This window comes from Microbulbifer sp. YPW1, assembly GCF_013367775.1.
Classification (GTDB): Bacteria; Pseudomonadota; Gammaproteobacteria; order Pseudomonadales; family Cellvibrionaceae; genus Microbulbifer.
Genome location: NZ_CP055157.1, coordinates 1405001 through 1462671 on the forward strand (window position 1 = coordinate 1405001; position 57671 = coordinate 1462671).

The 57671-nt window shown below is 52.8% G+C and carries 43 protein-coding genes (2 of these 43 running past the window's edge); 21 read left to right on the forward strand and 22 right to left on the reverse strand.

Going from position 1 to position 57671, the window contains the following annotated elements:
• From HUW35_RS05940 to HUW35_RS05975, 8 genes are all read right to left on the reverse strand, one after another.
• Nucleotides 1-824: the 5' portion of a fumarylacetoacetate hydrolase family protein gene (locus HUW35_RS05940; protein ID WP_181254691.1), read on the reverse strand. 184 nt of this gene lie to the left of the window's left edge; 824 of the gene's 1008 nt are visible here — the first part of the coding sequence; the start codon lies at nucleotides 822-824; its stop codon lies beyond the left edge, outside the window.
• A gap of 44 nt (nucleotides 825-868) precedes the next feature.
• The gene (locus HUW35_RS05945) at nucleotides 869-1417 is read right to left on the reverse strand and encodes a VOC family protein (protein WP_181254692.1); all 549 of its coding nucleotides are present in this window, start codon (nucleotides 1415-1417) and stop codon (nucleotides 869-871) included.
• 28 nt (nucleotides 1418-1445) lie between these two features.
• Nucleotides 1446-2555: a 4-hydroxyphenylpyruvate dioxygenase gene (gene hppD / locus HUW35_RS05950; RefSeq protein ID WP_181254693.1), complete on the reverse strand. Its 1110-nt coding sequence runs from the start codon at nucleotides 2553-2555 to the stop codon at nucleotides 1446-1448.
• Between the two features lie 269 nt (nucleotides 2556-2824).
• Nucleotides 2825-4519 (reverse strand): flotillin family protein, encoded by a 1695-nt coding sequence (locus HUW35_RS05955; protein ID WP_219932659.1) that lies wholly within the window; start codon nucleotides 4517-4519, stop codon nucleotides 2825-2827.
• A gap of 15 nt (nucleotides 4520-4534) precedes the next feature.
• Entirely contained in the window at nucleotides 4535-5194 is a 660-nt protein-coding gene (locus HUW35_RS05960; RefSeq protein ID WP_181254694.1) for a YqiJ family protein, read from the reverse strand.
• The gene (locus HUW35_RS05965) at nucleotides 5194-5862 is read right to left on the reverse strand and encodes a PspA/IM30 family protein (RefSeq protein ID WP_181254695.1); all 669 of its coding nucleotides are present in this window, start codon (nucleotides 5860-5862) and stop codon (nucleotides 5194-5196) included. Before HUW35_RS05965 ends, HUW35_RS05960 begins: the two co-directional genes overlap by 1 nt.
• 52 nt (nucleotides 5863-5914) lie before the next feature.
• Nucleotides 5915-6370 (reverse strand): hypothetical protein, encoded by a 456-nt coding sequence (locus HUW35_RS05970; RefSeq protein WP_181254696.1) that lies wholly within the window; start codon nucleotides 6368-6370, stop codon nucleotides 5915-5917.
• A gap of 352 nt (nucleotides 6371-6722) precedes the next feature.
• Nucleotides 6723-9584 carry an Ig-like domain-containing protein gene (locus HUW35_RS05975; RefSeq protein WP_181254697.1) on the reverse strand — a complete coding sequence of 954 codons (2862 nt, stop codon included), beginning with the start codon at nucleotides 9582-9584 and terminating at the stop codon, nucleotides 6723-6725.
• A gap of 384 nt (nucleotides 9585-9968) precedes the next feature.
• Between HUW35_RS05975 and HUW35_RS05980 the strand changes: the two genes are divergently transcribed.
• The 10 genes from HUW35_RS05980 (at nucleotide 9969) to HUW35_RS06025 (ending at nucleotide 25186) form a co-directional block, all read left to right on the forward strand.
• Entirely contained in the window at nucleotides 9969-10637 is a 669-nt protein-coding gene (locus HUW35_RS05980; protein ID WP_181254698.1) for a hypothetical protein, read from the forward strand.
• An 81-nt stretch (nucleotides 10638-10718) separates the two neighbouring features.
• A complete protein-coding gene (locus HUW35_RS05985) occupies nucleotides 10719-14054 on the forward strand; it encodes an AMP-binding protein (RefSeq protein ID WP_181254699.1) in 3336 nt (1111 codons plus the stop codon).
• Nucleotides 14055-14083: 29 nt separating this feature from the next.
• Nucleotides 14084-14602, forward strand: a complete 519-nt coding sequence (locus HUW35_RS05990; protein WP_181254700.1) for a serine O-acetyltransferase — start codon at nucleotides 14084-14086, stop codon at nucleotides 14600-14602.
• A gap of 9 nt (nucleotides 14603-14611) precedes the next feature.
• Nucleotides 14612-15787: an acyltransferase gene (locus HUW35_RS05995; RefSeq protein ID WP_181254701.1), complete on the forward strand. Its 1176-nt coding sequence runs from the start codon at nucleotides 14612-14614 to the stop codon at nucleotides 15785-15787.
• A 316-nt stretch (nucleotides 15788-16103) separates the two neighbouring features.
• Complete coding sequence (locus HUW35_RS06000; protein ID WP_181254702.1) at nucleotides 16104-17516, forward strand: undecaprenyl-phosphate glucose phosphotransferase; 1413 nt, start codon at nucleotides 16104-16106, stop codon at nucleotides 17514-17516.
• A 39-nt stretch (nucleotides 17517-17555) separates the two neighbouring features.
• Nucleotides 17556-18755: an outer membrane beta-barrel protein gene (locus HUW35_RS06005; protein ID WP_181254703.1), complete on the forward strand. Its 1200-nt coding sequence runs from the start codon at nucleotides 17556-17558 to the stop codon at nucleotides 18753-18755.
• A 44-nt stretch (nucleotides 18756-18799) separates the two neighbouring features.
• Nucleotides 18800-19345, forward strand: coding sequence for a polysaccharide biosynthesis/export family protein (locus HUW35_RS06010; RefSeq protein WP_181254704.1), 546 nt, complete (start codon nucleotides 18800-18802; stop codon nucleotides 19343-19345).
• The gene (locus tag HUW35_RS06015) at nucleotides 19345-21693 is read left to right on the forward strand and encodes a polysaccharide biosynthesis tyrosine autokinase (RefSeq protein WP_181254705.1); all 2349 of its coding nucleotides are present in this window, start codon (nucleotides 19345-19347) and stop codon (nucleotides 21691-21693) included. Before HUW35_RS06010 ends, HUW35_RS06015 begins: the two co-directional genes overlap by 1 nt.
• Entirely contained in the window at nucleotides 21690-22436 is a 747-nt protein-coding gene (locus tag HUW35_RS06020) for a tyrosine-protein phosphatase (RefSeq protein ID WP_181254706.1), read from the forward strand. The genes HUW35_RS06015 and HUW35_RS06020 overlap by 4 nt, the downstream gene beginning before the upstream one ends.
• Nucleotides 22437-22456: 20 nt before the next feature.
• Entirely contained in the window at nucleotides 22457-25186 is a 2730-nt protein-coding gene (locus HUW35_RS06025) for a G8 domain-containing protein (protein WP_181254707.1), read from the forward strand.
• A 42-nt stretch (nucleotides 25187-25228) separates the two neighbouring features.
• Here the strand turns inward: HUW35_RS06025 and HUW35_RS06030 are convergent, their stop codons facing one another.
• The 10 genes from HUW35_RS06030 to HUW35_RS06075 form a co-directional block, all read right to left on the reverse strand.
• A complete protein-coding gene (locus HUW35_RS06030; protein ID WP_255463601.1) occupies nucleotides 25229-26542 on the reverse strand; it encodes an oligosaccharide flippase family protein in 1314 nt (437 codons plus the stop codon).
• 119 nt (nucleotides 26543-26661) lie between these two features.
• On the reverse strand, nucleotides 26662-28686 hold the full coding sequence (locus tag HUW35_RS06035; RefSeq protein WP_181254709.1) for a hypothetical protein: 2025 nt from the start codon (nucleotides 28684-28686) through the stop codon (nucleotides 26662-26664).
• Nucleotides 28674-30170 carry a hypothetical protein gene (locus HUW35_RS06040; protein ID WP_181254710.1) on the reverse strand — a complete coding sequence of 499 codons (1497 nt, stop codon included), beginning with the start codon at nucleotides 30168-30170 and terminating at the stop codon, nucleotides 28674-28676. The genes HUW35_RS06035 and HUW35_RS06040 overlap by 13 nt, the downstream gene beginning before the upstream one ends.
• Before the next feature lie 21 nt (nucleotides 30171-30191).
• Nucleotides 30192-30971, reverse strand: a complete 780-nt coding sequence (locus HUW35_RS06045) for a WecB/TagA/CpsF family glycosyltransferase (RefSeq protein ID WP_181254711.1) — start codon at nucleotides 30969-30971, stop codon at nucleotides 30192-30194.
• Between the two features lie 28 nt (nucleotides 30972-30999).
• Nucleotides 31000-32181 (reverse strand): glycosyltransferase family 2 protein, encoded by a 1182-nt coding sequence (locus tag HUW35_RS06050; protein WP_181254712.1) that lies wholly within the window; start codon nucleotides 32179-32181, stop codon nucleotides 31000-31002.
• A gap of 3 nt (nucleotides 32182-32184) precedes the next feature.
• Complete coding sequence (locus HUW35_RS06055; RefSeq protein ID WP_181254713.1) at nucleotides 32185-33396, reverse strand: glycosyltransferase family 4 protein; 1212 nt, start codon at nucleotides 33394-33396, stop codon at nucleotides 32185-32187.
• Between the two features lie 12 nt (nucleotides 33397-33408).
• A complete protein-coding gene (locus HUW35_RS06060; RefSeq protein WP_181254714.1) occupies nucleotides 33409-34413 on the reverse strand; it encodes a glycosyltransferase family 2 protein in 1005 nt (334 codons plus the stop codon).
• Nucleotides 34410-35324: a sulfotransferase gene (locus tag HUW35_RS06065; RefSeq protein ID WP_181254715.1), complete on the reverse strand. Its 915-nt coding sequence runs from the start codon at nucleotides 35322-35324 to the stop codon at nucleotides 34410-34412. Before HUW35_RS06065 ends, HUW35_RS06060 begins: the two co-directional genes overlap by 4 nt.
• Before the next feature lie 21 nt (nucleotides 35325-35345).
• The gene (locus HUW35_RS06070) at nucleotides 35346-36356 is read right to left on the reverse strand and encodes a glycosyltransferase family 2 protein (protein WP_181254716.1); all 1011 of its coding nucleotides are present in this window, start codon (nucleotides 36354-36356) and stop codon (nucleotides 35346-35348) included.
• 31 nt (nucleotides 36357-36387) lie between these two features.
• Nucleotides 36388-37389: a sulfotransferase gene (locus tag HUW35_RS06075; protein WP_181254717.1), complete on the reverse strand. Its 1002-nt coding sequence runs from the start codon at nucleotides 37387-37389 to the stop codon at nucleotides 36388-36390.
• 792 nt (nucleotides 37390-38181) lie between these two features.
• Between HUW35_RS06075 and HUW35_RS06080 the strand changes: the two genes are divergently transcribed.
• The 9 genes from HUW35_RS06080 (at nucleotide 38182) to HUW35_RS06120 (ending at nucleotide 50896) form a co-directional block, all read left to right on the forward strand.
• Entirely contained in the window at nucleotides 38182-39813 is a 1632-nt protein-coding gene (locus tag HUW35_RS06080; RefSeq protein WP_181254718.1) for a TldD/PmbA family protein, read from the forward strand.
• A 177-nt stretch (nucleotides 39814-39990) separates the two neighbouring features.
• Nucleotides 39991-41322 (forward strand): TldD/PmbA family protein, encoded by a 1332-nt coding sequence (locus tag HUW35_RS06085; protein WP_181254719.1) that lies wholly within the window; start codon nucleotides 39991-39993, stop codon nucleotides 41320-41322.
• 27 nt (nucleotides 41323-41349) lie between these two features.
• Nucleotides 41350-42981 carry a TldD/PmbA family protein gene (locus tag HUW35_RS06090; RefSeq protein ID WP_181254720.1) on the forward strand — a complete coding sequence of 544 codons (1632 nt, stop codon included), beginning with the start codon at nucleotides 41350-41352 and terminating at the stop codon, nucleotides 42979-42981.
• Nucleotides 42982-43116: 135 nt separating this feature from the next.
• On the forward strand, nucleotides 43117-43830 hold the full coding sequence (locus HUW35_RS06095) for a DUF4159 domain-containing protein (RefSeq protein ID WP_181254721.1): 714 nt from the start codon (nucleotides 43117-43119) through the stop codon (nucleotides 43828-43830).
• A 6-nt stretch (nucleotides 43831-43836) separates the two neighbouring features.
• On the forward strand, nucleotides 43837-44847 hold the full coding sequence (locus HUW35_RS06100; protein WP_255463512.1) for a MoxR family ATPase: 1011 nt from the start codon (nucleotides 43837-43839) through the stop codon (nucleotides 44845-44847).
• Between the two features lie 18 nt (nucleotides 44848-44865).
• Nucleotides 44866-45762: a DUF58 domain-containing protein gene (locus HUW35_RS06105; RefSeq protein WP_181254722.1), complete on the forward strand. Its 897-nt coding sequence runs from the start codon at nucleotides 44866-44868 to the stop codon at nucleotides 45760-45762.
• Nucleotide 45763: 1 nt separating this feature from the next.
• On the forward strand, nucleotides 45764-46978 hold the full coding sequence (locus HUW35_RS06110) for a BatA domain-containing protein (RefSeq protein ID WP_181254723.1): 1215 nt from the start codon (nucleotides 45764-45766) through the stop codon (nucleotides 46976-46978).
• Nucleotides 46971-49178: a hypothetical protein gene (locus HUW35_RS06115; RefSeq protein ID WP_181254724.1), complete on the forward strand. Its 2208-nt coding sequence runs from the start codon at nucleotides 46971-46973 to the stop codon at nucleotides 49176-49178. Before HUW35_RS06110 ends, HUW35_RS06115 begins: the two co-directional genes overlap by 8 nt.
• Entirely contained in the window at nucleotides 49178-50896 is a 1719-nt protein-coding gene (locus HUW35_RS06120; protein ID WP_181254725.1) for a hypothetical protein, read from the forward strand. The genes HUW35_RS06115 and HUW35_RS06120 overlap by 1 nt, the downstream gene beginning before the upstream one ends.
• Before the next feature lie 266 nt (nucleotides 50897-51162).
• Here the strand turns inward: HUW35_RS06120 and HUW35_RS06125 are convergent, their stop codons facing one another.
• Nucleotides 51163-51939, reverse strand: a complete 777-nt coding sequence (locus tag HUW35_RS06125; protein ID WP_181254726.1) for a ferredoxin--NADP reductase — start codon at nucleotides 51937-51939, stop codon at nucleotides 51163-51165.
• 136 nt (nucleotides 51940-52075) lie between these two features.
• Between HUW35_RS06125 and HUW35_RS06130 the strand changes: the two genes are divergently transcribed.
• Nucleotides 52076-52957 (forward strand): LysR family transcriptional regulator, encoded by an 882-nt coding sequence (locus tag HUW35_RS06130; RefSeq protein WP_181254727.1) that lies wholly within the window; start codon nucleotides 52076-52078, stop codon nucleotides 52955-52957.
• Between the two features lie 48 nt (nucleotides 52958-53005).
• On the opposite strand, the gene HUW35_RS06135 is transcribed toward HUW35_RS06130, so the two are convergent.
• Nucleotides 53006-54472 carry a RimK family protein gene (locus HUW35_RS06135; RefSeq protein WP_181254728.1) on the reverse strand — a complete coding sequence of 489 codons (1467 nt, stop codon included), beginning with the start codon at nucleotides 54470-54472 and terminating at the stop codon, nucleotides 53006-53008.
• Between the two features lie 199 nt (nucleotides 54473-54671).
• On the opposite strand from HUW35_RS06135, the gene HUW35_RS06140 reads away from it, so the two are divergent.
• Nucleotides 54672-55802, forward strand: a complete 1131-nt coding sequence (locus tag HUW35_RS06140) for a GNAT family N-acetyltransferase/peptidase C39 family protein (RefSeq protein WP_181254729.1) — start codon at nucleotides 54672-54674, stop codon at nucleotides 55800-55802.
• Between the two features lie 5 nt (nucleotides 55803-55807).
• On the opposite strand, the gene HUW35_RS06145 is transcribed toward HUW35_RS06140, so the two are convergent.
• Complete coding sequence (locus HUW35_RS06145; RefSeq protein WP_255463513.1) at nucleotides 55808-57502, reverse strand: M28 family metallopeptidase; 1695 nt, start codon at nucleotides 57500-57502, stop codon at nucleotides 55808-55810.
• A gap of 74 nt (nucleotides 57503-57576) precedes the next feature.
• On the reverse strand, nucleotides 57577-57671 hold the 3' end of the coding sequence (locus HUW35_RS06150) for a hypothetical protein (protein ID WP_181254730.1). The gene runs 652 nt beyond the window's last position; 95 of the gene's 747 nt are visible here — the last part of the coding sequence; the start codon falls outside the window, past its right edge — the gene reads right to left on this strand; the stop codon is at nucleotides 57577-57579.

Genomic DNA, 57671 nt, shown 5'->3' on the forward strand with positions numbered 1-57671 from the left:
TTGCCCGGTCCACCATCAAGTTTGTTGGATACGGTACCGGAACCGATGATGGTGCCCGCGCCCAGGGGGCGGGTCTTGGCGGCGTGGGCAATCAGCTGACCAAAGTGGAAGGTCATATCGATGCCGGCATTCGGTTCGCCAAACTTGTCGCCGTTCAGTTCTGAAATCAGCGGCAGGTGCAGTTTGCCCTCCTTCCAGTTATCGCCCAGCTGCGCCGGTGTGACGCATACCGGGGAGAATGCACTGGAAGGCTTGGACTGGTAGAAACCAAAGCCCTTGCCCAGTTCGTTGGGGATCAAGCCGCGCAGGGATACGTCATTAACCAGCATCACCAGCTTGATGTGCTTCAGAGCCTGCTCCGGGGAAACCCCCATGGGCACGTCGTCGGTGATGACCGCGATTTCCGCCTCGAAATCGATACCGAAGCCTTCGCTCTGGGGCATTTTTATCGGCTCACGCGGCGCCAGGAAAGTGTCGGAGCCGCCCTGATACATCAGCGGGTCGGTCCAGAAGCTCTCCGGCATCTCGGCATTACGGGCCTTGCGCACGAGCTCCACATGGTTCACATAGGCGCTGCCATCGGCCCAGTGGTAGGCGCGGGGTAGCGGGGAGTGACACTGAGCCTGGTCGAAAGGCTCGCCTGCGATCTCGCCGCTGTTCAGTTTCGCCTGGAGTTCTATCAGCTGGGCAGATTTCTTGTCCCAGTTATCCAGGGCGCTCTGCAGGGTACGCGCAATATTGGCTGCTGACTCCATACGGGTCAGGTCATCACTGACCACTACGAGCTTGCCGTCGCGTCCACTTTTCAAGGTGGCTAACTTCACTGTGCCTTCCTCTTGATTGAATCGTTGGTTTTGGTTGTGTGGTGTTAAGGGTCCAGTGCCTTGAACTCTTCCTCACCGTGCATCCACGCCGCGTGGCGCGGTGCTTTCTTGGTGCGGGACCACTCTTCCAGCATATCTTCGGCGACACGCTTGAGCTCTTTATGCATACCGGGCTTGGCGGTATTGGCTGCGAGCTCGATGCGGTGGCCATTGGGATCGAAGAAATAGATGGATTTGAAGATGGTGTGATCGGTGGGCCCGAGCACATCGATACCCGCATCTTCGAGCTTCTGCTTCATTTCCAGCAGCTCGTCCATGCTCTCCACTTCCAGGGCGATGTGCTGCACCCACAGCGGGGTGTTTTCATCGCGCCCCATGTCCGGGGAGTTGGGCAGCTCGAAGAAAGCGAGCACGTTGCCCTGCCCCGCATCCATAAAGATATGCATGTAGGGATCCGGTGCCCCCGTAGAGGGCACCTTGTCTTCGGCAATCGCGAGCTGGAAGTCCATGCCCAGGAGATCGCGGTAGAACTCCACGGTCTCCTTGGCATCGCGGCAGCGGTAGGCCACGTGGTGGATACGTTGTATAGCCATGGTTGGCCTCCGGTTTACAGTAGATCGATCAGGCTGCGTCTTCTTTACCCTGATCCCCGCCTGCTTTTCCGCCGATTACACCGCGCTTCAGCTGGTCGCGCTCGATGGATTCGAACAGTGCCTTGAAGTTGCCTTCACCAAAGCCTTCGTCTTCCTTGCGCTGGATAAACTCGAAGAATACCGGGCCGAGCATGTTGGCAGAGAAGATCTGCAGCAGCAGGCGCGGCTGGCCGCCTTCGGTGGTGCCGTCCAGCAGCAGACCGCGCTTTTTCAGCTCTTCGGTAGGTTCACCGTGGCCGGGCAGGCGCTCTTCCAGCATTTCGTAATAAGTTTCCGGGGGCGGGGTCATGAATTCCATGCCCTGCTTTTTCAGTCGATCCCAGCAGGCCACCAGATCGTCACAGGCAAAGGCGATGTGCTGGATGCCTTCGCCGTTGTACTTCATCAGGAATTCTTCGATCTGGCCGCCGCCACCGGCTGCTTCTTCGTTCAGCGGGATACGGATCTTGCCATCCGGCGCGGTCATCGCCTTGGACAGCAGGCCGGTGTACTCGCCCTTGATGTCGAAGTAGCGGATCTCGCGGAAGTTAAACAGGTCTTCGTAGTACTTGGCCCAGTAGTCCATGCGACCGCGGTACACGTTGTGGGTCAGGTGGTCCAGGGTGTGGAAGCCACAGCCTTCCGGATGCTTGTCAACGCCTTCCAGCCAGTGGAAATCGATATCGTAGATGGACTCGCCTTCTTTATAACGGTCGATCAGGTACAGAGTGGCACCGCCGATACCCTTGATCGCCGGCAGGCGCAGTTCCATAGGGCCGGTTTCCACTTCTACCGGCTGGGCGCCTTTCTTGAGCGCTTCGTTGTAAGCGAAGGTCGCGTCTTTTACGCGGAACGCCAGGCCACAGGCGGATGGGCCGTGCTCGCGCGCATAGTAGTCCGCGTGGCTGCCCGGCTCGTAGTTGGTGATGAAGTTGATGTCACCCTGACGCCACAGTTCAACGTCTTTGGTGCGGTGGCGGGCGACTTTGGTGAAGCCCATGGCCTCGAAAACAGTCTCCAGAATGCCCTTCTCCGGCGCGGTGAATTCCACGAATTCGAAGCCGTCCAGGCCCATGGGGTTCTCAAACAAATCGGCCATGTGATCCTCCTTATACGGGATTTTTATGGTGGCCAGGGATGCCGCTTGTGGCGGCAAAGGCCTACTTGGTTTCAGGTGCAACGAATTTAGTTACGCGTGTAACCAATGTCAAGCACCGGACTCAGACGGTTTGAAACGGCCCTAAAGTAATAGGCCCAAAAATAGGAAATAACCGGTAAAGAGATGACCAGCGAGAGGAAATGGGTGCTAGAAAAGCATAGAAAGGGATAACTCCCGACCGCATTGCGCGGCCAGGAGTCCAGTTACAGTCAGGCTTCGGTTTCGACCACTTTGGAGAGGTCGCCAACACCGGCTTCCTTCAACAGGGAATCGACCAGCGGCGCCATAGCGCGGTGCTTCAGCGCGCTACCCACCAGGGCCTCGGGCAGGCTCTGGCTACCGGATTCGCCATCGCTGTCGACGATACCGCCGTTGGTACGACCGCCAACGCCGTTCAGGCCTTCCACAGAGATGATCTTCATACCTTCAATCTTCTCCAGCGGACGTACGCTCTCGCGCACGATGCCCGGCAGGTGCTCGTGCAGGCTCAGCACTCGCTTGAGGGCGATCTGCGCGTCGCTGAGGCTGTTCATGGCCTCGTTCATCAGCCGCTGACCTTCCGCATCAACCGCATATTTCTCGCGATCGGCCTCGACCTTGATGCGTACGGCTTCGGCTTCTGCAGCCGCCTGCAGGCGGAGCGCTTCGGCCTTGTCTTCCGCTGCGGCCTTTTCCGCTTCCGCGGCAACCTTGATAGAGGTGGCCTGGCGCTCGGCCTCCTTCTGCGCCTCGATGATCTCGATACGCTTGTCACGCTCGGCTGCTTCCACGTCTTTCGCAGTCTGTACCTGCTCTTCCGCTTTCACTGCCTCCGCGCGTGCCACGTTAGCCTGCTGGTCCGCAAGGGACTGCTCCTTGGATTTTTCCGCAACGGCGATGGCGCGCTCCTGCTCGGCAATTTCCAGGGATTTCTGCTTGGAAATACGCTGTTCGTCGAGCACGCGCTCGCGTTCAATTTCCTGCTCCTGCAGGCGTTTTTCCTTTTCAATTTCCAGCAGACGTGTGGCCTGCTCGGCAGCAATACGGGACTGGTCGATTTCGCGCTCGGCTTCGATTTCCGCCTGGCGGGCGGCGCGCTCCTGAGCCGCGGTTTCCTTGGCCATATCCGCTTTCTGCGCCGCTTCACGGTTTTCCAGCTCGCGCTGCTGCTCCAGATAGGCGTAGCGTTTTTCCTTTTCGATCTCCAGGCGCTGGCGCTCCGCTTCCAGGTTCTTGGTTTCAATCTGAACCCGGGTCTCCTGTTCGACGTCGTTCACTTCCTTGCGGCGTGCCTCGATGGAGCGGGTCATGCTCGCAAGACCTTCCGCATCGAATACGTTGTCCTGGTTGAAGAATTCCTTGTGGGTCTGGTCGAGACCTGTCAGGGAAACGGATTCCAGCTCCAGGCCGTTTTTCAGCAGGTCTTCAGATACCACCTGCTGCACCTTCTGCACAAACTGGCTGCGCTGCTCATGCAGTTCCGCCATTTCCATTTCCGCTGCCACCGAGCGCAGGGCGTCGACAAACTTACCCTCGATCATTTCCTTGAGGGCTTCCGGATCCAGGGTGCGCACACCCAGGGTCTGTGCCGCATTGGCAATGGCATCGGTGTCCGGCTTGACCCGCAGGTAGAACTCCGCGAGCACGTCGACACGCATACGATCCTTGGTGATCAACGCCTGGTGCTCCTTGCGGGAAACCGCAAGGCGCAGGGTATTCATGTTTACCGGAATGATTTCGTGCAGCACCGGCAATACCAGTGCGCCGCCATTCATGATCACCTTCTGCCCACCCATACCGGTGCGGACAAAAGAACGCTCCTTGGAAGCGCGTGTATAGAGTCGCGCGAAGATAGTGCCGATGACGATCAGGCCGATCAGTACGGCACCTGCCATGATCCCTATGTTGGAAAGATTCTGAATCACTACGTTTTCTCCAATTTAATTGTTTTCAGTCAGGTGCTTGTTGGTGGGCTTGATGACGCGAAAATTGGCTCCGCGCTCCTCCACCAGCAATACCTGCTGTCCCTGTGTAAAGGTTTCCCCATCATCCGGCTCCACCATCACGTAGTGGGTGGTACCAAATTCGTCCTTGAGCCGGGCTTCTGCCGGTGATCCAACGACGGCCTCGCCGATCGTGATCACCGCGACCCGGCCGATAAATGAAGTGCGTCCGACCGCCTCCGTCTCGTCGCCGACCGCAAACCTGCGCAGCAGGTTGCCCACAAAGCGGACCTGCGGCAGGGCCAGAAACAGCACCGGGATGGCGAGCAGCCAGCCGGGCAACAAAATGCCGAGCAGGGATTCGGAGAACATCTGAATCAGCAGGCCACTGACGCCGAAGCTGACCAGGAAGGCGACCAGCAAAATGAGTGCGGGCACCTCGCCAAAACGCAGCCAGCCCAGCAGCTTGGTGAGTACGCCACCGGCCTCGGTATCGGGGGCGTCGAGATCGATGTCCATATCTGGCAGCAGGTTATCCAGCAGATCCGAGATACCGACACCGATCAGCATCATCACCCCTTCGAGTACGGCAATCATCAGCATCAGTACCAGCGCACCGGTAAATAGCTGATTGCCGTCTTGCAGAAAGAAAGCCATCAAGCCTCCGTCTGGGATTTGATTTTGGCCAAGCGTTCCTTGATCCGGTTGCCCCGCGCCAGTTCTTCCAGTTCGGCGAGTTTGCTGACGTCGGCGCTGGATTCTGAGGCCGGCACGCCCGCCTGTTCCAGAATGCGATTGAACGCGCCGGAGGCCTGATCCACCTTGTCGGCGGTCGCGCGGCTGTTGCCTTGCTGCTCGCCCGCGGGGCCATTGCTGACATGTTCACTGGCCTTGATGAATTCCCGCAGCTGCTCGCGCATCTCGCGCTTCTTGCCCTGCAGGGCGCCGATATAGGAATTCAGTTCGGTAATTTCCTGGTCGGTTTCCGCGATGGCTTTTTCCAGTACCGGAATCTGCGCTTCGATATCCATCTGCTTGGCGATGGCGGCCTCGGCGAGATCGTCGCGGCCTTCCTGCACGGCAACTTCGATCTGTGCGCTCAGTGTGCCGTGACGGCTGTTCTCATCGTTGAGGGTTTTGCTGCTCAGGTATTTGGCCGCTTCCGCCTTGCCGAGCTGATCGCGCACGTCGGCAATCGCATCGTCAATTTCACGGATGGCCTGCTCCATGACCAGCTGTGGAGTAGCGTTTTCTACGGAATCCACCACCGCATTGGCGGAAGCGGAGATGATGCGGGAGATACGTTTTATCAATCCTTCTTTCATTGTTTTTCCTTCCTCTTGTCGATCTGTTTGGGTAAGCCGGCAACGCTGGGAATCAGCGCTGCAAAAGATCCTTGAGTCGCTGCTGTAGTGTCTGCGCCGCCCCCGGGTCGATCAGCCGGGGATCTTTCTGCACAGCAACCAGCAGGATTTTTTCCAGGAAAGTCTCGATGGCCGGCAGGGCTTTCTGTTCCAGCGCCGGTGCCAGTGGCTCCTCGTCGGCACAGGCCTGAATCGCGGCGGCGCCTTCGACCACCATTTCCAGCAAGGCCTCCACCAGCAGGCTGCGCTGGTTTTCATCCACATATCGGGCCTTGGTCGGCAGCATGGTTTCGGCAGACGCGAGATAGGCGCGGGCAAAACTTTCGACACCCACGGATTCGCGGGCCATGGCGATCAGCTCGCGCACTTTCTCGCTCTGGGTGACAGCGCCATTGCGGTCAATGGACATCAGGTAGGTGTAGTCCTCTGACGAAAGGCGCGCCGAGATGGATTGGGTTTTGTTGAGCATGGCATTCCCTGACTTGCGATGTATACAAAAGTACACACGCTTTGTCGCGCGGTCAATTACACACACTTACACGGACGGGTTCCGTCGGACTTTCCTCCAGAAATGCACTAAAAAGTCAGGAATGGCACAAACGTGAAATCCGAGGCGGAGGAGATGATAGGAAAAATTGAGCACCAAATGGTTATTCAATTCGGTGCTCGTCTAAGTTGAAATTGTTTTATGGCCAAACGTTCATTGAGAAACGCAACATTAGCATCGTTCGGGGTCTAATAGACTGAATTTACGGTAGTCAACATCCGATCTGGGTTAATATTTTAGTCTCATAGATTTTACCATCTGGAGCCATCCAACATCAGGAACCAACACGCACCGAAACTATGCCTTTGCTGTAGTTACCTTGACCATCAGTTGCCCAGTAGTGAAACTCATCACTACCCTGAAACTCAATGGACGGTCGGTACGTTAAAGTACCATCAGCATTCAAATACACTTGCCCGTTACGAGGCTGAAGGATACCGTCCACTGTTAGTTTTTCTCCTTCCGGGTCACGGTCATTAGCCAGCACATCAATCTGCAATTCGACCCCAGGAAGCGTTGCCACCGCGTCATTTTCGACCATAGGCGATTGGCTCTGAAGATTGATTCTGCCACTAAAAATTGCTTTCCCCCAGCTAGAGTCGGGATTTCGAATCGCGTCCATCAGCTCGGAGCCAAGAAGCGTTTTAAAACCATATTTATGCACTTCGCCACTGGCTCGATCACTAAAATATTGCTCCACAATCGCATAATAATTGCCATTATCACTCTGGAAATAGCCATCCTGCTCAAGAATCGCAATCATGTCATAGAAAGGAACACCCATTTCATCTACGCCACCAGGAAGTGGGTTGATGCCGATACTATCGGTCTTGCGCCCGCTGTACTGAATACCAGATCCCGCAGTCGTTGAAGAACTCAGATAACGAAAAGGTTCACTGTCGTCCAGTTGAATGGAGAATCGATCAGGTTGTAGTTGCTCGGAGTCAATAATCAGGTCAACGGTGGAATCATATTCGTCGATGGGGGATTCCACGCCGGAAAATTCACCATCGATTACCACGAACTGATCAAAACCGCTGGGTTCCGCGTCGGTATGCACTTTTCCGAGGACGATCCCCTTGGGGAAATTTTGTATCATCGCGTTATTTACCACCATATCGGATGTATTGTTGCCAAATTCAATCCCGTATAGTGGAGCACGATAAGGCTCTGGCGTGTTGCCAACCAAGTCGAAGTCCCGCACCAGGTAATGCGCCGTATATTCGATAGCAGCTCCCGCCCGCACCTCCCAGGCCGTGAAGTTTTTGAGAGTAGTAAACACGTCGTGCTGCTGTTTGGTATTGGCTTTCAGAATAAAGAGACCAACCGTACACGCGAACGCCTCATTTCCGTCAAACGCCAGGATAGGAACATCGTCCGCCGTGGCGGCTTTCCCAAGTCCCAAGGCTTCAGGTAAGGTAAATAGCTCGGGAGAAAAATCCAGCATCCCGGTACCGCGGTGAAAATATACAAACCCGTGATTCACACTTGCTGCAATGTTGTCAATACTGTGAACCATTCTGCCCTGAAACCAAAATCCATCACCGGTCCGACCTATATCGAAGCTCGATACATCGTTACCATTTTTCGGGTTGAAGGCCTTATTGCCTTCTGCACGGATGGCCAAGTTGTTCCGCCACTCTCCGGTTTCGTTACCTGTTTCTGCAACAAATCCCGCACCAAATGTATCGAAACTAATATTCCCCACTAACTGTGCATGACTATCGTGATGAACATAGCCCCAGCCAGGAGATCCATATACCACGTTACCCACTGCAACCGCAGGACTGCGCTGATTATCAGTACCCGCGCGATGAAAATGAAAACTGTAACGGCCACGAATATTACTCGTAGGAAGAACGGTTTCGATATTCTGAATATCAAAACTTTCCACCGATTTGTCTGTACGGCCAAGATCCGTAAATGCTGCATACCTCACGTCGACGTGGGGATTGTGCATAAACATGACATGTCCACGCTGGTGCGCCGGAAGATCGGATCCTCCCTCGCTACTGATCTGAATATTTCGTGTCATGTTGGCAACGCTAATTTTTAAATCAGATCGCGGTGAAAAATGATCAAACACAAGAGGCTTGTCTAAAGTTACCTGGTTACCTGAAATCCGCGTGATCGTGCGCACCTCATCTTGTGTGCCGTAATAACGGGTATCACGGATATCATTGTCCCACTTCCATCCGGAGAATCGACTTCCACTGATAATCAGGGTATCACCGGTCCGCCAGTTATCAGGGATCTCTGCCAGTAAAATAAGATCATCTCCCTGGCGTGGGTCGCTGGCAACTTTCAGATGGGTTGTCTTCTTCATTCCGTGGATCGTTGTTTTTCCATGACTGATAATTCCACGACTTAACAGCATCGGATCCCAATCAACATCAATATTACCGCCAGCACCAATAACTAACTCACTTTTAATTTCACTGTCCACCGGGCGATCGGCCCGGCCTATTTCGAGGGTTCCCCGCCCGTCGACATAGAGCGTATCGAAAACGAGTTTGGTATTCACGTCTACGGCAAACTGTAAAGTTCCATCGATACGAATGGTGTTCAGGTGGGCATTCTCATACCCCGTATAATTGACATGAATGCCTTCACCGATAACAACTCGCGCCCCATCACCAGGGATGGACTTGTTGTGCCACACATCGGGGTTACACCAGTCGCCATCTGCGACAGCAGCATGAGTCGCATCTGCGTAGGAGACCAATGCCAGCGCGGCCATGTGCTCCTTCATTATTAAACCAGCATGTGAGGGCATCGCCCCTCGCTCGAATTCCGGCAGCACATAATCGGTATCCGGGTCTGCACTTTCACCCGCAGGCAAGCAAGTAGCCTGTTCCGCCGGCGTATCTGGGTCTGGGTCTGGGTCTGGCTCTGGCTCTGGATCTGGGTCTGGCTCTGGCTCTGGCTCTGGCTCTGGCTCTGGCTCTGGCTCTGATGGAACTTCATCAGCAGGATTATCACCCGGATCTTTTTTCGGCTTTTTGCCATTATTTGGCTTTTCAGCGGGAGGCGTATTCTGCTCAGGTTCGCCGGCCTTATTGTCCGGCTCCTGCGTACAACCTCCGGCGAACAATGACATTAAGGTTATGGTTATTACAAACGCTTTACACCACATGGCACATCCTACCTCTCTACCTCGTTACCTCATTTCATCTCCGTCTTTAAGCACTAACCACTTAGCTTCAACCACAACATCAAGTGACCACAATAAGCAAAGCAGCAAATTTAAAATCCACACAAATCGCAGGTACAGAAAACCGCCGGACGCAAAAATAGGAGACCAGCATCACAGTAGCGACGCTTAAGCGTGGCGGTTGCCACAATTGTGTGCAGAGAAAAAGGGGGCTGTTCGAACTTGGTGCGAGCCTACAATTCATACATTTGCAAGCCTGAAAAGAATAACTATGCGCCAATCATGATAAGTACGTCACCTTTTCGTTGACTGATTTGCCAATGCCATGGTACCAATTGCGCAAAATCGACAAGCAGGTGACAAGGAATGTCAAAAATTAACCGCGTTGATCATATTACCTATGCCGTAGCGGAAGGGATGATCGAAAAATGGGGCTGGTATCACATTGAAGTGGAAGGCGGAAAACTGACCAAGCGTATCGACGATGTACGCCCTGATGACCCCCATAGCAGTATGAAGCTTTGGTGTATCGATTTTATCAACTTCGGGATTGTGCTGGTCGAGGGCATCGACCGGAGCAAAGTCAGCCAGGTATCTGCTTTCGCCAATCGACACGGCGATCACAGCGTACAGCATATTGCTTTTGATACTCCCTGCCTCGAAGAATTTGTTGGTCATGCCATGTCACTGGGTACAAATTTGCGTGGTAGCCAGCTCATAAACGATGACGGCTTCGGTAGACTCAAGCAGCTATTCGGTAAAGGATATGCAAAACAAGATCCTGCCGAAATGTCTTTCCCGGAATATATCGAACGCCCAAGGGGCGGCTCTGAAGGGAAGGAAGTGAATACGGACGTCCCGCAAAATACCGGAAAGAATTTTTATCAGCGTATTGAAGACGCCCGAATAAACAATGACACCTCTACTTTGACAGACTTTTCGATGATGCCGGCAGGCTGGCGTCCGTCAACCGTAAAACCTGAGAGTCGAACCACAACGTCATCTACTTCCGAGGCTGAAGCCGAACTCTTTTGAGATTATTTTTAAACCAGAATTTTTCGCCCTAACTACTATAGGGAAAAATTGGCTGTTGCAGGAAGCAACTAGGAAACGAGCATGGACGCTTCGTTGGCGCACAAGCCAGACCCGGTTACCGCTGTCAAAACGAATCACGGGATTCCACCTTTTCTCGTAATTGAAAACGCAATAGTTGATTCTGCTGCACAGCAGAATGAAAATTGCGCAAGAAAAATCATAGACGAGGACGCTGAAAGCACAGCTCTATGGTTAGCAGGGGAATCAAATACGATAGAAACCGACACGGTCACCCTTCTAGCGCTATATCTTCTTGGTTTGTATCGAGTTACGCAAACCGAGAGTTTCGCCATACCGCTATACGTCTTAAATAATAATAATCGGCATACGGTCAAGACGCTTTGCTTTTTTGCAGGCGAAACTTTGCCACAAATTCGCGAACGCGTCCGCCAACGTCTAGAAGTCCCCGGAACACCTATATCGGCCTATTCAGAAGGCGACAACCCGCTACCAAACTCCAGCTGCGCAGCTGCGCTACTTCCAGAAGGTCACGCAACGAAATTCCCGCAGGATCTGCTTCCGCCGTACGGAACGAATCTTTGTCAGACGATTTTGACTGTGGTAAACGCAACCGGCGGCGAGCCTTCTTATACATGGTTGACGCGAAAAACTGGCCAAAACGACAAACAAAATCCGTCACTAAAAACGTTCTTCGAGCGCTTGATCGATGTTCATTTACGGATCCCCGGCATAGACTTACACGGCGTCGACCTGTTATCGAAAGAAGAAATTCTGCAACAGCAAGGGTTTTCTTCCGACATCATCGAAGCCGTATCGCACACCCCGGTTTACCGGCAGGTAGAGCGTTTTGCTGAAAACACGCCTGACGCTAACGCAGTTAGTGTATCGGGCCGGTCACTGACGTATCGTCAGCTGAACAGTCTATCAAACCTGATTGCCCGTGAGATGGCCGTCAAAGGCGTTACTCATGGCAATTACGTGGGTGTTCTCATTCAACCATCGCCGTTTATCTTTGCCAGCATTCTGGCGATCCATAAGCTGGGGGCAATATACGTCCCGCTGGATGCGTCATTTCCGGAATCGCGGCTAAAGAAAATCATAGAGACCGCACCGCCAACTCTTATATTGTATGACGCATCTGGTGAGAAAATGATAGCCCGGTTGGGCGTACCCGCTTTCAACCCTGCGCACCATATAAGTAATAAAGATCTCGCGGACAACATACCGAACCCATCGCACGACGTTTCCATCGGATCGGCGTCACATGTATTTTTTACTTCTGGAACTACCGGAAACCCGAAAGGGATACTTGCAACGCACAAAAACTTCTCCCATAGCCTGTACGCCGGCGTGCGCCGATACGGCTTTACCAGTGCAGATCGGTTCATTGCTGTCGCGCGATGCACATTCAGCATATCCATGTTCGAATACTTTACAGCGCTTACGCTTGGCGCAAGCGTGGAACTGATAGCTCCTGACACCATTTCAGATAAAACACAGTTTATAGCGCGATTGCGAACGGCCTCTGTTGTACATATGGTGCCCAGTCTTTTGCGGCAGATTTTGGATTATCAAGCTCCAGCGGGAACCGAAATTACGCTACCGAGCATTCGATATCTACTGACGGGCGGCGATATGGTTCCCGCTGAGACCCTGGAAAAATCACGCTCGATATTCACGCAGGCCCGCATTTTCGTTAATTACGGATCAAGCGAAATCAGCTGCATGGGCTGTACCTATGAAATTGACCGTGGTCAGGCGAAAATTCGCACGAAGATCGGCAGGCCTCACCCGAACATGAAAGTACTTATCCTTGATAAGAACAAAAACAAACTTCCACTGGGTTCCTGCGGTGAGTTGCATTTTTCCGGTGATGGTATCGTTCCTGGTTATATTAACAAAGGCGATCTTAACCGACGAAAATTCATCGACATCGATGGCGAACGTTTTTTTGCGATCGGAGACATAGGGCGATTTGACCACCAAGGAAATATTGAACTTCTTGGTCGTGAAGACTTCCAGCTACAGATAAACGGTATCCGTATCGAACCACCTGAAATTGAATATCGTCTGAAGCAACTGCCATCTATACGTGACTGTGTGGTAGTTGGCCGATCTATAAGTAAAAGCAAGAATAACTCGCTCATCGCATATATCGTGGAAGGTGAAGCACTGCCGACACCAAATGAATTAACGGATCATCTCCGCAGCCACTTACCCGAATACATGTGCCCATCAGCATATATTGCGCTGACGGAATTACCGACAAATCACAACGGAAAAATAGACAGGGCACAACTCCCTGAGCCGACCGCGCAAAATATATTGTCGGTGGAGTCTACAACCGGGAAGCGCACAAAACTTGAAGAAGAATTAATTGAAATTTGGGAGCGGACTTTCGACCTCAATGGATTGCACCAGGACCACGATTTCTTCGAAATCGGAGGCACCTCACTTGATGCAATCAGCATGCTAACGACAGTCCATGATACGTATGGAAGAAAGATATCCTTACCGCACTTCCTTTCCAACCGGACCGTAAAGAAGCTGGCACGAGCACTTTCAATAAACGATGATTCTCTTGAAAATGAACATGTTACGGTGTTAAAGGATGGGGACGCAGATCTTCCACCTTTATTCTGCTTGAACGGATCTATCCAGTATCGAGAGCTGGCGTCGACCATCGACATACCGAACCAAGTCGTTTCTGTCACGCTTCCGGAAGAGGAAGAGATTATTAGTGATGGCTCGATGACAGGTGCATTTTCAGAAATTTCAGACTTTCAACGGATTACGCAAAAATATCTGGATGCCATTCTGCGCTATCAGTCTGAGGGGCCCTACCTTTTGACGGGCGCCTCATTTGGCGGCCTTATTGCATTTGAAGTTGCCCGAGATCTCTTAAGGTCCGGGAAAAAAGTAGATCTTGTCGGACTGTACGATACCTGGGTGCCAGGATACAGAGAAAAAGCCAAACCGGTTAGCCGAGTACTGATCGGGCTTAAGAAGATTCATGAGTCCGGACTATCGCAACTTCGCTCGTATGGCCTCCGCGTGATCAAACGGTTAAGCGGCCGTCAGAAAGTTACTCATGGTCCCGAGAATACCGATATACGCGACGTGCTGCGTAGCACTGCGCTCGCCAAATTTAAGCTACGCCCCCAGAATCAAAGCGTTTTGCTGTTCAATGCGATCGATCGACCGCGTTATTACGGTGAGCGCAACGAGGAACATCTCGGCTGGAAGCGCTACGCATCTAGCGTAGAAGTTTGCAAGGTCCATGGCGATCATATTGGCATTCTCAAATATCCGCACGTGCTTTGCATCGCTGAGAAACTTGAAGAACGAATTTCAGCACTGGCCGATTGCGACGGTGCAAGTAGAGCTATGCATTAGTGCATGGGGCTATATTTGGAGTATTAACGTTGAAAGACCATAAAAATATAGACTGGCAAACCCCGGACTGGAGCAGGGAAAAACCACGCCGTTTCTGGGATCCGAGCAGGAAATTGCTTGGAGCCATTCGCGATTTCCAAAAAATTCAGCACAAGAGTGATCCAATCACCTACTTAAGGAAAAAGTATTGCAAGTTGCGGCACCGTATTTGGACCATCGTAACGGGCGCCGAGATTGATCTCCATTGCCGTATAGGGGGCGGGCTGCTTATCCCACACCCGAATGGTGTGGTAATACACCCCGACGCGATCATCGGCGCGAACTGCCTTATATTTCAGCAAGTAACGCTCGCCGGAATCGTCGAATTGGACTACCACGTAGATATCGGTGCCGGGGCAAAATTACTCGGCCCGTTAAAGGTCGGTCACAGCGCAAGGATCGGTGCCAATGCGGTGGTTACACATAATGTTTCATCAAACCAAACGGTAGTCGGCATTCCGGCGCGGCCGATAGCTATAAAGTCCAGCGAACCCGCCACAAATAATTAAGAAGCTTTTATGAGTACTCAACAAGCACAAGGATACATGCCGCAACTGGATGGTTTGAGAGGTGTAGCCATTCTTGCCGTGATGACCGTGCATTTTGGTCTGGGCTCACTACTTCCAAGCGAGCAGTACAGTACCGCATTCCGCGGAGCAGGATTAAGTGCATTTTTTGTTTTGAGCGGTTTTTTGATTACTGAGAATCTTCTCAAGCAAAGGCCCGGCCATCCTCTCACGATGGGCTTATTTGGTAAGCACTTACTGATATTCTTTATGAGACGTGGATTTCGAATATACCCGGCGTATTTTTTCCTGATCTTGACCCTGACGATTATTGGATTTGAGGGTATTAGCAAGGTAGCAATTTGGCACTATATATTTGTTGCCAATATGGATTTCGCGCGTTATGTGGACATCACGTCAAGTTACGCGCTTGCACACGCGCCTACGGCACATTTGTGGTCCATATCGGTACAGGAGCAATTTTACCTTGTGTTACCGCTCGCAATATTTCTCCTTAGGGGCCGCGCGCTCGTAGTCGCCATTATATCGGCAATTCTTATCGCGCCTTTGTGGCGGTTTTACTGGATTTTTGTCGACAATTCCTCGACCACAATTCACCATCTCTTCGCATTGCCATCGCTGCTGGACACTTTGCTGAGCGGATCCCTACTTGCACTCTATAAACGGGACTATTGTGGAATCAGAAGTCAATGCTCCAGGTACATGAATAGGGTCGTGCCCTTAGCTGTGGCAATTACAGTCCTAATGATTTGCAGCAAGGGCGCCGGTATAGGTTCTCGCTACACCACCCTCCTTTTTGACCCGTTTTTTGCCATCAGTATCGGCTATGTCATCTACAACGCATCCAATAATGTCAATAACGCCGCGGGCCGCTTCCTCAACTTTAGGTTCTTACGCTTCCTCGGCCAAATCAGTTTCGGGCTTTATCTATACCATGCGTTTGCACCACATCTAGCGGACTTCGTATTTTCCGGCACTTCACTATCACCAGATAGGTCATCGCTGCTATGGGTGCTGTCTTACATAGCGATCTCCGTTCTGTTGGCGTGGGCATCACTGAAAATCATAGAAAAGCCTGCTCTGGCTTTCCGCTCAAAAATTATCCACCGCATCAGGTCCAGCGCCAACAGGAATATCGGTACACAGGGACTTCAGCCGCATACGTAGCCGGTATATAATGCTGCACTTCACAAAATTTGATATTGGCATGGACATTGCTCACAAATTTTGTAAGGCCTCGCAGGTTTGCCGTAACGATTGCGTCAATAACCGGGCAATAAGAAGAACTGTAACTCGGCTTCGATAAAATATGGCTGTGCGAGGGATGCGGGACCAGCTCCAAGCTTTTGCGCTGACACAGCTCACAAGAAGACGACATTAACGTTTAGCTGATTTGTACGCCAATTCTATCGTTGGCGATCAACAAACTGTACTGCACCTAAAGGAATTTGGTGCCACTAATGCCCACGGGGGAGGGGCAACTATGAATCAGGGATGGATTCGCATTCACCGCAGCAGGTTAATCGCCTACTATCGTCTGCTCGATTTAACCTTCATATTCGGCACACTATTGGCGTGCCTGTTTTTCCTGGACCATACACTGACCAAAGACTGGTTTATTGCCGCTCTACTGGCCACTATCTTTTTCGCAGTCCTATCCGAATCATTTGAGCTCTATCGCTCCTGGCGTATCGACTCTTACCTAAAGATGTGCGGTAAAACGTTCCTTGCCTGGGGTGCTGTGTGCTCGCTACTCCTGCTTATCGCTTACTTTGCCAAGGTGGGTGAGCACTATTCTCGCTTGGTGATTGGCCTCTGGTTCTTAACCACACTGGTTGTGTTGAATCTATGGCGTTTCACGTGGCGCCAGGTCCTGTTTTCTCTCCGTATGCATGGGAGGAACGTACGTCAGGCGGTAATTATTGGTGTAACCGACTCCGGCATAAAACTCTATGAGGACTTTGCGTCCAGCCCGCAGCTCGGAATTACCGTGAAAGGATTTTATAGTGCGGATGTGAAGTTTCCCGAGTCCGAAGTGTCCCAAACCAACAAAGCCAAAGTTAACCTTCTCGGTACTGTTGAAGACGCGGTGGCTCTGGCCAAGGTGGGGGAACTCGATCTTGTATACATCGCACTCCCAATGCGGGAAGAAGAAGCCATTGGCGATATTCTCACCCGTTTCGGAGACACCACTGCAACTGTGCATATTTTGCCGAACTTCTTTGTTGCCAACATGCTCCATGCGCGCTGGCATCAAGTAGGCCGAAGTAACTTGCTCAGTATCTATGACACACCTATAGAGGGCTTCAATAGCTGGCTGAAACGCCTCGAAGACCTGGTCTTGGGTACTTTGATTCTGATTCTGCTTTCGCCTGTCATGCTATTTGTATCGGCGGGCGTGTTAATTTCTTCTCCGGGCCCAGTTCTGTTCAAGCAGCGCCGCTACGGACTGGATGGAAGAACGATTGACGTTTGGAAATTTCGCTCAATGGTGACTCAGGATAATGGCGTCCAGGTCAAGCAAGCTACGCGCAACGATGCGCGAATTACAAAATTTGGCAGCTTTATTCGCCGCACTTCACTGGATGAGCTCCCGCAGTTGTTCAATGTCATTCAGGGTCATATGTCTATCGTTGGTCCTCGCCCACATGCGGTGGCTCACAATGAGGAATATCGGCGGTTGATCAATGGCTATATGCTTCGCCACAAAGTGCGTCCCGGAATAACCGGGTGGGCACAAATCAACGGTTGGCGTGGAGAGACAGACACTCTTGATAAAATGAGCAAACGAATTGAATACGATCTGCACTATATAAGGAATTGGTCACTTTTTTTTGACTTTCGCATTCTTTTCTTAACGATATTCCGCGGTTTTGTTTCCAAAAATGCCTATTAGAACTAGGTGTATGACTGAAATACTATCGGGGGAAGATCAGTGAAAATTACCAAGCTGCAATCGAATACATGTTTAGCGGTGGGACTCGGAAGTTTTTTGGCAACGTCCGTTTCTGCAACACCGATAGCGCTTCCAGGCGGCATAGACCTGAAGCCATCCCTGGATAGCGCACTTAATTATGACGATAACGTTACCAATTCCAGTACCGATCAGATTGAAAGCTGGCTAAGTACACTTACTCCAACCCTTCTCTTTGAAGCAAGTAACGGCGTAGATTTCTATACATTTGAATATTCATTGGAAGGTGGTCACTATTTTTCCAGTGAGAGCGATAATTATACAGACCATTCTCTTTCTGGTAGTGCCAAATGGGAAATAACAAATAATTTTGACATCGAACTAGATGTATCCTGGTTAAAGGATCATTTAGAGCGAGGCATTGGATTTACACAAGGCATCGGCAACCTTGCTGATGGCCCCGATAAGTTTACCGAAGGCCAGGTAAAAACGACATTTAGTTATGGCAGCGCGTCAAATCCACTGATATTCGATTTCTCATTGGGCGCTGACAATACCACTTACGACCGCATCTTGCCGCTACCAGGACGCGACCAAAAAAGTCAGTTTGCTGGTATTAGCACGGGCATTCAGGTCGGAAGCCGGACAGCCGTTGTCGCAGAAATTGATTACAGTGAAATTGATTTCGATTTCACAGTCAATGGTGCTCCGGCCTCTTCACGCGGGCTGGACAACGAGCAGATCGATTATCTTGGCGGTATCGACTGGAGTAGTGCAAAAACAGATTTGAGTATTCGAGTGGGTGAGCGTCACAAACGGTTCATCAACAATAGCCGCGAAAATTTTGTTGGCCCAAGATGGATACTCAGTGTCTCTTGGTCCCCTCTGACCTATAGCGCCATTTCCCTTACAAGCCAGCGCCGCACCGACGAGCCCCGCGGCTTCGGTGATTTTATCGATACCACCGCGCATTCGGTTAGTTGGCGACATAATTGGACGACCAGACTCGGGACCACACTGGCCCACGCCCGACAAAAGAGTGATTACTTTGGCATCGAGCAGGTTGATAGCAGCCATACCAGCACAGCTTCACTCAGCTACAATTTCAGGCCGTGGATGAGCTTTCAGGTGGGAGCTTCTCACTTCAACCAAACGTCGACGCTAGACCGATTGAATTTTGAGCGCAACATTTCGTTCATACGAGCGACTGTTTCCCCTTAAAAAAAGCATGCCCAACGCCTTAAAACGAATGTAATTCTATTGATATGAGAATAAATACACTGCATCAGTTAGTTCTAATTGCGATTTCATTGGTTGGTTGCACTCAAGCAATCGCGCAGGGGTTCAATTCTTATGATTACGAGCTTGGTCCCGGAGACCAGATAGAAATCGTTGTGTTTGGCGAAGACGATTTAAGCATCGACTCTCAGATAGGCGATAACGGGGTCATAAATTACCCGTATATCGGTGAGCTTCATGCTTCAGGATTAACGATTCGCGCGTTACAGGACATGATAAAGAGCGATTTAAAAGGTGATTATCTGGTCAACCCGATCGTACAAATATCCATAGCACAATATCGGCCTTTTTTTATCGATGGGGAGGTCGAGGTTCCGGGTGGCTATCCCTTCCAGCCTGGCCTTACGATTTTGAAGGCAGCTGCACTTGCACAAGGCTTTACTGAGCGCGCGTCTCGCGAAAAAATATTCATTACACGTGAGATTAACGGCGAAGAGAAAATAGTAAAGGCAGAGTTAGGTACCCATATTCGCCCGGGCGATATCGTAACGGTCGAACAGAGATTTTTTTGATGAATAATATAGATTCGAATCACTATGGTGATAGCTTTTCATCGGAGGAATTTGTAGACCTTCGAAAATACTTCAGCATACTCTGGTCTTACAAATTTCCTATAGTAACAGTCGGGCTAATTGCCGGAATCTTGGCTGCTGGTTTTATGTGGCTTCAGCCAAAACAATATCAGGCAACATCCACTATTAGCTTTGCAAGTGGTCGCGCCAATATCGTGCAAATTCGTGAAATTGTAGAAACCGGCAATGAAAACCGAGACTATTTGCAAACCCAGGCAGAAGTAATCCGTTCCCGTCAGCTGGCTTCTCGCGTTGTCGAACGACTCCAACTCACAAAAGCTTCTTTCGACGCACCGCCAAACGCGATCACCAGTTTATTTGAATTAAACGGCCCAACCAAACCTGCCTCAGAGTTAGACAGCGACGCGGCAATGCAACAGGCAGATCAAGCCGCGCAGGAAAGCAGTGAAACCGTTCCTGTTTCAGATGCCCGCACTTCAGAGCTTACCCCTGAAGAGGTGGTATCGGCCAATAGCGCCCCCACCAGTGCCCTTCTGGTCAATATGCTTATTAAAAACCTCTCGGTAGAGCTAGTCCGGGGGACACAGCTGATTACCATTTCCGTAGTCACCCATTCTTCAGAACTTTCCGCCGAAATTGCAAACACACTTGCAGAGGAATATCTCGCCAGCCAATTAGAACAGAAACGTGACGTGGCCTCCGAAGCAACTGACTGGCTGGGCGAACGGCTCGATGTGCTACGCACTAATCTGGAAGAGTCTGAACAGACGCTTCTCGCGTTCCAGCGCGCGGAAAACCTCGTAGATGTCGATGGTGTGCGTGGACTGGCCGCACAGGAACTCAATGAAGTCACAACACAATTGCTTGTGGCAAAACGTCAGCTTCAACAGGTCTCTACCAGCTATCAGCTGGTTCGACGCAGAGGAGACGACACTGAAGCGCTGGCTTCGCTTCCTCAAATTCAGGAACAACCAACGATTCTGGCGTTACGCCAACAGGTATCTGACATTCGGCGACAGATATCCGACCTCCAGCTTCGCTATGGTGCAAAACATCCGCGCATGATCGCTGCGGTCAATGAGCTTGATTCTGCAAATAATGCATTGGCGGACGAGATTACGGGTATAGTTTCGGTAATTGTTGGCCAATACGAAGCCGCTCAAGCGAACGTAAATGCACTCGAGGCTGAGCTCCAGCGGGTGAAGGATGATTTTCAGGAGCTTTCCCGAAAGGAAATCCAATTTGAAGAACTGAAACGCCAGGTAGAAATTAACCGTGAGCTCTATGACACCTTTCTAACCAGAGCCAGTGAAACTTCACAGGGAACAGGATTTGATAAAGGCAACGCGCGCATCACGGACCCGGCCGTGCCACCCCTCGAACCACTTGACAACAAATTTAATTTGATTGTTTTCGCAGTCGTTATTGGTTCAGTTTTATTATCTTCCGTTTTCGTTCTGATATACGAAATGGTACAGGACAGCATACGAAATCCGGACGACGTGGAATTAGTGTTAAAACAAAAAATGTTTGGACTGATTCCATTACACAAACAAAATAATACGGAGAGTAATTTCTCAGCAAGGTCGTACTTTGATGAGACATATTTTCAATATGCCGAATCCATTAAGACATTGCGCACAAGTCTTGTACTGTCACACCTTGATACACCGGCTAAGATCATTGCCTTGACATCATCGGTGCCAAGCGAAGGAAAAACAACAGTTTCGACTAGTTTGGCATTCGCATTAGCACAAAATGAGCGTGTTTTGTTAATTGATGCTGACTTGCGTAGGCCTTCCGTGGGAAAAACCTTTGGTTTTGCAACCAAGGTACCAGGCCTCACCAACCTTATCGCGGGCACTCACAAAGCCACAGAATGCGTGCACCGGGACGATGCTTCCGGCCTTGATGTCATGCCGTCAGGTCCGATTCCCCCCGACGCACAACAATTACTAAATTCACTGCGGTTTAGCAATACAGTTAAATTACTGTCCAAGCAGTACGACCGTATCGTGATTGACACCGCGCCGGTGAATGCGGTCAGTGATGCACTGATGATTTCACGTATATCGGACGCAACATTGTTTGTGGTCAAATCTGGATCAACTCGTCGGAAGGTGATCCTGAGAGGCATTGAACGATTGACTCAGGTGGGCATAAATATCGATGGCATCATTCTGAATCAAGTGGATGTGAACTCCAGGTTCGCGCGCTCTGAAGAGTTCTACGGTTACTATGGCGGTCAATACGGTTATGGTCAGTCTACCGATGACCGCAGTGAGAGCTTAGCGGCTCCCCGCTCGGTAAAGCTTGAGACTGTATGATTGACTTGCATTGTCATATTCTCCCGGGGATTGATGATGGAGCAAAGGATCTTGCGCACGCATTGGAACTTGCCCGAGCGGCGACAGAAAATGGTATTACGCACGCTGTATTGACACCGCACATTCATGTCGGCCGCTATCTAAACGACCGCGCATCAATTTCGTGCGTATTTGAAAGGTTTCGCACCGAACTAATGCGGGCACGCATCCCATTACGTGTTTCCTTCGCTGCCGAGGTCCGGCTTGGCAGCGATATTCCGAGAATGATAAGGAATGACCAGATCCCCTTTTTGGGTAACTGGGAAGGTAAACGCGTCCTGCTACTCGAACTCCCCTATCAAGGGATCCCTCCCGAGACATCACATTTTGTGAAGTGGCTTTTAAAAAATGACATCTGTCCTCTAATAGCACATCCGGAGCGGAATAAAGGTGTTCTGCGCAACTTCAATCAGGTATTTTCCTTGGCCAGAATGGGGTGCCTCTTCCAGGTGACCGCCGGTTCAGTTACTGGTGCCTTCGGTGAGCCCGTGAGGTTGTGTGCCGAAAAGCTGCTTAAGACAGAACTCGTCACAGTTTTAGCGTCCGATGCACATCATTTGTCGCGCCGACCGCCAATCTTGGAGGCCGGCCGTATAGCAACAGAAAAAATCCTGGGCGAATCAACTTCTTGGGAACTTGTACTAAGTAACCCCGGTCGAATTGCGAGCTGCCACTTTTCAACTCAGGTGGGACGGGCGCAATAGATAGATAACAAGAGATAACAATGTTTCATAAGCTATTTACGGTTAGCATTTTTTTCCTGTTTTTAACCGGTTGTGGAGGCGGCGGAGGTTCCTCCGACACTACTGAAGCCAATCCTGATCCTGACCCGGATCCACCCGTACCCACGGAGCCACAACCCGAAGCGGACCCTTGGGAAGTCAACTGTTTTACCCAGCCGCTCGAAAGCAGCAACAACACTCAACTTCCGACATTAACGGAAGGGCCAATGCCCAATCACAGCGGTTCCATGTTGACTGAACATATGGCGGCGCTCGATCTGGTGGACTACCAACAGGCCACTCACGTGGCGGTCGCCAATGGAGACTGGTGTGACGCCACCGTCTGGCATAACGGTGACGTACCAGGAACAGACGCAAGGGTCGTAATACCGGAGGGCTTCAAAATTACTTACGCCTCGGTCAGCGATGCAGATCTAAAAACCCTTCGTGTCGATGGCGAGCTGTCCTTTGCAACAGACAAACCCAGTTATTTACTTGTCGATACCATATTTATCGATCCAAGAGGACGCCTTGAAATCGGCACTCCTGAAAAGCCGGTTGCGGCAAACGCTCGTGTTGCCATTGTGTTTAGTGATCGAGGTGCGATTGATACCAGTTGGGATCCGCTGGTTCTTAGTAGAGGCCTAATTGCGCATGGGCAAACGACAATCCACGGCGAGCGAAAAACAACGCATTTGAAGGTAAAAGAAGACCCAGCAAAAGGTGACGACACCATAGTACTGGCCGAAACACCGCGCAACTGGCATACCGGGGACCAAGTTGTCATCGCGGGGACCTATTACAGTGGCTGGAAATGGGACAATGACGCGCAAGAAGAACGCTATTTCGGCACCCAGGATGAGGTCCGCACGATTGCAAATATCAATGGAAATGTAGTCACGCTATCGGAACCCCTGAAGTATGATCACTTTACGCCACGTGCCGATTTACACACGAGCGTTGCGAACTTTTCCCGCAATATCACTTTTCAAACCGAAAATGCCGACGATCTTCCGGTTTTCCGCCGGGGACACGTCATGTTCATGCACAGCGATAAGGTCGATGTCCGCTATGCAGAATTCCGGCAATTAGGCCGAACCGATAAGTCCGTTCCCAGCTCAGAAGTTGATCAACTGGACATCGTTCGTGCTGATAGCAACGTCCGCGGCCGGTATCCCTTTCACTTCCATCGTACAGGGCTAGACGATCCGAAGAACCCGGCAATTGCGGTCGGGAATGCGATTTTTGGGTCGCCTGGCTGGGGCCTTGTACATCACGATAGCCACGCAAATTTTTACGAAAATGCCAGTTTCGATACCCACGGTGCAGGATTTGTCGCGGAGAGTGGCAATGAAACCGGTGACTGGGTCAGAAATATCGCGATTAAGGCCCAGGGAACGAAGAATTTTAACCCCAAGAATGGCATGGACCGAGAAACCTATGACATAGCCCGTACAGGCGAAGGTTTTTGGTTTCAAAGTCGTATGGTTCGTAGTTTTGCCAATATTGCCGCCAGCGTAAATCATGGCTTCGTATACCTTCATCGAGGTACCGGCATGATCAACTTTCCTGCGCAGCAATATATGCTACCCGAGGCGCTAGGCTATGGAACGCTAGTCGCGCCCGACGACGTGCCTATTCGAGCATTCGATGATAATGAAGCGTTTGGCTGTCAGGTGGGGCTATATATCGTGAAGGCCAACCCCATGCAGCAACATGATATCTATACGGTTCTGTCTGATTTTACGGCATGGGAAGTAGAAGCCGGCGCAGCTGCTGAATACACTTCTCACTACTTGTTCAAAAACTTTGATGTTATCGGCAATACGCCAGAAGAATATCGGGACCCTGTATTTGGCATAGAAATGGGTAATAATTCTTCCGATATGGTAGTACGAGACAGCCGTATAAAAGGATTCCCGGAAGGTATTCGCCTAAGTAAGTTCCACACGGAAGACAGGTGGAAAGGTAAAGACCAGTTTGTATTGATCGATAACCACATTGAAGGCGCTGCCACGGAGTTCGTTGAACTAGATACAGACGCGGATACCTTTGTAAACGGGGCCGACCTGGTTACGAGTCGTTTTGAGATTCATCTCAATGACGACCTGCCGATTGAGTATCTAGACCCTTCCACGGCAGATGGAGCGGGGATTTCCTATTACGGCAGAAAAGTAGATAGTATTGGTGAAAACCCATTGCCCGGTGGTGGGGATGAGCTACTTACCGTGGCTGCGGACATGATCGGCCAGCTAAAGCATGAGGGTTACCGGGAGACCAGCTCCGGAGATGCCTATACGGTAATCGAACAGTATTTTAGTGATCGTGCGACCGGCCGTATCCACAAAGTAGGACTGAAAACACGCTTGGGAGATAATGTCATCGCCGCGATCAACAAAAATGACAGCCCCTGGAGTGTTGCAAGATTCGATGGCTCCATAGACTTGGAAAGCCGGCCTCCGTCTGTAGTCGACGATGAAGCCCATACGGCTTTTGAGCAATCAGTAGTAGTTGATGTACTGAAAAATGACTCCGATCCCGACGGGGATTCAATCTCAATCGATGGAATTGTCCAACCGAGAAACGGTGTCGCATTCAAAAATACAGATGGTACTTTCGAATACAGACCCAATATAGGCTTTAGTGGCGTTGATATTGTTCAGTTCTGGGTATCTGACTCAAATGGAAATTTCGTTGAATCAAATTTAACCGTAAACGTCGCCACACCTTAATACAATTACCTGAGCCGTCATCTGTCTACACTGCCGCAGCAATTACGCAATGGTGACGGCCAGGTAAATTCCTATCATTAAAAGACCGGCAATATCTGCCAAGACATTTGCGTAGCGATTTACTATGGCGTACGCGAGTGAAATCAAAAATGCAAGTGCCGACCCCAAACATAGACCATAGAGCATACCCGATACGGTTTCCGTGGCCCAATAGCCAGCCAACATACATCCATATCTCAATACCGCCATAGAAAGCGATATATAAAAATGGCTTCGGCTATCGCCAAGCACCAACAATGTATTCTGATATAACAGCTCTAAAAATCTCAGTGCACTGTTAACAGCGAGAATACTGAGGAAAGTACCTGCCAGGGTATATCGTTCATCATAAAGTAGCTTCACCAGATAAGGCCCAAATACAGAGAGCGCAAGAAATACCGGGATAATAGCCAGGTTGCTCGCCCAACGCAGCCTATATACGATCGCGGGAAGCTTTTCACGATCCTCTCGTACAATTCTGGACAGCGCCGAAAACCCTACATTAGTGATAATACGCTGAATAAGTTCCTCGAATACCATTACGAGCGTACGAGCAATCGTAATCAAACCCAGAACTTCGATCGTGACTAACGCACCCTGAACCAGCGGTAAACCATGCCCACTAAAGAAATTCACCATCGTGGCCAGCAATATCCAACGGCCAAAATGAATAATTTCACGCGCACTGTCTTTCTGAATCGTGAAGTGGTGCGCATGATATGGTAAGACCAGATACCCCAAAACAGTTTTTATGAGGCTGGCCGCTATAGAGCCCACCGCCAGAGCCCAAACCGTATCATAGACATACGCAAATGCGATGGTTATCGCCGTTCCAGCGAATGTAGACAGAAATTGTACGGCGATAACCCGCGCCAAACGCAACTTCCGCATTTCCAAAAATTCAGAAATTGACCCGAACCCTTCAATGACTGCTGAGAATCCCAAGAAGCAGATCAATGGGAAAAGAATATTTTCGCCATAAAAAATCGCCATCGGAGCAGCCAGAATGCAGGTAATCAACCATAGCACCGCTCCACGAATGATTTTTAATGTCCACGCAGTATTAACGAATTCCGGTGAATCACCTCGGGTACTTTTTACGACCGAAGACCGAATACCCAGATCACTGAACATGGCTAACGCAAGAACAACGACATTCGCGATTGCCATGAGCCCGAACGCTTCCGGGAACAGAATGCGAGTAAGTACAAGGCTAGACACAAGTTGGATAGCTTTTTGTCCACCAAAACCGAGGACAAGCCAAAATGATCCTCGTAATGAAGACGCTCGTGTCCCATTCCCTTGAAAATGGGACATCAGGGATTGGACGCGAAACGCTATTCTTCCTTTTATTCCATGCGTCGAAGATCGGTGTATTAATTCGGACTGCACATAGACTCCATAAATATTTCCCTATATTTTTCAAACATACGCCGTCAATTTGGTCTGGTATTCGAAGTCGAAATTGAAAGCCAGGGCGATAACGGGTCTGGCTTCAATCGCACTGTGCGTGAACTCCATGTCGAATTCTTCGTTACGCCGTCGCCAAATGACGATCGGAACTCTTTGCCCGTCCTCACATCCAAGACGCGCTGATGAGAAGGATAATCGAGACTTATCGAAAATTTATTGTCGCTGGCGACAGCGGTTAAGAAGCCTTTTGTACAGGACGCCAGTCTCCCGGAAATGCAGATCATTGAAAAAGATCCTTTACCACCCTGAAGTCTTACGCGATATCCGCCGATATCCCGAAAAATCGGCTTTTTCGAGAAGTCACCCGATACAGCTAGTATCCTTGACGAGCGCGCAATAAACTGCCGATTTTCGACATCGCGGAAAAACTCGTTTTCAAACTCCGAGCTCGAGGCCTTTTGGGCACCAGGTCTGGATTTCACTGGAGGTTGGACGGTAATTTCAAAATCACTCCGCTCTTTTCCGGGAGTATTTCTTGCGTCGGGGCTCAACCAGGGAAATATACTGCCGTAACTCATATCTACAGAAAATCTATGCTTCTCGATAGCGTCGCGTATTGCGATATTTTCGCCCACGGAGAGCTTTCCGCTTAACAGAGTCTCAATATTCGCGGACAAAATAGCGTCGGCATCAGGTCTAGGTAATAATTTATTGCGAAAGATATACGATGAAGCGGGCATCATCGCAAGCAATTGGTAGTCATTATATTGTGACCACTGATCATCATGGAGGCTCCCGGGGCCATTAAGCGGCCGCTGAGAATAACCATATTGCAGCATGGCGTCCCATCCCTGCCTTACCCCTACAGCTGCCAACCAGATCGGCAGGGAATCCCTTCCATCCTGTTTCGGGACCTTTGTATTCCACTCACTGACGGTAAGTGGTTTTCCGGCGACCTGCGCAGCGCCGACCCAGTGCACCATTCCCGCATCAATTTTTGGGCCAATTTCAATCTCTTGTGGCTCTCCGTAAATGTGTACATCGATAAAGTCGCCACTTGCAAGCGATGGGAGGGAATCCGGGCCCATTTTACCCCAGCTGCTCGCACCAGAAACGGGGACCCTTACGCCAATCTTTCTCAACTCAGATTGCATTCTCTGATAATAACTCGCCTCCAAAAAATTCCATTGGAGCTTCTGCTTCGCGCCTTTTGTGAACGTATATTCCTCCTTTCCGACGTAATCTGATTCGATCTTCCACTGCCGCAATAATATGAGCATATTTTTGTTATGCAACGGTGCCTCACGCTCATGCATATTGGCACCAAAATGTCGTGTTAGATCATTTTCATTATTGACGAGAATCATTGCAATCGCCGGATCGTTCCTATATTCAAGCCCGCTATAGCTATTTCTGTGCGTTAAATATAGCTTCGCGAACTCCAGCATTTTGTCTTGCATCGAAGCGTTTACATAGAGATAACCCTTGGGGGAACCAAGACGACCACCGTGCCTGGTTTCACTAAACGCAGCTATTTTTTCTTCTTTGTTAAACACTCTACCGCTATGAAGATCAAGCCAGATATAAATGCCTTCCGCCGCAAGGCAGTGTATCCACCAATCCAATTTTTCTATGGATTCTTCGCGAATATATGCACGGCCAATATCATCGTAATCGATAAGATTCGGTACTACCCAGGGTGAATCATGGTGGTGGAACCTGACCAAATTTATCCCCATGGCCGCCATTCTTCGCGCATGTTTTCTGACGTTTTCCCGAGATGTGCCAAACAAGGCATATGCCTGTAGATTCACTCCCCAAAAGCGGGCCTCATTTCCGTTATCAAATACAAATTTCTCGCCATTTACTCGCAAAAAGCCGGGGTTTGAATCCTGCCTTGAAATTCCAATCTCGGGAAAAACACGATTTAGTTCTCGCCATGGGAGATCTTTTGGCGCAGCCGCATTAGCGTGTAGAGAGCAGAGAAAGCCTATAAGCAGGCAGGTCGTAAGGGATACTACATTGTATCTCGAATTTAGGATGTGCATTGTTCCGCACGGCTCCTCGACGAGATGAGAGTCAATTGTGCAGTTTGTCTCTTCGCAGACCCAGTTGAATCGGCAAGATTATTTCGTGCAAATGCGCCTGGATTAGAAGGGGGTGTTCGGGCTGGCTTACCCGGTATCAGCTTCGAGTTTTTACGGTGAACAAGGCGTACAGGTTTTGTCGAGGTCACACCCAAAACCGCACCCGCAACAAACCAGACAATTTCACTCAATGAACTATTGGGAATCTGATCCACCATCAGTACGACAAGCAAGATCGAAATGCCGGAAAATATTTGTTTTTGACCAGCATCACGACCGCCAAATACCAGCTTCCCTGCTCTTAATATGGGAGAGATCAGTAGGCCACTAATGGCCAGATAACCCAGGACGCCAGCGGTTCCCAATACCATCACCCAGTATCCATCTGTTACGGAGTCGTGAAGACGATTCCGTCCCCACCCGCCCCAACCCAGCCACATCTTTTCTTTTGCGTGGATCAGCAAAGCGGATTCATGATTGAATCGGAAGGCAAGTGAATCCGCGCGATCCTGTCCAAATACCGCTGCCGCATCCAGTACCGACTCTATCGGGAACCATCCAAGAAGTGACATTAATGGGTAGAACACAACGAGTACCGCAATCGACAATGCGGTAATTTGCTTTACTCTCGGTGGTACCACCAGGATGGTTAGGATAGCGACCATACCTAAGATCCATGCTCCAACCGATTTGCAGAGCAGAAGAATGACCAGAAGAGAAATCAAAATAAGTAGACCGGGAATGCGCGTCAATGAGAGGCGCATGGTCGTGAGAATAGCGGCCGCCGTGCATGAAATGACCATCAGCATCGATACAAGCAGGCCGTGGCCGATAAATACGACAGGTCTAAACCCTCCGAACCGGACTTGCTGAATAAAATCATGGGGGAAAAATCCATATACCCATGTGTGCAATTGTGGGCTCATGCGGATTTCAAACAGGATTGCCGGTGTATAAACAATCCCAGCAATAATCAACAACCGGACTAACTGTACCAACTCCGCTCTTGTCCGGACGACCGCAGCCCCGAGCAAAAATGGTACAAGGTCAAAATACGATTTCAGGGAGAACGAAATTCCATCATATAACGTTAATCCCTGTATAGTTTCCTCACCATTAAAATAGGGTTCCGGGTTATTTAGGGCGGAAAACAATGGAAAAACTATTACAGAAATAAATAGGATTTTTTCTCGTAAATTACCGGGGGTTAATGGCACCCACCTTCTTTTTACTACCAGACACCACAACATTGCAGACAATGCGGGTATCGACGTTTTGTCAAATGCAGGCAGCATTGGGAGGTCAATTCCAACGCGAACCGGCAGTAGCAAATAGCCACCAGCGATAGTCCAGAATGTTGCATTGAGGGCCGAGAGACGACAGTAAAGCACAAAGGATACCACCGGCCAGGCAAGCAACATAAAATACGCAAAACTATTTGCCATATTGGATATCCATTTACCCGTTCAATATCCACCTGGAATTGGCTTAACGGGTCTAATATAGGCTTGCCGGAGAAATACTACGATAGATGGAAGATTAAATGCATTCCGCGCATATCGTTTTAACAGTCTTCTTGGGTTTAAAGCGAGGCGAAACAGCCACTCACAGTGAAGCTTCTGCATCCACAACGGCGCGCGGCGCTCTTCTTGCGCGATAAAATTCAGAGAGGCGCCAACACATAGTGCAACGCCTTTATTCAAAACATCTGCCAGTTTGTGGGCAAATATTTCTTGTTGAGGTGCACCAAGCGCAAGAAAAATATAATCAGCGTCTGCTTCTTTACAAAACCGAGCAAGATTCGCCACCTCATCAGGTTTATTTATGAATCCCATAGAAGGGTTTTTATGAAGAATACACAGACCCGAATATTTTTTTCTGACTTTATCTACGACGGATTCGGTTCCTCCAATAATTAGCACGCGATCTTCTTTCATAAGAAAGCGCTCAAATATATTAACTGTCAGGTCACTTCCAGTCATCAAGCTCGTTTGACCGTGACCGGTCATTACAAGGATCTTTTGTAAGATTCGACTGTCACACAGAGACAGTCCAGCGTACTTGTATATATCGATTAATATATCGTCTGCGGGCGCTTTAATTATGTTTTGCACATGATCGATATTAGGAGTGACTATGTACTGGTAAGATCTCTGTTCATCAGATTTATTGCTACGTAAAAACGTGAACACATATTCCGTGTCTACATCATCTACATAAAATCGTCCAAGATTTTTTCGGTGCATTATTTACGTCCTCCTATTCCTTTATGAGTTACGCTCGGTCAGTTCTGACCCAATCCTTTTGTGGCTTCCTCATAAAGAATCGTATGTAGATGGTTAACTTTTTGAGAAAAAATGGAAAAATTTTTAACAAGTCTGATGAATCTATTAATCCCCGCCCCACAATAAACCAGGCAAGTAATAGAGCGACGCACACAATCGACAAGTTCAGCAAAGACAACAATAATGGAGCAGATCCGCCAACTGCAGTATATAAGAACGTTAGCGGCGCATTAATCAAGACCACAAGTAGTAGCAGTGAGACCGGCGGTATTGCAATATCCAGTCCGACGGTAAGCAAATTTAAATCTCGCCGTTTAACGGCGCGCATAAACGTGCGCGGGAAAACATTAAATATCGTCGATAAATGGCCGTGCTCCCATCGAGTTCTTTGTGTCACCGCAGATTGCTCGGTCGCTGCCATTGGACTCCATACGTTTATTTCCGGCAAGAACTTTGCAGACCTGCGTTTGACTGCCAGGTCGATTCCCAACTGCATGTCTTCGACGATATTGTCTGTTCCCAATTGAATCCCGGAGAAATGGGCTCTTTGAAACGCCATACCTGTACCCATTAGTTGGCAAGGTAATCCTAGAAATGCCAATCCACTCGGTCTCAGGTAATTTTTTACGCGCCAGGCGAACTGCGATATTCTCGCTGAAAGCTTTTCGGAGTTTCTGGTTAATTGATAGTTTGCTTGAACGGGTCGGTCATACTTTTTGACGGCTGCCGCAAGTTTCGGTAGAGCAGATTTTTCTACATAACAATCTGCATCAAGCACGATTATTATACCTTCAGGCTGAGGCCTCGTGTCTTCAATGCCCTTAGATAGGGCGTACCCCTTGCCTCGCCTTGATGAATCATTTCTTTCAATTACCTGAGCGCCACACGAACGCGCGATATCTGCGGTATTGTCACTGCAATTGTCAGCGATCACATATACTTTTTTGAGATGGCCGAGATCAGCTCGCAACGCTGCCAATGTCTCTTCTATAATCAGCGCCTCATTATGTGCGGGCATTAGCACGATAAAATCATCTGAAAGGTCTTTATTCTCGGAGACTCGCGCTCGATTAATACTGAAAGCACCTATCGCGACTTCCAATAAAAATAAAGATGCGAGCACCAAAATACAGATGCATATCAATGTGAGTAAAATATCAAAAAAAATCATAGGTCAGCTCGAAAAGTGTATGGCCAGCCGCGACGCCTCGGTTGCCGAATTGTGATACTGCTCGACCTTTCGATACCCGGATAGGCCCATCTTTTCACACGTGGTATTGGAAGCCTGAACCGCCTCGATTAATGCTTCAGTCAACCGCTGTCTCGATCCAGCAGGGATTACCCATCCTTGCTCGCGATGTTCAACCAGTTCAGGTATGCCAGCGATATACGTGGTGATTACTGGCTTTCCCACCGCCAGAGCTTCCATAATTACGACCGGCAGCCCCTCAGCGAAGCTCGGCAAAACCATGGCTTTACAGCTATTGAGGTATTCTTTTACTTGTAAACTGTCGATCCAGCCGGTGATCTCTATATGGCGGTCAAGGTTGTATTCGGCGATCTTGCGCTCCACTTGTGGGCGCATTGGCCCGTCACCGGCCAAAATAAGCCGAATCGGGTAGCCAGCTGCGACGACGTCTTTTACTGCTTCGACCAGTAATAGCTGCCCCTTTTGCTCACATAATCTGCCAATGCAGACAAAGGTATTGTTTTCAATGGAAGGACTTGTCGTAGCCATTTCCAGCTTTTCCTGGAGAAAAGATTGATCAAGTCCGCAGCGTACAATATGGATCTTGTGCCACGTATCGGAATCCACCAGTCGATACAATTGGCTTCTGCAGTAGGATGATATGGCAATCACAAATTTTGCAGCGCATATCTTTTCAGGAAGGTTAATGGCAGCTGGCTTGTCAAATTCTTCCGGGCCATGAACCGTAAAGCTGTAGGTAAAGCCCCCTAATTTAGCCGCCAGCATCGCAACGGTTGTGGAATTCGTGCCGAAATGCGCATGTATATGTTGTATTTTTTGCTCCTTTAGCCAGTAGTGCAATATTATCGCTTCGATAAAATAGGCAATATGACGAAGAATCCCCCGCTCCGACTTGTGGCCCATTTTCATTGCGAAAACTAAGGTTGCGAGCATCGTTACGTTTTTCTCAAATAGGCATTTTGCCACTGCAGTTACAATCGCCGTCTTTGGGCATTCAAGAATATATCGTGTTTTTTTTAGTTCCTCTTTATCTAGAGGGTCTATCACTTTTTGGCGGTCAACCTTTACCGCAAAACGAGCGACATCTACATTTTTTTGTTCAAGAGCAAGAATTTCTCGCCGGATAAAGCTATGACTTACCGACGGATATTGGTTGACAAAGTATGCTATCTTCATGGTGGAATATTTTTATTTATACTCAATAATTGTATATTTGCCCGACGAAAGATATCGACGCATGAACTTCAATGCGCCTAGCGCCTGGAAAAATTTGCCAATCACCAGAAAAAATGCGTACATAGATGCGGTTCCGGTTTTCATGTGCCGGTGTCGCAGGTTGGAATATGTAATTTTCAGATAGAGCAATGGATAAATGAGTAACGCAGACAAGACGAAGGCATTTATAGTAATGGCCGTTAACATAATGACTAATGGCAGTCCGGCGCCCCAAAACAAGATGCTCAAAAGTTGCCTTAACTGAAATTTCTCTGGACTCTGGCCATGCATTGCAACTGCCTGTGCATAGGCGTGCCCACTTCTTTCCGACCGCTTCGCAAACTGTCCAAAACGATACATTGCTGCATCGTGAATCGTCATTTCCTCGTTTAGCCGAGCAATTTTCCAACCTTTATTTCGCAATCTAAAACAGAGCTCAGGCTCTTCTCCAGCAATAACCTCCGGGTCAAATCCATCGACAAGCTCGAACAGTTCTCGTCGAATCATGAAATCACCACCGCATTCTTTGGCGTCGCCGATCGCTGTGTCCCATTCAATATCACAGAGCATGTTGTATACGCTGGCCTGGGGCGCGATTTCACGTCGCCTACCGCAAGCGATGGCAGTATCTGGATGGTTATCAAGGTAGGTTTCTGCGGTCATCAGCCAGTTTTTGTCGAGGATGCAATCGCCATCGACAAACTGTATATACTTTAGCTGCGGACATTTTTTTATAAGCGTATGAAATCCGGCGTTCCTGGCCCGACCAGCACTAAATATTTCCGAAGTGCTGAGTTCATAAACGGTGCATCCAGCGTTCTTAGCCGTTTCAATACTGCTATCGGTAGAACCGGAATCTACGTATACGGTTTGCAGTCCATACTCCTTTAATGAGTCCAGGCATCGCCTGAGTCGTGGACCTTCATTTCTTCCGATAATTACAATACCGATTTTTGGTACAGAAGCTGTTCCGCTCATGAGGCGACCCCGACTTTTTCTGTAACCTGGTGTTCAGGCAATTCTACTCTTCCAGCTAACTGCTGTGAGACGTCTTCATAATAGGTATCACACGCATGGGTTCGACCCAGGAGTGACTCGAGAATTTTAAAGTCTTCATTGAATATTATTTTTAATTTTTCTTCAGCTTCCTTGGAAATTTCTGGTCTATTTTGCATGCTTAGTTTGGTTTTGATTTTCTCGCGCACATATTTGGGTACCAAATTTCGTCTGATTGACCTTAGTAAGCTATTGTCCAAAAGAAATTTATCTAATGGGAATCTGCGAATGCGCTTACTTGAAATATTACTGGGCGCCTTTTCATACTTCCACGTCACGCTTGCGTCATATCCAATAAACTCACACACGCTCTGCAGAACGGGTGTGGGGGAGCTCTTTATCTGCTCAAAATGAACAAGAAGGATATTTTCCCGCCCAAAGCGGTCCACGAATGGCTTAATTTGCATTCCATATTTACTGTAATCGATCAACTCCGGGTGCGTTTTCAGAGCATCCTCGATGGGACAGCTAATCACGCCCTGGCTCCACTCATGAATGTACTGTGATATCAACCTGTCTACCGGGTGCCTGATTACGTAGATGAGCTTGGGTTTTTTTATGTTTTTTGCAATACGCTCAACTGTTTTAGGGTAAGTTGGCAGTTTCGTGTAGTGTGTACTGGCTTCACCGCATATATCGCCATCAACAGCTTCAGCAAACAGCGATTGGTACCATCGTGGTCCTTTTCTATAAATTGCATCGTCACTGAAATAATTAGGCTCTTTGAGTTCCGGCATATATATGCCCGGCAACTCCCGTAGCTGTTCGTATAGTGAAGTCGTGGCACATTTCATAGCGCCTATGATCAGAAAGCTGGGCGGGTTATTTTCCATTGTTTTGTCACACGCAGAGAACTATGAACGGGTCATTTTTGGCAAGACCCAGATGTCTTTCCACTCACTCACCGAGGCTGATGTATCTTTGCGGCCTGCAAAGCGTTTTAGCTGACGTAGCGCGTGTCCTGCCAACCAGCAGATATTGGCAAATACGAGCTTTGGGTAGCCGCCGCGCAGCATAAAGTACCTTGCGCGTGACTCATAAAAATATTCCGGTAATCGTTTTTTTTGTATTGCCCGCCGTTTGACACTCGAGCTACCACCGCGCAGATGTACGATCCGCGCTTGTGGTTCATGTCCAATACGCCAGCCAGCGTTTCTTGCCCGACGACAGAACTCTGCATCTTCGAAATACATGAAAAAATTTTCGTCGAGCAATCCAATTTGCTCAAATACCTGTCTTCTGATCAGTACACAGGCGAAACTGGTCCAATCTATCGTCGATAGCGTATCGCCGATTTCTATGGCAACAACTTTGTGTCGAAATAGTCGCATGGCGACACTCAATTGCGCACCACGCAAGAATTCACTGGTCACCCCTTGATCTCTAAAACAGCTCTCCTGCGGATGACCGTCAAGGAATTCGAGTCTCGGCCCCAACAGGCCTATTTCTTCGTCGGACTCTATTTTACGCATGAGGGTTTTGATGCTTTCTGGTCTGACAATAGTATCGCTATTCAGAAGCAGATAATATTTCGCATCGATAATTCGGATGCCCTGATTATTACCAGCGGCAAATCCGCCATTCTTGTCCGACTCGACAAGCGTGATTCTCTCGCGACTTTCCTGTGGCAGTGTGTTGCACCAGCTCCGAATACTGAGCATAGAATCGTCACCAGATTTATTGTCAACAATGGCGATTTTCGCGGAGATAGGGGCTAGTTCCGGCAGCAGACTTTCCAGGCAATCGATTACCATTGTTGGCGTGCGATAATTGACAATCACAACGCCAAGACAAATTCTTGTTTCGCTATCCATAGCTTGTCCGTCGTCATTTGAAGGTTTTGAAAATTTCAATGCAGTTCTCATCTGCATGTCCAATTAGATTAATTCAAAAACGCTATTTCAGCGCTTCTGCGTCGATTGCATTTGTCTTTAATATTGTTTTACCTTCCCAACGGGTAGCATTCAGCTTTCTGGCTACCAACTGTTCCAGCCACAGAAAGAATCCCCATTTTCGAATCTTAAAATGTGTTTTATAGATTCTGTTTTGGAGTGGTATGTAAAACTTTTCCCAGGGTGAAAGTGGCTGATGGGAATAACTGGTGACTTCAAAGCCTGCTCGAGGTATCAATGAACCTAGTCGAAGTTCCACCCAACGCACATCCCGGGAGGACATTTTGGTTCGCCATCTGTTGGCGTATTTTTCGGAGGGAAAGCTGTAACTGGTGTCCTTTTCAATTTGTACCATCGCCGGATCGAAATTAACGCCCAGGAACGCACAAATGTCTTTTAGCACTTCAGACGGAGACGAAACGAGTTTCTCGTAGCTTACTTCCAGAATTTGCTCAGCTTTGACTCTGCTTCGCAAAATAGTCCGGTGCTGCTCCACTTTTTCCCAGAAATATGCGCCCTCATAAGTATTTCCCGCCCATCCCATGCCAATACATGAATTGGCAACGTCGCGTGGGTCCCTATTGAGGCTTATAAAACGAGCGTCTGGCCAGATCGCTGGCAACAGGTCTATACGCGAATGTACAGTTGCACCTATAACGCGCCGGGGATTACGCCGATGAATTTGGTTCAGAAAATCCCGGATAAGCTCTACATAATCAAGCTCGGCCTTAAACTCTAACCCCAGCGCCAAAGTTTGACGGTCAGTGGCGATGAATCTCTTGTAATCCGACAATAAAGGCCATTGATTTCCATTGGCCTGTGACACAGCGCCTTCGAACTCTCCAAAAATTCGAATTTCCGGGTGATGGTCGAGAAGTAGACGTAATAAGGTAGAACCAGAACGTAGTGGACCAACAACGAACACCGGGCTGGTGACTGGATCTTCGTGTTGACCCATCGTAAATTGAGACATTTCCCTGATCTCTCCATCTGCACCTGAATCCATGGCACAGTATTTTTAGTATCACCGCCTATTTGGTTACAGCCAGTGAATCGATTCCGATAGCTTTAACTTGCGATCTCGAGGACTAAAGGCGCCCACATAACAATCCGCATGCAAATACGTGACCAATTCCGTATGACGAATCACGCTACATGAAGTTTGTGAAAATATTGGTAAGGATTGAAAACTGGAAGGACAAAAAAGCCGCCCATGAACACCAGAAAGGTATCCGGACTTGCGATCCGTGGGGTATCCAATGCAATCCTTGCACTGCCGCTAACGGCTTGAACGATATTCGCGCTTGGGTTAACTGACGCCAAATCCATTTGTCTGTTGGCGCATGCTGTTATCCGAGAACTAGATCACACTTTATCAGGGAAATGGGATAATGCAAAACTTCGTGCCTTTTTTTGCTCTTTTTTCAGGAAATTCACCAGTATTACGCTACGCATCTAAAAGGCCTTAGAATCCTCACAGTTAACCGGTATTTACTGTTATGTTTTTTCTATTTTTCGCAGATTTATGTGATAGCTATTTCTAGCAGGTATCGTCGGAATACCAATCGACCTAGTCTAATCGGTTACCGCAGCACGCGTATTTCGTGTTCCGCTCGCCGAGACAGCGCAGCTCAGCCCCAATCCGGATCACTTCAGCGACTCGGGCCTTTACAAAATGATCCGTACGCGATTATCTGTAGCGCTTACCCGCCGCGATCCGGCGGCAATAACAATAAGCAGTCTTCCGGTTCCCCCACTTATCCAAGGCGGGTTCCGGACCGGGAGCCCGGGGAGGACAATGGACAGACGTAATTTCATCAAGCTCGGGGGCGTGGGTGCCAGCGGCATATTGCTCCCCATATCCGGTATCGCGGTCTCTGCGGAACAACTTGCCGGCAACGGTATGGATGTGGGGCAGAAGAAGGTCCTCGCCGATATCGTCCTCAACGCTGCGCGCAAGGCCGGCGCTTCCTATACCGATGTGCGCATCGGTCGCTACCTCAACCAGTTCGTCATCACCCGCGAGACCAACGTCGAGAATATCGTCAACACCGAGTCCTTCGGTGCCGGTATCCGCGTCATCGCCAACGGCACCTGGGGCTTTGCCGCCACCAATGACCTGACCAAAGACGGTATTGCCAGGGCTGCGCGACAGGCGGTGGAGGTGGCCAAGGCCAACGCCAGGTACCAGAGCGAGCCGGTACAGCTGGCCCCGGTAAAGGGCGTGGGCGAGGTCTCCTGGCAGACACCGATTCAGAAAAACGCCATCGATGTACCCATCAGCGAAAAGGTGGAGTTCCTGATGGACGTCAACAACGGTGCCCTGGAAGCCGGGGCGAGTTTCATCAACTCCTCCCTGTACCTGGTGAACGAACAGAAGTATTTCGCATCCAGCGACGGTTCCTATATCGATCAGGACGTACATCGCCTGTGGGCACCGATGCAGGTTACCGTGGTCGACAAGAAGACCGGCGTGTTCAAGACCCGCAATGGCCTCAGCGATCCGGTGGGGCGCGGCTACGAGTATCTGGACGGGCGCGAGGAAGACAAAATCCACGGCCAGACCACCCTGTACAAGAACTCCTACGATATGGCCGAGGATGCGCGTCTCGCGGCAGAACAGGCGAAAGCCAAACTGACGGCGAAATCCATCGAGCCGGGCAAGTACGATCTGGTACTGGAGCCCTCACATCTGATGCTGACCATTCACGAATCCGTGGGCCACCCGCTGGAACTGGACCGCGTGCTCGGCTACGAGGCCAATTACGCAGGCACTTCTTTTGCAACCCTGGATAAATGGCGCAGCGGCAAGTTCAAGTACGGTAGCGATAAGGTCAATCTGTTCGCGGACAAGCTACAACCAGGCTCCCTGGGCGCGGCGGGCTATGACGATGAAGGCGTGAAAACCAAGCGCTGGGACCTGGTCAAGGACGGCGTGCTGGTCAATTACCAGGCTACGCGCGACCAGGTACACATGATCGACCAGAAAGAGTCCCACGGCTGCTGCTATGCGGACAGCTGGTCCAGTGTGCAGTTCCAGCGCATGCCGAACGTTTCGCTGGCGCCGGGTGAAGAAAAGTACTCGGCCAAAGAGATGATCAAGGATGTGGAGAAAGGTATCTATATTCTGGGTCGCGGCTCCTACTCCATCGACCAGCAGCGCTACAACTTCCAGTTTGGTGGACAGCTGTTCTACGAGATCAAGGACGGCGAAATTGTCGGTCAGGTAGAGGACGTGGCGTATCAGTCCAACACCCAGGAATTCTGGAATTCCTGTTCGGCGATCTGTGACAGCAGCGACTACCGGCTCGGCGGCACCTTCTTTGACGGCAAGGGACAACCCAGCCAGGTGAGCGCCGTTTCCCACGGCTGCTCGACCACGCGCTTTGACAAGATCAATGTCATCAATACCAAACGCAAGATCGGCTAAGGAACGCCTGAAAAACTACTGCGCGTGCGCCTGATAACGGCCGGCGGTGCTCGAAATGCTCATGTATAAACTATACATTCCGCTTTCTGCGCTCCGGCGGCCATCACCAGCCACCCGCTCGCGACGTTTTTAAGGTGTTCCTAACACGAACAACAATAAATTTTTGGAGCAACCAATATGGCAATTTTATCCAGAAGTGAAGCCAAGAAAATTCTCGACAAGGTGCTGAAGTACAGCAAGGCAGAAGCGGCCAGCGCACAATTGAGCGGCGCGGAGACCGGTAACATCCGCTACGCGCGCAACAGCGTATCCACCAGCGGTATCGTCAACGATATCGAACTGGCGGTAGAGGCGCGCTTCGGCAAGAAATCCGGTATCGCCACCATCAACGAGTTCAGCGACGCATCTCTGGAAAAAGTCATGCGCCGCGCGGAAGAGCTGGCCAAACTTTCTCCGGACAATCCCGAATCCATGCCGCTGCTGGGCGAACAGAAATATCAGGCAGTGAACGGGTTCTCCAAGTCCACCGCCGATATCACTCCGGACCAGCGCGCCAAGGCCGCCGCCGATTCCATCGCCGCGGCGAAAAAGAAAGACGTTGTCGCCGCCGGTTACCTGGAAGACGCGCGTTCGTTTGCCGCTGTCGCCAACACCAAGGGACTGTTCGGTTACTACGCCTCTACCTCTGCCAACTTCACCGTCACCATGCGCACCGAAAACGGTCTCGGCTCCGGCTGGGCGCAGAGCGACGTGACCGACTTCACCAACATGAATACCGCAGCCAGCTCCGGTGTCGCCATCGACAAGGCGGTACTGTCACAGGAAGCGCGCGCGCTGGAGCCCGGCAAATACACCGTGATTCTGGAACCGAGTGCGGTGTCCGGTCTCGTCGCCTACATGATGGGTAACTTCGACGCGCGCAACGCCGACGAAGGTCGCAGCTTTATGAGCAAGAAAGGCGGCGGTAATCGCACCGGCGAGAAGATGTTCGACAAGCGCATCAACATCTACTCCGACCCGTCCGATGCCAATGTGCCGGCACAGCCCTGGTCCGACGAAGACTATATGGCAATGCAGCGGGTCGACTGGATCAAGGACGGCGTGGTCGAGAACCTGCCCTGCAGCCGCTACTGGGCGGAACAGTCCAAGGGAAAGGCGATCCCCTCACCGAATAATCTGATCATGGTGGGTGGCGACAAGTCCACCGAGGAACTGATCAAGAAAACCCGTCGCGGCGTACTGGTAACCCGCACCTGGTATATCCGCATGGTTGACCCGCAGTCACTGCTGCTGACCGGCCTGACCCGGGACGGAACCTTCTATATCGAAAACGGCAAGATCAAGTATCCGATCAAGAATTTCCGCTTCAACGAAAGCCCGGTCATCATGCTGAACAACATCGAGGACATGGGACGCCCGCAACGGGTCAGCATGTGGGGTGGTCCGGCGATGATTCCCGCACTGAAAGTGCGCGACTTCACCTTCAGCAGCCTGTCCGACGCCGTTTAATCAACCGCAGAAAAAGAGGAACACATTATGGACCGTAGAAAATTTCTGCAGTTGAGCGGCGCCGGTATGGGCGCATCCATGCTGCCGCTGTCCGCGAGCGTGATTGCCGAGAGCCAGTTGACCCAGAGCGGGCTGGATGTGGCGGTGAAGAAAGAGTTCGCCGATGCTGCGCTTAACACCGCGACCAAAATGGGCGCGTCCTATGCGGATGTGCGTATCGGCCGCTACCTGAACCAGTATGTAGTCACCCGCGAGATGAAGGTTCAGAACGTGGTCAACACCGAGTCCATCGGTATGGGCGTGCGTGTGATTGCCAACGGTACCTGGGGTTTCGCCGCGACCAACGACATGACCATCGATGGTATCGCGCGCGCAACCGCGCAGGCAGTGGCGACGGCCAAGGCCAACTCCAAGTACCAGCAGGAACCGGTGGAACTGGCCCCGGTGAAAGGCCACGGTGAAGTCAGCTGGAAAACACCGATCGAGAAAAACGCCATGCAGATTCCGTTGGCGGAAAAGGTCGACCTGCTGATGGAAGTCAACAAGTCGGCACTGGATGCCGGGGCCAGCTTCGTCAATTCCATGCTGTATCTGGTGAACGAGCAGAAGTACTTCGCTTCTACCGACGGCTCCTACATCGATCAGGATGTACACCGCCTGTGGTCTCCATTCAGTGTCACGGCAGTGGACAAGAAAGATGGCGGCTTCCGCACCCGCGACGGCCTCGGCATGCCCGTTGGCCGCGGTTTCGAATATCTGGATGGGCGCGCGGAACACAAGGTACAGTCGCAGACCGTTCTGTACGGCGACTCCTACGATATGGTCGAGGACGCACGCCTCGCCGCCGAGCAGGCACAGGAAAAGCTTACTGCGAAGTCCGTCAAACCGGGCAAGTACGATCTGGTACTCGACCCATCACACCTGTGGCTGACCATCCACGAGTCCGTCGGCCACCCGCTGGAACTGGACCGAGTTCTCGGCTACGAGGCCAACTTTGCCGGCACTTCGTTCGCCACCATCGACAAGTGGCGCAGCGGCAAATTCAAATACGGCAGCGACAAGGTCAACCTGTTTGCGGACAAGGTGCAGCCGGGATCCCTCGGTGCCGTGGGTTACGACGATGAGGGTGTGAAGACCGGTAGCTGGGATCTGGTAAAAGAGGGTGTACTCACCAACTATCAGGCGATTCGCGATCAGGTACATATGCTGGATCAGAAAGAGTCCCACGGCTGCTGCTACGCGGATAGCTGGTCCAATGTGCAGTTCCAGCGCATGGCCAACGTCTCCCTGTTGCCCGGCAAGGAAGAGCTGAGCCTGGACGACATGATCAAGGACGTGGAGAAAGGTATCTATATTGTCGGCGACGGCTCCTTCTCCATCGACCAGCAGCGCTATAACTTCCAGTTCGGCGGTCAGCTGTTCTATGAAATTGAGGACGGCAAGATCACCGGCATGCTGGAAGATGTAGCCTATCAGTCCAATACCCAGGAATTCTGGAACTCCTGTTCACAGATCTGCGACAAGCGCGATTATCGCCTGGGTGGCTCTTTCTTTGACGGTAAGGGGCAGCCGATGCAGGTGAGCGCGGTTTCTCACGGCAGCTCCACCACGCGTTTCGATGGAGTGAATGTCATCAATACCAAGCGCAAGCTGGGTTAATTGGTGCAAGTACCTTCCAACTAAAAAAGCCCGGAGGCGGTGCTATACCCGGCACCGCCCCTTCGCAGAAGCCAAAAATTAAATAGACAGTAGTTATAAAGTCTTCGTAGTCTTAGAGATTCCAGAGCAGTAACCGTGTCCCTTACCCGAAAACAGTTCCTTCAGCGTCTTTTGTTCGCCGGTGCCGGTTGCGCACTGCCGGTAGCACTACGCGCGCAAACTGCGGGTAAGCCACACTATGATTTTTATTTCACTCGCCTGATGTATGAATCCGGTGACTGGGATGTGGATCAGCGCATGCCGTCCAATGTGCTGAATTCCCTGATCGAATACACCAACCTCAAAGTCGATCCGAAAGAACATATTGTGCCGCTGGCAGACCCGGAAATGCTGCTGGCACCTTTCTGCTACATGGCTGGCCACAAACTGGTGGAATTCACCGAAGCAGAAGCGCGCAATTTCCGCGATTACGTCAATCGCGGTGGTTTTATTTTTGTCGATGACTGCAACCACGATATCGACGGGCTGTTTGCCAAATCTTTTGAAGCGCAGATGGTCAAACTGTTCGGTGAGGACTGCCTGCAGAAGTTGCCGGACGACCACGACCTTTACCGCTGTTTTTTCCAGTTCGATGAATTGCCGGTTACCAGCTTCGAGCTGAATGGCTGGGGGGACGACTTGGTACACGATTACCTCAAGGCAATCGTGGTCAACGGTCGTATCGCCGTGCTGTACAGCAACAAGGATTTTGGCTGCGAGTGGGATTACGACTACCGCAACAAACGCTGGCTCGCGATCGACAACACCAAATTTGCTATCAATATTGTTATTTACGCACTCACTACCTGAATCGCCATGCATATCACCACGCCGGAAAGAACCGAACAGATGATCGAACAACAGCAGCAGGCGCTGGCAACATTGCGCGCAGAGATCGGCAAGGTCATTGTCGGGCAGCAGGAGGTCGTGGAGCAGATGTTGATCTGTCTGCTGGCGAAAGGTCACGCACTGCTCGAAGGTGTTCCCGGTCTCGGTAAAACGCTGCTGGTAAAAACCCTGGCAGACGCATCGAGCCTGGCGTTCAAGCGGGTGCAGTTCACTCCGGACCTGATGCCCGGGGATATTCTCGGCAGTGAAATCCTGGAAGAGGATCACTCCACCGGAAAACGCTTCTTCAAGTTTCAGGCCGGGCCAATTTTCACCAACATCCTGCTGGCAGATGAAATCAACCGCACCCCCCCCAAAACCCAGGCTGCACTGCTGGAATCCATGCAGGAGTACTCCGTGACCGTGGCCGGAGAAACCATGGCCCTACCGGATCCCTATTTTGTGCTCGCCACCCAGAACCCCATCGAACAGGCGGGTACCTATCCGCTGCCGGAAGCGCAGCTCGATCGCTTTCTGCTGAACATCCATATTGACTACCCACAAGAGCAGGATGAGGTGGAAATTCTGCGCGCGACCACCGGTGGCGCGCTGGAAAAACCAGTGCCGTGTATGGACGCCGAACAGCTGCAGGCACTGCAGAAACTGGTGCGGGAGGTTACGGTGAGTGATGCACTCTACCAGTATGTGGCGCAGCTGGTACGCGCCACACGCGCTACCGACAAAGCGGATTCCACACTGGGCCAGTGGATCAAATGGGGCGCGGGGCCCCGTGCCGGACAGGCATTGATTCTCGCCGCCAAGGCGCGCGCCTTCCTGCAGCAGCGTCTCGCGGTGACCCGTGAAGATATCCGCGCGCTGCTGCTGCCGGTCTTGCGTCACCGTATTTTGCTCAGCTTCCATGCCCAGGCCGACGGAGTGACCGTCGAGCAGGTGATCCAGGCGCTGGTGCAGTCTGTAGCAGAACCCGGTGCAGACTGACCGCAGCGGAGTCCAGGCGTGCAACTGATCGACCCCCTGACACTGGCGGCAACCCGCGATCTCGCGTGGCTCTCGCGGCATATTGCCGAAGGCATGTTGCTGGGTATGCAACACAGCCAGCGGCGCGGTGCCGGTATCGAATTCCAGCAGTACCGCAGCTACGAGCCCGGAGACTCCATTCGCAATATCGACTGGAAGCTGTTCGCGCGCTCGGACCGCTACTATGTGCGCGAGGCAGACCAGGAAAGCCAGATGCATGTGTGCATCGTGCTGGATGCCAGCGCTTCGATGCAGCAACCGAGTTTCACCTATCCCGAATTAAACAAACTGCACTACGCAAAGTGCTGGGTGGCGACCCTGTGCTGGCTGCTTTGCCGGCAGGGGGATCGATTTTCACTGCTGGTGCTGAACGATAGTGGGCATCATTACGTGCCCGCCGGCCAGGGTGATAGTCATCACCGCCGTATCGCCCTGGCGCTGGAACAGGTACAGGCGCGCGGGCACTGGCCGCAAGGGTCGCAGCTGTCCGCGGTGTGGCAATATTTCGAGCAGCCCTGCCAGACCGTGCTGGTGAGTGATTTTTTTGAGGCGTCACAGGACGCTGGCATGTCCGCATTTGCTGCGCGCCTGCACGCGGCGAACCGACCCTGCCTGCCACTGCAGATACTGGTGGAGGCAGAGCAGACTTTCCCGTTCGACGGTGAGTTGAAGATTGTCGATCCAGAGGGCGGTGAAATTCCCGAGCTGGGCGCGCACCAGCAGCGCGATGATTACCTGCGGGCATTTAACGCCGCACAACGCGAGCTTGCCGCACAGTTTGCTGCGCGCGAATGCCCGCTGAGCGTCGCCACTGTGGAAACCCCGGTAGAGCGATCGCTGCGCGCATTCATCCGCGCCCACGGGAGGATTGGCTGATATGCCGTTGGCCGCAACCCCGATGCTGCCGTTGCAGTGGTTACAGCCACAGTGGTTGTGGCTACTGCTCGCACTCGCCGTTCCCCTGCTTATTCACCTGATACGCCGCAGCAGGCCGCGACAAATCACGTTTGCCGCCGCCCAGTGGCTGCTTCCCCGCCAGCAACGCCGCTGGAACAGGTTTGTGCTGCGCGATCGCTTGTTACTGCTGTTGCGCCTGATGCTGGTGACACTGCTCGCGTTTTTACTGGCGCAGCCATTACTGAACAGTGACACACAAGCGCGGGAAGATGTGCTGCTGGTAGATCCGCGGATCCAGGCTTCGGCGCTGGATGAATTTCTCGTGCAACACCCGCAACTGAAGCAGATGTTCTGGCTACAACCAGAGCCGCTGGCAATAACTGCACCCCGGCCCGCGCCCCAGGATATCTGGCGGGTGCTGTCTCACTTGTCCACAGGTGAGACATTCCGACGAGCACATATCCTGTTGCTGGACGCGGAAAATCCCAGCGGGCATAGCACCCTGCAGGTGAGCCCCAACTGGCAATGGCATCAAATTGCGGATACCGCTGCTCCTGCAGCGTCGGAACTGCCGCGTATCGCACTGGCCGGTGACGCGCCCGCCTGGCTGCAGCCGGCGATGGAAGAGTTGCGCGAGAAGCTGGGTTCCGGCCTGTCCTTTATTACTGACAGCGATATCGAAACCCTCATGGGCGGCTCCACTACAACCCGACCGCACTGGCTGATTTACGATACTGCCGGCCCGCTACCCGCTGCACTGCAATCCTTTGTTCGCGAGGGCGGCCTGCTGATTACCGACCAGCGGGTACGTTGGGATGCGGTAGATAATTTCACATCGCTGGATTCGCAACCGGCTGCCGAGGCCGCGCCGGTCGCTCGCGGCAGCTGGCTTCGCTACAAACAGGACTGGCACAGCGCACCGTTCTATCAACAGGGCACGCTGCCGGAATTATTGTGGCAGCAGTGGTCGGCACAGGACTGGCAACTCCAGTTTCGCAGCCGCAGTCACTGGTCTGTGGACAACAGGCCCGAGATACCGGTGCCGGACGATCGGGTAACGCAGTACCGGGAAATCCCCCTGGATCGCTGGCTGTTGATCTTGATTGCGCTGCTGCTGTTACTCGAACGCGGCATCGCACTATCGCGACGCGATACCGGCGCAGTCACTGCCGCGGGAGACAAGAGCCATGAATGAAATCCCGGCGTCGCTCACCCGGGCCCGGCAACACTGGCGTGTCGCCAGTTTGATGCCCTATTTCACTTTGGCCTTTGCAGCGCTTCTCCTATTGCTGCTGCTATCCGCACTGTTGGAACTGCCGCTATGGCTGGCCGCCGTGACCGGTGGATTTTTTGTCGTGGCGGCGTTGATCGACGGACAGTGGCGACTCCCACTAGATGAGACCTGCAGCAAACTGGATGCGCGCTTTGCGGAATTGCAGGACAGTAGCGGGCTACTGTTGCAAGACCCGGAGCAACTATCGCCACTGGCGGAGCTACAGCGCAGTCGCACCGCAGATACGCTGCAAAAGTTACTCGATGCCGAAAGACTCAAGGACTTTCGCCCCGCGAGTTTACGCAGTCCGTTGCTCGCCGCCATCGGTGCCACGTTGGGCTTGGCTTCCTATGTTGCCCTCGGCCAGCTTCAGGGTGCGAGCACCACAGATATACCGGCACACATTAGCGGTAGCGGGGCTGTACACGCGCAAATGGCGCAACCTATCCTCGAAGCAGTGACCACCATTGAGCCACCCGCGTATACCAACCTGCCCAGACGCACGCAGTCGCTGGACGTTCATGCCCCGGAGGGTTCGCGGGTGACCTGGGAAATTACCCTGGAACAACCGGCCTACGCCCTGCGTATGGTCGCCGCGGAGAAAACGTTCGACTTTGCCACTCAGGAAGCCTTGCCGAGTCGCAGCTGGAAGCTTACACGCACTCTGCTCGATACCGATTTCTATCAGCTCAGCCTGCTGGAAGATAATCAGGCCAACAGCAGGGACAATTACCGTCTGCAGCCGGAAATTTACAATATCGAACTGGAACCGGACCGGCCGCCGGAATATACCTTCGACTATCCCAAGGACAATGTAACAGTCGTCAATGTTGAAAAGGACAAGCAGGCAAGCCTGCTCAATGTCAGCGTAAGAGTCAGCGACGACTTCCAGCTGGTGGAAACCGACCTGCTGCTTACCCTGGCCAGTGGTAGCGGCGAGAACGTGCGCTTTCGCAACGAACGTATAAAACTGCAGCCTGCCAGCATCGATATCGACGCAGATGGCAGTACCAATCACTACCGGTTCACTATCCCGGTGGAGCGCTACGAGATTGAATCCGGCGATGAACTCTACTGGTACCTGGAAGCGCGCGACAACCGCACACCCGAGGCGAATGTACGCAAGAGCCAGCACTTCATCATTCGCTGGCCACAGGAAGAAATATTCGGACTAAGCGACGCGGAAGGCATGGCGATAAAAATCCTGCCCGAGTATTTCCGCAGTCAGCGCCAGTTGATCATCGATACCGAAGCTCTTCTCGAACAGGAAAAACAAATTACCCCGCAGGCATTCCGCAAGCGTGCGGAAAACCTCGCGTACGAGCAGAACCTGTTGCGCATGCGCTATGGCCGCTTCCTCGGTGAAGAGGATTCGGCCATGGAGCACAGCGATGAATCGGCAGAAGCAGAAGAGACGCACGGGGATCAAGACGACCATACCGGCCACGATGACGCGGACAGCCACGCGGGTGAATCGTCACAGCGCTTTGGCGATGCGACCGGGGTAGTGGCGGCGGCTGGCCACCAGCACGACAGTTCCGAGCATGCGACGCTGTTCGATCCGCAAACCAAGGAACTGCTGCGCAGCGCACTGAATGCCATGTGGAGTGCGTGGCGGGATCTTTCGGTTATTGAGCCCAGGGCTTCCCTGCCCCACCAGCACTCGGCGCTGCGCTATATCAAGGAGGTGCAACAGGCTTCGCGAATTTATCTGCAGCGTGTGGGCTTTGAAGCGCCCGCACTGGATGAGACCCGCCGCTTGTCCGGTGAAATGGAAGAGATAACCCCGCCGCGAGTGACTGCGCAGCGCGATGACGGTGAGCGCGCACAGGTACTTGCCCTGCTGCAAACCCTGCGCCGCTATGAACCCATCGATGAGGCACAAGCCTCGACGCTGCAGCAGTTGTCGGCGGTAAAGGATTCCGCAACCACCCGTATCGAGCTCGCCAAACAGCTGCGCCGCTACCGCCAGCAGCCCGCCTGTGATGAGTGCCGCCAGGCGCTGTCGTCCCTGTTGTACCAGCTGCTGCCGGCGCCGCTGGCCGAGCCGGGATTGCCCAACGTCAGCACGGAGCGCGGCAGTTATCGCCAGTGGCTGCAACAACAGGGGGAGGCCCGCTAATGCTGTTCTGGTTCAACCTGCTGTGTATTGCCGGACTACTGGCCTCGCTACTTTTTATTCTGCGTCACAAAACCTCGCTTGCCAGACGTATCGGCCACGGCCTGCTGCAGACACTGATCTGGGGCCTGGTGTGGGCACTCGCTCACCCGCCGGCACTGCTGCCAACGGCGGCTGGCGGTGAAACTATCCGATTGAATAGCGAGGACGGTGCCGCGGCGCTGTCAGATCTCACACCTGCGGAGCTCCATCGGTTGGGCACGCTCGAGCTGGACGGCGATGGCCTGCGCCGCGACCTGCTGCGGGATATGCCTCCGGTACGTCTGCATCCCGACCAGCACAGCCAGACCGAGGCGTGGTCGCTGCAGTGGCCGCACAATCTCACTCTCGGCGGTCCGCTGGAGCTGACCATTACCCGCACCCAAGGTGGCGCCGCGCCCATCAGGTTCACACTGGAGGATCCATTCGGAAATTCCGTGGACAATGCCACGCTCTCCGCCGAAACGTCACAAATCACTCTCCGCGATCGGCCGAAACTGGTGGGACAGTGGGAATACCGGATACACATAGATCCCGAAACAACAGCATCGGGAACACCACCGTCAGCGCGCTCCGAAATACTGCCGGTATCGGTGCACACCACTCGCAGGCCCACGGTGCTGCTGTGGCTGGCGCGCCCGGGGTTTGAATCTGCGGCCCTGTCCCGCTGGCTGCGTCAGTCCGGTTCGCCGACGCAGGTGGTGACCCGTCTGGCGCCAGATATGCTGCGGCGCCAGACCTTCAACGATCAGGAACCCGTGGAAGGCAATCTCCTCGGAGCCGACAGTCCGTTCGACCTGTTGATTCTGGACAGCCGTCTCTGGCCACAATTATCCGCGCAGGATCGCCAACGGCTGGGCGCCATCGCCGAGGAGAAATCCCTGCTGTGGTTGCTGCACGCAGATACCGGCAAAGCCTTTTTCGACTATGCCGCGACCGTAAACATGCAGCTGGATGAGTCCGCGGCACTGGAGGCCGCTTATCGCCCACCGGGTTATTCCAGCGAATCCGAAATACCGTCACTACAGGTGGCGGGGGTTCAGCCCGCCGCGACCGCAGCAACGGATAGTCGCGTCACCGCCGGCGAACACGTGATCTACTGGGCGCGCACCCGTCCCCGGCAATCGCTCGGCTTTGTTTTTTTCCTAAACAGTTATCGCTGGCAGACCGCCGGCTTTGACAGCGAGTTCTCCCGTCTGTGGGCAGATATTTTTTCCGTGCAGCTCAGGTGGCAAGGGGGTGAAGCGCCGATCGCCCTGCAGCAATCGCTACCGCGGGAAAATGAGCGACTTACCCTGTGCAGCACTGGCTTCAGCACCGAGTCGGCACCCGCGGTGCGCGCCAGCATAAACGATGCGTCGACATCCTCCGCTTTGCCGGCGGCAGCGGCGGGGATCAGTGCGGCAGGCAACTGTTACAACTACTGGCCCACAGGATCGGGATGGTATCAGGTGGGAGATGGGGACTTCTCGTTCTATGTGTTCCCGCGGCAAAGCTGGGCGGAATGGCAGACCCACTTGAGACGCAAAGACACTGCGCAGATGGCCGCCGCGCGCCTCGGCCCGGTGGATAGCTCACAAGACACTGCCCGCGGAGACGCGCTGCCGCGCTACTGGATCGCACTGTTGCTGTTGTTGCTAATGGCCGGAACCTGGTTGCGCGAGCGCGGCACCCTGCGCTGACCCGCCAGCTTCCCGCAGGCATAAAAAAACCACCCGGAGGTGGTATCAGTACAGGGCTTGTTGACGGTCACCCATGTTTCACTGGAAATGTGATTGTCACCACCGGGGCAACAAAACACTGGGGTCGACACTTTAAAAACCCGCGAATCCTTCGCTCTCCTTGCGCAATCCCTCACGCAGACATCCCCAAAGTACCGACGCCAGTATCCTGTTCCATTCAGGTGGCAGTTGCGCGGTGCCGCACGAAGCAGCACCACGACTTTCACTTACTTCTCGACAAAGGCCCGCTCGATCACGTACTCGTGCGGCACGCCCGCGCGGGTTTCCTTGAAACCCCAGTCGTCGAGAATACTGGTCAGGTCTTTCAGCATCGCCGGTGAGCCGCACAGCATAAAGCGGTCTTCTTCCACATTCGGCTTGGGCAGGTCCAGATCGCTGAAAATCTTGCCGGACAGCATCAGGTCGGTCAGGCGGCCATTGTTGCGGTAGGGCTCGCGGGTGACCGTGGGGTAGTACAACAGCCCCTGTTGTACCATCTCGCCGAAATACTCGTGTTCCGGCAGTTCCTTCTCGATGTAGTCCTGGTAAGCCAGTTCGGACTTGAAGCGCACACCGTGGGTCAGGATGACCTGGTCGAAACGCTCGTAAACATCCGGATCCTTGATGATGCTCATAAATGGCGCCAGGCCGGTACCGGTGGACAACAGCCACAGACGCTTGCCCGGGAGCAGGTGATCGGCGACCAGGGTACCGGTGGGTTTGCGGCTGACGAAAATCTCGTCGCCGGGTTTGATCTTCTGCAGCTGCGAGGTCAGCGGGCCATCGGGGACCTTGATGCTGAAAAACTCCAGCTCGTCCTCGTAGTTGGCACTGGCAATGGAATAGGCGCGCAGCAGCGGACGCCCGTTGGGCTGCTCCAGGCCGATCATGGTGAAATGGCCATTTTCAAAGCGGAATCCGGGATCGCGGCTGGTCTTGAAGCTGAACAGGGTGTCGTTCCAGTGATGGACTTCGAGCACCGTTTCCTTATTCAAATTTGACATAACAATAGTACCACTTATTCCTGCGCTGTTTGCCCGGTGAATTCTAGCGCTGGCATATCTATTGGCAAAATGGGATATTTCGATATTCGTTATCTATTTTACAGATAACTAAAAGGTATCCCGAGAGACCCATCCCATGCGCTATTCCCTACGTCAGCTGGAAGTGTTCCTCGCCTGCGCACATTACCAGAATGTGAGCCGCGCGGCGGAAAGCCTGAACATGTCGCAGTCGGCGGCGTCCACCGCGCTGAAGGAGTTTGAGCAGCAGTTCGACCTGCGCCTGTTCGAACGCACCGGCAAGCGGCTGCGCCTTAATGAACTGGGACGACAGCTGTGGCCGCGTGCGGAGGAGCTGCTGGAGCGGGCCCGCGAGCTGGAGGCCACCCTGCTGGTGCACAGCGATCTGGGACGCCTGAAGATCGGCGCCACCCTGACCATCGGCAACTACCTGGCCGCGGGCATTATGGCCCGCTATATGGAGGAACAACCGGGGGCGCGGGTGGAACTGGAAGTGGCCAATACCGCGGCCATTGCTCAGGGCGTGCTGAACTTCGAGCTGGATCTGGGACTGATCGAGGGGGAACTGAACCATCCCGACCTGGAGATGATCCCCTGGCGGGACGACGAACAGGTGGTGTTCTGCGCGCCGGACCACCCCCTGGCCAAGCGCGCCCAGTTGACTGACGAAGACCTGCGTGAGGCCACCTGGATACTGCGGGAAACCGGCTCCGGTACCCGCCAGACGTTCGAGCGGGCCCTCGCGGGGCTGCTGCCGGAACTGAATATACGCCTGGAGCTGCAACACACTGAGGCCATCAAGCGCGCGGTGGAAGCCGGGCTCGGCATCAGCTGCCTGTCCCGGGTATCCCTCACCGATGCCTTCAAGCGCGGCGCGCTGGTAGAACTGCCGGTGCCACAGCGGGATTTCAGTCGCGAGTTCTATTTCGCCCTGCACCGGCAGAAATACCGCAGTGCCGGTATCGAGCGCTGGCTGGAACTGTGCCGCCAAACCCCCTGACCTGCCACACACCAGCGTGCGGGGCGGGCGCCAACAAAATACACGTGGTTATTCCTGTCCCGCCTTGCGCGCGTCCAGGCGACGGATAAATTCCTGCAGGATCAGCCGGTAGAGTTCCTTGCCCAGATATTTGTCTTCCACCCCGCTGTCGATGGACGGGTTGTCGTTCACCTCGATGACATACCCCTTGCCCGTGGATTCCTTCACGTCCACGCCGTAAAAACCGTTGCCGATGGGACGGGTGGCCTTCAGGGCGGCCTGCAATACCGGCTTGGGCACTTCAAATGTTGGCAGAGTGGTAAATCCGCCGCTGACATTTTTCTTGCTGCCGTGGTTGTAGATCTGCCAGTGATTTTTGGCCATGTAATAACGGCAGGCATACAGCGGCTTGTTGTCGAGCACACCAATGCGCCAGTCGAACTCCGTGTACAGGAATTCCTGGGCCAGCAGCAGGCTGGATTCTGCGAACAACAATTCCAGTTGCTGATGCAGCTCCTCTTCCGTTTTCACTTTCACCACGCCGCGGGAGAAAGAGCCATCGGGGATTTTCACCACCATCGGCAGGCCCAGCTCCTCCAGCGCCACCTTCAGCCCCGCCTCATCGCCGCGGCGCAGAATACAGGTGCGCGGTGCCGGGACCTTGTTGTTGCGGAACAGATCCGCCAGGTAGATCTTGTTGGTACAGCGCAGAATACTCGTAGGATCGTCCAGTACCACCAGCCCCTCAGCCTCGGCTTTTTTAGCGAAGCGATAGGTATGGTGATCGATGGCGGTGGTCTCGCGGATAAACAGCCCGTCGAACTCCGACAGGCGCATGTAATCCCCGGGGCCAATCAGCTCTACCGACAAACCCAGCTCGCGTCCGGCACCGATAAATTTCTTGATCGCCGCCGCGTCGGACGGCGGCAGTTTCTCTTCCGGATTCACCAGGATCGCCAGGTCGTAGCGACTGTTGCCAGGCTTTTTATGCTGGCGCCAGACCTTGTTGCTGAAGTTATCCAGAGCCTCGGCAAACTCGGTTTCCTCGGCCTCGTTCAGCTCGCGGTGGGAGCAGATTTTCAGCTCGACAATTTCCCACTGGGGGTCTGCGCGCAGGTGGATTTCCAGCACCGGGCAGGCAAAACGGTCGAACAGCGCCCGCGCCAGCGGCTGCAGTGCCGGGTCCGCGCAGCGCCCAAAATAGGACTTCACCACCCGCTCGGAACCCGCGGCGGGCAGCGGCAGTTTCGCCAGTACCGGCAGTGCCTGGGACAGCTGCAGCTTGTACAGCTGCGGCAGGGCCAGGTCGTTTAGGGTGCGCACGCTGGGCAGCACATTGTGACTGCGCGCCTCGGCGAGCAGCGAACAGTAGTAGCCCTCGCCGCGGTAGTCGTAGCTGGCACACAGGTTAATTACCCGCACCCGTTGCTGGCGTGCCGGCAGAGCCAGGTAATCGGCAAAGGTGATGACCCGCTCGCTGGGGTAGTAGGGAGCCCAGTCGTCGGGCTCGTCGATCACAATAAGGACCTGGGACATGGATGCTGTTGGCGCCTCGGGAGGGAAAAAGTGAGACCAAAATAGAGCCCAGAAGAGGCCCATCAGATGTGCGAAAGATAGAAGACTTTTTACCCAACACCTAATATTTTTTTCATCCAGCCACTAGTTTTTTTCCACCGGTTTGCTAGCTTTCCCGGGCCGCACCTTTGCGGCTCTATTCCGGTGCCTCACCCCCAAAATGCCACACCGCTCCCCCACCCCGAATGCTGTCGTACAGCTGCAGATTCGTGCAGCCGAAATCCGCGATCTGGACCCGTTGTGCCGGCTGGAAGAAGCCAGCTTCAGCGGCGACCGACTCAGCCGCCGCCGCTTGCGCCACTGGCTCAAAACCGACAACAGGGTCTTCCTGGTCGCGGAACACGATGGCGCGCTGCTGGGCTACGCCCTGGTATTGCTGCGCCGTGGCACCCGTCTGGCGCGCCTGTACTCTATTGCGGTCGGCACAGCCGGGCGCGGCAAGGGTATCGGCAAGGCACTGTTGATGGCGGCCGAGGATGCCAGCAGCCGCGCCGGCCGCCTGTATATGCGCTTGGAAGTGGCGGAGCAGAACAGCGCCGCCATCGGTTTGTACCAGCAGCTGGGGTACCGCACCTTCGGCAGCTATAGCAATTACTACGAGGACGCCGGCAACGCCCTGCGCATGCAGAAGCGCATCCGCTATCGCCCGGAAAACCTGCACACCGCGGAAGTGCCCTGGTACGGACAGCGCACCGAGTTCACCTGCGGCCCGGCGGCGGCGATGATGGCCATGGCCGGGCTGGATCCCGACTATGTTCCCAACGGCAGCGATGAACTGACCCTGTGGCGGGAAGCCACCACCATTTTCATGACCTCCGGCACCGGCGGCTGTCATCCCATCGGGCTGGCACTGGCGATGCAGAAGCGCGGCTTTGCCTGCGAGGTGTACCTGAACCAGTCGAGTCCGCTATTTCTCGACAGCGTGCGCAGCGCGGAAAAAAAGACGGTCATCGAACAGGTGGATGCGGACTATCGCCGGCAGGCCAGGGATACCGGCCTGCCGGTAATCGCGCAAGACTTTACCCAGGAACAGTGCCAGCAGTGGCTGGAGGAAGGTGCGCTGGTGTTATTGCTGATCAGTACCTACCGGCTGGACGGCAAGAAAGTACCCCACTGGGTAACCCTGACCGGAATGGACGACGCCTGCTTTTACGTGCACGACCCGGACGTGGACGACGAGGACAACCCGCTGGACAGCCAGTACCTGCCCATCGCCCGCGATGCGTTTTCGCAGATGTCACTGTTCGGCAAGGACCGGCTGCGCACCGCGGTGGTGGTCAGGAAAAGCTGACGCGGCTAGTTTTCCCCAGCAAACAATTCGCCGAAGAAATCCCCGCGGTTCCAGTATGGCTTGCGCTCCGCATCGGCCACATCCCAGGCAATCGCGAAATTCACCTCGGCAAACTGCTGCGCGGCGATATAGCTGATCTGTTCGTCCGCCTCGTCTTCCGGGCGGTGGTAGCGGCCAATCAGAAAATCGAGCTGCGCCTGGGTGCCATCAATGTTCTTGTCGATCGCCTCGCGCCCGCTGATCAGGTAGATCGACGGCACCCCCTGGCGCACAAAGCTGTAGTGGTCGCTGCGCACGAAAATCACCTGCTCCGGCATCGGGTCCGGGCTCAGCTTGAGGCCCGCCCGCTGTGCGGCGCGCGCGGCACTTTTGCCCAGGCTGGAGTGTTCGGCACCGAACGCGATCACGTCGCGGAACGGATACAACAGCATGGGCATATCCAGATTGATGTTTGCCACCATCGACCGGGGCGGCACCGGTGGGTGCCGGGCAAAGTAGTCGGAACCCAGCAGGCCCTCTTCCTCTGCAGTCACCGCCACAAACAGGATCGAGCGACGCGGTGCGCGACCGGACTCCGCAAACATGCGCGCCACCTCCAGCATCACCGCGATGCCGGCGGCGTTGTCCTGGGCACCGTTATTGATTCGGTCCGGGTTTAACTGATCGTGGACATCGCCCTCCCCCGACCCAGCGGCATCCATCCCGATGTGGTCGAGATGGGCAGTGAACACCACATACTCGTCGCGCAACCCGGGATCACTCCCCGGCAGCAGGCCGACCACGTTGGGGCTGACTACCTTGCGGTGTTCGCCACCACTGGTGAGGGTCGCGCTGTAGGGCAGCGCGAAGCCCCTGGGCACTACGCCATTGTCCATCTCGGTAAAAATGGTATCGAGACTGCGCTGCGCACCCATAAACAGCTGGCGCGCGGCGGGCATATCCAGCACAACGCCGGGGTGCATACCGGGAATGGCGTTGCCCGGTATATCGTCCGCACGCAACCAGTCGAAAGTCGGCTCCTGGATATGTTCGCCAGAGCGGGCAAACGAACGCCGCGCTTCCAGCGCCGGAGTATTGAGGTTGATATAACCAACCGCACCGTGACGGGCGGCGGTTTCCCGCTTGGTACGCCCGGAGGCATAGTGGGCGCCCACTTCGTTGGGAAGCTGCGGCGGGCGGCCATCCAGCACTACTACGATTTTGCCCTGCACATCCAATCCGGCGTAATCGTCGAATCCGAATTCCGGCGCTTCAACGCCGTAGCCGACGAACACCAGCCCCGCGGAGGTGACGGTGTCCTCGCCGATGGTAGGTGGTTTGGCGAGAAAGTCAGCGCCCATTTCGAAGGTGATATCCCCATCGCGGCCGTGCAACATCAGGGTCGCCTGGTGCCCGCCCCAGCGCGCCTCGCGAAACGGCACCTGCTGGAAGTAGTCATCGCCGGTAATCGACCTCAGGCCCAGTTCGGCAAAACGGTCGGCCACGTGCTGAGCGGCCTGTTGATAACCGCGGCTGCCGGTCTTGCGCCCGGCGAGGGCGTCGGCGGAAAGGTACTCTATATCCGCGCGCATGCGCTCCATATCCGCGCTGGGGATGGGCGCGAATGCCCCGGTGCTGACGCAGGAAATAATGCCGGTGCTGAGCAGTGCAGCCAGGGCGCCCGCCGCAAGGAAGCGGCGGGTGAAGTGATTGATTCGCATACAGGACTCGTCGAGATCGGATACGGCGCCAGCTTAGCACGCTCGCCATACCGGTCTCCGACGATTGGCGGGCATCAATGACGTGGTGCAAGTCTCATAAAGCTACTGTCCACGGCGCGCTCTGCGAGCTCGTGGGCACGATCCGCACAAAAGTCCCCATGGCCACCGA

Bases quoted from the DNA above. Each gene is read 5' to 3' on its own strand.
- HUW35_RS05945 (WP_181254692.1), bottom strand. From the start codon at position 1,417: ATGGCTATACAACGTATCCACCACGTGGCCTACCGCTGCCGCGATGCC.
- hppD (WP_181254693.1), bottom strand. From the start codon at position 2,555: ATGGCCGATTTGTTTGAGAACCCCATGGGCCTGGACGGCTTCGAATTC.
- HUW35_RS05960 (WP_181254694.1), bottom strand. From the start codon at position 5,194: ATGGCTTTCTTTCTGCAAGACGGCAATCAGCTATTTACCGGTGCGCTG.
- HUW35_RS05965 (WP_181254695.1), bottom strand. From the start codon at position 5,862: ATGAAAGAAGGATTGATAAAACGTATCTCCCGCATCATCTCCGCTTCC.
- HUW35_RS05970 (WP_181254696.1), bottom strand. From the start codon at position 6,370: ATGCTCAACAAAACCCAATCCATCTCGGCGCGCCTTTCGTCAGAGGAC.
- HUW35_RS05975 (WP_181254697.1), bottom strand. From the start codon at position 9,584: ATGTGGTGTAAAGCGTTTGTAATAACCATAACCTTAATGTCATTGTTC.
- HUW35_RS05980 (WP_181254698.1), top strand. From the start codon at position 9,969: ATGTCAAAAATTAACCGCGTTGATCATATTACCTATGCCGTAGCGGAA.
- HUW35_RS05985 (WP_181254699.1), top strand. From the start codon at position 10,719: ATGGACGCTTCGTTGGCGCACAAGCCAGACCCGGTTACCGCTGTCAAA.
- HUW35_RS05995 (WP_181254701.1), top strand. From the start codon at position 14,612: ATGAGTACTCAACAAGCACAAGGATACATGCCGCAACTGGATGGTTTG.
- HUW35_RS06000 (WP_181254702.1), top strand. From the start codon at position 16,104: ATGAATCAGGGATGGATTCGCATTCACCGCAGCAGGTTAATCGCCTAC.
- HUW35_RS06010 (WP_181254704.1), top strand. From the start codon at position 18,800: ATGAGAATAAATACACTGCATCAGTTAGTTCTAATTGCGATTTCATTG.
- HUW35_RS06015 (WP_181254705.1), top strand. From the start codon at position 19,345: ATGAATAATATAGATTCGAATCACTATGGTGATAGCTTTTCATCGGAG.
- HUW35_RS06020 (WP_181254706.1), top strand. From the start codon at position 21,690: ATGATTGACTTGCATTGTCATATTCTCCCGGGGATTGATGATGGAGCA.
- HUW35_RS06025 (WP_181254707.1), top strand. From the start codon at position 22,457: ATGTTTCATAAGCTATTTACGGTTAGCATTTTTTTCCTGTTTTTAACC.
- HUW35_RS06030 (WP_255463601.1), bottom strand. From the start codon at position 26,542: ATGTCCCATTTTCAAGGGAATGGGACACGAGCGTCTTCATTACGAGGA.
- HUW35_RS06035 (WP_181254709.1), bottom strand. From the start codon at position 28,686: ATGCACATCCTAAATTCGAGATACAATGTAGTATCCCTTACGACCTGC.
- HUW35_RS06040 (WP_181254710.1), bottom strand. From the start codon at position 30,170: ATGGCAAATAGTTTTGCGTATTTTATGTTGCTTGCCTGGCCGGTGGTA.
- HUW35_RS06045 (WP_181254711.1), bottom strand. From the start codon at position 30,971: ATGCACCGAAAAAATCTTGGACGATTTTATGTAGATGATGTAGACACG.
- HUW35_RS06050 (WP_181254712.1), bottom strand. From the start codon at position 32,181: ATGATTTTTTTTGATATTTTACTCACATTGATATGCATCTGTATTTTG.
- HUW35_RS06055 (WP_181254713.1), bottom strand. From the start codon at position 33,396: ATGAAGATAGCATACTTTGTCAACCAATATCCGTCGGTAAGTCATAGC.
- HUW35_RS06060 (WP_181254714.1), bottom strand. From the start codon at position 34,413: ATGAGCGGAACAGCTTCTGTACCAAAAATCGGTATTGTAATTATCGGA.
- HUW35_RS06065 (WP_181254715.1), bottom strand. From the start codon at position 35,324: ATGGAAAATAACCCGCCCAGCTTTCTGATCATAGGCGCTATGAAATGT.
- HUW35_RS06070 (WP_181254716.1), bottom strand. From the start codon at position 36,356: ATGAGAACTGCATTGAAATTTTCAAAACCTTCAAATGACGACGGACAA.
- HUW35_RS06075 (WP_181254717.1), bottom strand. From the start codon at position 37,389: ATGGATTCAGGTGCAGATGGAGAGATCAGGGAAATGTCTCAATTTACG.
- HUW35_RS06080 (WP_181254718.1), top strand. From the start codon at position 38,182: ATGGACAGACGTAATTTCATCAAGCTCGGGGGCGTGGGTGCCAGCGGC.
- HUW35_RS06085 (WP_181254719.1), top strand. From the start codon at position 39,991: ATGGCAATTTTATCCAGAAGTGAAGCCAAGAAAATTCTCGACAAGGTG.
- HUW35_RS06090 (WP_181254720.1), top strand. From the start codon at position 41,350: ATGGACCGTAGAAAATTTCTGCAGTTGAGCGGCGCCGGTATGGGCGCA.
- HUW35_RS06100 (WP_255463512.1), top strand. From the start codon at position 43,837: ATGCATATCACCACGCCGGAAAGAACCGAACAGATGATCGAACAACAG.
- HUW35_RS06110 (WP_181254723.1), top strand. From the start codon at position 45,764: ATGCCGTTGGCCGCAACCCCGATGCTGCCGTTGCAGTGGTTACAGCCA.
- HUW35_RS06115 (WP_181254724.1), top strand. From the start codon at position 46,971: ATGAATGAAATCCCGGCGTCGCTCACCCGGGCCCGGCAACACTGGCGT.
- HUW35_RS06120 (WP_181254725.1), top strand. From the start codon at position 49,178: ATGCTGTTCTGGTTCAACCTGCTGTGTATTGCCGGACTACTGGCCTCG.
- HUW35_RS06125 (WP_181254726.1), bottom strand. From the start codon at position 51,939: ATGTCAAATTTGAATAAGGAAACGGTGCTCGAAGTCCATCACTGGAAC.
- HUW35_RS06130 (WP_181254727.1), top strand. From the start codon at position 52,076: ATGCGCTATTCCCTACGTCAGCTGGAAGTGTTCCTCGCCTGCGCACAT.
- HUW35_RS06135 (WP_181254728.1), bottom strand. From the start codon at position 54,472: ATGTCCCAGGTCCTTATTGTGATCGACGAGCCCGACGACTGGGCTCCC.
- HUW35_RS06140 (WP_181254729.1), top strand. From the start codon at position 54,672: ATGCCACACCGCTCCCCCACCCCGAATGCTGTCGTACAGCTGCAGATT.
- HUW35_RS06145 (WP_255463513.1), bottom strand. From the start codon at position 57,502: ATGCGAATCAATCACTTCACCCGCCGCTTCCTTGCGGCGGGCGCCCTG.